Source organism: Acidovorax sp. GW460-11-11-14-LB4, from assembly GCF_059423685.1.
This window is the reverse complement of record NZ_JBWKYJ010000009.1, coordinates 1-57,671: the sequence shown is the minus strand read 5'-3', so window position 1 is coordinate 57,671 and position 57,671 is coordinate 1. Positions and strand designations below refer to the sequence as shown.

Here is a 57,671-nt window from a genome sequence, read left to right as displayed (position 1 = left end):
GCGTGCTGACGATCAGGTATTGGCGGTTCTGGTCGTCGCGCGGATAGTTTTCCAGGTTGATGGTGTAACCCGTGGCAAGGTTGCGCTTGTTGCCACGGCCTAGCACCCGGCTATGCTTTGCCAGGTGCTCCTGCAGACGAATCTTGGCGTAAGTCTCGCCATCCGGGAACTCAGTGTAGCCGCCTGGCCACTCATAAATTTCGTACTTGTCATGCTCATGCCCCGGTGGGTTCTGACGCATGTTCGAGAGATCGGCACGTGGCTTTTTGAAATCGTAATCATCGTTGTAGTGCCGTCCCGGCTGCACCTCCTGGACAAGCTCCCAGGCGTAAAAATGTTCCTTGTCCGCGATGGCGGCCTTGCCAGGCGGATGAAAAGGTACGACGTGACCACCAGGCAACGGACTGTGCGAGCCTGTGATGTCGTCGGCCAGCACCAGCGTGTGACTCCCGGAACTGTGAGTGAAGTAAAAGTAGGCGCCTTCGTGCTCCAACAAGCGCGCCACGAAGTTGTAGTCGCTCTCACCGTATTGAGTGCAGTACTCCCAGGTTCGGTACGAGCGAGTGAGCTTTTTTTCAATGGGGAAGCCGTACTTCCCGAGTACTTCCATGATGATGTCCGGCACGGTCATGTGCTGGAAAATCTTGAAATCGGTTTTGCGCGTGGTGACCCAAAGCCAAGGCCGCAGACGCATGCGATAGGACGCCCAGCGATGATCCTGCCCCCGCATACCGAAGTGCGTGACGAGTCCGCTGAGATATCGCTTGCCCAACCCCTCCGTCTCCACCACCACTGACGCAGCTTTTCCTAGCAGCGCCTTTGGGTCAATGTTTTTGCTTGGACTGACCAGATCGACTTCTAGCGAAAACAAATCGCTCAGCGCTTCAGTCCCTTCCAGCTTGCGAAATTGCAGTTGCTCGCCCAGAGGAGTTTGGATAGTGACGCGACGGGTCATGAGAGAAGGTGGAACGAACGTCTGAGTTACTGCAATCCGCCCAGGCAATGTCGCCGGTCAACGACAAAGGGTGGACACAAAAAGGAGCCGCGCCCACGGACGCGACTCCTGGTTGCGCACGCAGGGTGAGCGCAACCGAAGGCCAGGCAATCAGGCTTCCTTGTTTTCCTTGATGCTGAAGCCCATCTGGCTGGTAGCGCCCTTGCCACCTTGGTTGGTCTGTTCGGAGTACTCCGTCTTGATCTTGGCAGCCTGGAACGCGTAGTTCACAACCACGGTGTCGCCAGAACTTGTACCGCTGACGGTCACGTTGGTAACCATCACGTCCGTCAGGGTGATCTTGCCGAATTCAATCTGCGTGCCACCGGCCTTGCACATCGAAATTTCCACCTGACCCAAATGCTTGCCCGTGGCGCAATGCTTGAGCACAGCGGGATAGCACTTGTCGATGTTGGCGACAACATTCAGGTTTTGAAAGTCAGCCTTACCGGCACCGGCACCACCACCAGAGGCCATAGAGTGCGGCTGGGTCACACCCCAGGTAAACGACTCGACATCCGTCCAATCCTTGTGCGCTGCGTCTTTCGATTCACCGCTCGCACCTTCCACCTTCATAAAAATCGCAACTGTCATTCGGGTACCTCTCCTTGGTTCAAAAATGCGTTGCAGGCGCCGTTGCTTGAACGGCACACGCACGCTCTCAATTTCCGCAGAGGCAGCGTTGCGCCCCCACAGAATTCACGACTGAAGGAGAGGTACGAAGCTCACAGCCGGCATGCGAGACATGCGGAAATACTGTGCCATACGCCACCACTACGCTCACCTTGGAAACGTGTGTTTGTTTGTGCATATGGAGCTTCGCTTGCTTGAATTCCCCTCCCTCGCAAGCTTGTTGGCGGGCGGATGATACGGACGCCAAGCGCCCGGAGGGGTATCAAGTCACAGCAATTCAGCGGCTCTCAGCAACATTAGCAACAGTGTGTTTCGCGGCATCTGAAGTCGTGGTTTTGTGACGTTTTTTGCAATTTGTCCACGTTAGACTCGCCCGCCACAAACGCACTACAAGCAACTTGGCGATGAGTGCTCTTCAGGAGGCGAACATGACTGCGAAGGGTTGTGCCAATGATTGACTCTAGTGGCTTGGCGAAGAAACAAAGATGCCAGAGCCTTCCCCGTCCATCGAAAACGATTGAGGGCGTTGAAACAGTCTTCCATACCTCAGGGGCGCAGTAGTCCGACAAGTTGCAGCGGTCAAGCTGCGACAACGTAAATGGCATACACAGCGAGACAAGTCAGCACATTGCAAGAGCAGGCAGGGTCAGCTCCGATTGCAGTAGCACTGAAGATCTACTGACCGCTTGGGAAAAGCCGATGAGGCGATGAATACACAGGGAGCCACGTGATGATTGAGACCGCAGGAGGTTCGGCAAACTGCCTCGCGCCGGGCGTCCATATCGGTGAATACCGGCTGTTGGACGTCATTGGAGAAGGTGGTTTTGGCATTGTGTATCGCGCCCGCGATGTGAGCCTTGACAGGATTGTTGCCATCAAGGAATACATGCCCGCCACGTTGGCGGGGCGTAAATCATCCAACGAAATCCACGTCCGTTCGCAGCATCGTGGGGCATTCGATGCCGGGCTGCGAAGCTTCATCAACGAAGCCCGACTGCTGGCCAAGTTCTCGCATCCAGCTCTGGTACATGTGTACCGATTTTTCGAACTGAACGGCACGGCCTACATGGTCATGCGCCATTACGAAGGGCAGACGTTCCGAGCATTTTTGAATGCCCAAAAAGAACGCATGAATCAACGCATGCTGGCCGCGATCGTAGGCCCCATCCTCGATGTCGTCGAGATGCTGCATGCAGCCGATTGCTACCACCGCGATATCGCTCCCGATAACGTATTCCTGCAAAACTCAGGGATGCCTGTGCTGCTCGATTTTGGGGCCGCTCGGCGAATCATCGGTGACATGACGCAGGCCCTGACGATGGTGTTGAAGCCAGGCTTCGCTCCCATTGAACAGTACGTAGATGACGGCGCCATGCCACAGGGAGCATGGACCGACATCTACCAAATTGGCGCGATGCTCTACCTAGCGATCACCGGGAAGCCACCAGCAACATCGGTCGCCAGAATGATCAACGATCCGGTGGCAGCTTTATCGCCCGCTGACTACCCAGGATACTCATCCCAGTTTCTGCGTGGAGTGGGTCATGCATTGGCGGTGAAACCTCAGGAGCGACCACAGACGATTGCTGCACTCAAGGATCTGCTCGGCATCACAACGTTCACCATGCCCATGCATGCGCCCTGGCACGATGTCTTACCAGGTGCGCAGGTGGTTACCTCTTCGCTCCCCCATCCAACGCTCGCAGCCTCGGACAACACGGGCCTGCATGAGTCGTTGAAACCCACTGGCGTAATTACCGAGGCCAACGCATCATTGCCGTTAAACCATTCGGCAGAACCCGCTCAGCGCGAGCCCGTTACCGCGATGGACACCCATGCGAACCAGACACTTCCGCAAGCAACAGTCGTCGCCAGCGACATCGACATACTGAAGTTTGCCCCGCAGACATCGTCTGCTGCATCAACTAGCAACGCCACAGCAACACCCCAACTGCCCGCGAAGCCGGACGCTCGAGAACGCCAAAATGCGGAGATCAGCAGCGATCTGCGACACACGCGCACACGCGCTTTGACGCTGCGATGGACGATTGCGGCCCTCGCGCTGTTCGTAGCCACTGCGTTGGTTCTTTGGTTGACCAAGCACGACGTGGCCGCGCACCAGTCCGCAGAAGAGATAGCACTGAATCTGGAAGACCAACATTGGAAAGAAGCACAAGCTGCGGGCTCTGTAGCCATGCTGGACTCGTACCTGAGCGCCTACCCGAAGGGCAAGCATCGCAGCGAAGCGATGGCCCTCATCAATCGTCTGGAATTTCTAGAACCGGTTGTCAGTCCGCAGCCACCTGCCTTAGCGTCAGCACCCACCCAGCCTGTCGTTGCCGCGACCTCTGCGCCCTCAGCGTCAGAGCCGCCTGCAACAACGGCCCCAAAGGCCGTGGCAGTGGCAGCGACGACGCCACCGCCTGCGCCCAAAGGAGATCCTGCCGTTGCAGATTCGGTAGTAGCAGCCAAGACTCCGCCAAAGACAGCGGGAGAAGTAGGGCGTGTTGTTCTGCGCGTAAGCCCATGGGGCCGGATCTCGGTGAACGGCAACTCTTTGGGAACCACGCCACCACTGACTTCCATCGAGCTTCCTGAAGGCTTGCATCGCATTGACGTGAGCAATCCGGCCGCAGCGCCAGTCACCAAGACAGTCCAGGTCAAAAAAGGCGAGCCGGTGGTGATCAGTCACCAGTTCGAATAATTCACGTCCGCGAGCGCCTGCTGTCGATATGCCAATAAACGCTTTACTGCGATGGGGAGCCTGTTGCCTGTGCCTGGGTCTCAGCACTGCAATCGCCTCGGTGGATTGCAACGAACCAAGCACACCTGAAGCGGGGAACTCGGTTTCTTCGGCTGGACGTCAATATCTGGGACAGGGCATATCGCTCTACGAGACGCGAAAGCTGGAGCTGGCAGAAAAAGCACTACAGGCTTCACTGTTTGCAGGTCTGACAGATGGGCACGAGCGATCTACTGCCTATAAATACCTTGCGTTCATTTATTGCACCAATCGGGAATGGGCCCGGTGCGACACCGCATTCAACGCAGCTTTCGACGCGCGCCCTTCGTTCACGCTCGAAGCGTACGAGCTGCAGAACACGCCGTGGCGGGATGCCTATACGAAGGCATACAGCCAGCGCGGCGCAAAGTGCGGCCGGTCCTTGGCAAGTTTCAGCAACAGTCAAGGATCTTCCCCAGGGAATGGCAACGCTCTTACCTTTTCGCTCAACAGCACTGTGATCACAGCCATCACGCCGCTGTTGGCCGTTGCAGGCTATCCCACACCATCGTTCGACCCGACGTCCCCAATGGCACTGGGTTCGCGGAGGCCCATCCGCTCCGAGAACAACATTCAGCTGCGCGTTTCACCGTGGGCCCATGTGACTCTCAATGGAAAGCGAGTGGGCGTGACTCCTCCGCTCACAGAACTCAAGCTCCCCCCAGGCTCACACAACATTGAATTCAGCAACCCCGGCTTCGATACCGTGCGCAAAACGCTCAAGGTCGAGCCAGATCAACCGATCACGATCACCCATGACTTTGACGCGAGATAAATCCATGCGAAACCGTTACTGGAGCGCCTTGATCGTCGCCTGCGCCAGCCTTCTCCTGGCCGCTTGCGAAACAGCGCCAAAGCCACCCGAGCCACAGGTGGAAGCACCGCCACCACCGCCACCAGCTCCCGAGCCCGTCGCACCGGTGGATCCGCGCGCGCAGAAAGAGGCACAGCTGACCGAAGCATTGAACGCGTACGCAGAAGGGCAGTTCGATGAAGCCATCGTCAAGCTCACACCTCTTGCCGACGCCCCCGAGCTACCGCTGACATTGCAAATCAAGGCCCGCAAGTTCATGGCCTTCAGCCACTGCGCCGCAGGGCGGCCGCGCCCCTGCCGACAGCAGTTCGAACTCGCCCTCGAGCAGGACCCCACGTTCCAACTCACCGAGGCAGAAAAGGGCCACCCGGTCTGGGGCCGTGAATTCATCAATGCCCGCAATGCTGCGCGTTCCAAGCGCAACACCCGCAAGACATCTTGACGCTCCTCCAGACAACGCACGCGCAAATACGCAATGGACAAGATAGAACTGGTGGTCACACACGAAGCGGGTAGCCCGGTCTGCCGCTATTGGTCCGCCATCTTTGGGATGGCAGGCGGGACCGTAGGTCGTGCAGGGCAAAACAAGCTGGTATTGCCTGATGACGACGCGATGGTCGCGCGCGTGCATGCCATGGTCCGCCTTGACTCCGACCGAGCCTATATCGCCAATCTGTGCGAACGCCGCTCAGTGCGCGTAAACGGGCTGGAGGTGCTGTCCGGGCAAGAGGTACCGCTTGTACCCGGCACAAGCATAGGCATTGGTCCATATCAACTGCGCGCAGTCATTCCAGGGCAACACCAGGATGCGCAGGCTACCCAGGCGAAGGTCTCCCGCGCGTTCACAGAAGGCATCTCGGAGGCCACATCGGCAGCCGGCAGTGACACACAGCCGGGTACATCCACACCGAGCGCCAATGCCGCAACCTCGGCGATCGGGCTCGCCTCCCTGCCCAACCCCTGGGCAGACATACCAGACATCGTCGGAGGAGATGCACACCTGTCAAGCCTCTTGCTCTCGTCCCTGCCCGAAGCACCATCGCAGCACGATGCGGAGGCCAGCCCCTTCGCAATGCTTGGACGGGTCGAGGCCCGCTCTGCGGCAGCGCTCGTCCCTGAACGGTCCGCGACCGGGCCAGGGCCCGCCGCGGCACTGACAGTGGCGCAATCGGCCTCTGCCGCCCCTGTTACGGACGGGCTGCATGCAGACATTCCGACGGAACACGCCCCACCCCACCCTTTCGATATTTCTGCCGCTACAGCCAGACCCACACAGGCACCGCCGACAGCGCATCGAGCGATGCTCATTCCCGACGACTTCAACCCATTCGCAGTTGATCCCAGGGAGCAAGCCCTCCAGCGTGACCCCTGGAGCGGGAATCTTGCCGCCAAGAGCTTGGCTGAAGTGGTTCAACTCAAGAACGATGGTCTGCTCCAGGCCTTGCCCAAAACGGGGCATTTCGCGGGCGAAATGGACAATGCTGCGCATACCGGGCTGCCCAAGCAGTTGGATCCAGCCATCGAACTGAACCCGCTGAAGCTCTTTCGTGAGCCCGGGGAGTCGATGTATGTGGAGCCAGAAGACCATGGCATGTCCCGCGGCTCGGATTTGGCCCAGTTGTTCAACATGCCCCGCGATGCCCAACGGCGCCATGCGACAGCGCTGCCAGATGCGGTCACCCATGGGCTCCCCGCCACCAACCGCCTCAACACCGAGGCAACTCCGGTGGCTGCGCCGCCCATTGAGTCTGTTGTAGAGGCAGGACTTCACGCCATGCAAGGGCTGGACTTGGCTCTGTTCGACGGCGGAGACGCTGCGCAGGCACTGCGGGAGGAGGACTTGCTGAAGATCGCTGATATCCAGCCGCCGCACCTATGGGAGAACGCGATCCCCACGCACGCCACGCAGCCCGCGTCACCCCCTGCGCCGACACCGACCGCCGCTGACGCCCACGTAACGGTGCAGACAACGGTAGCTTCATCGGATGCACTCGCCGCTGCTTTTCTCCAAGGCGCGGGGATAGAGCAAGGCAAAGCACACGTCACCATCACGCCGGATTTCATGCGCGCTTTCGGCGAAGCACTGCGGGTAGCGGTACAAGGCTCTATCGACCTCCTCTCCGCGCGCTCGGAAATCAAACGTGAATTCCGAGCGGACGTCACGATCATTGCCTCCGGGGCCAACAACCCCCTCAAGTTCCTGCCGACGGCAGACGGTGTGATGCTGCAGCTCATTGGACAGACGTTTCCGGGATTCATGAAGCCGGTACCCGCAATGAAGGAAGCGTACAAAGACCTGGCGGTACACCAGATCGCATTGATGGCCGGCATACGAGCCGCCTACTCAGAAGCCGTGGCAAGCCTCAGCCCAGCAGAGCTAGAGAAGAACGCTGCGGTAGCGTCTAGCCTGCTAACCAAAATATCCAGAGTGCATCGCAAAGCCGCCTTGTGGGACGACTTCCAGCAGCAATATGACTCGGTGCGTCGCCATGCAGAAGACGACCTCATGGCGTTCTCCGGGAAAACCTTTGTGAACGCATACGAAGCCGCCGCACAGTCTGCCGAGGAGCATTCGTGATCGCACATATCGCAGGAGAGTCGCACCGCCTGCGGCTGTCGGTATCGGCCATCACCGACAAAGGCGGCCGTGCCTCCAACGAAGATTACCTAGGCATGATAGATCTGGGATCGAGAGGCTTTTGCTGCACCCTGGCGGATGGAGCTGGAGGCCATGGAAACGGTGCGCTGGCCGCGCGCCTGACGGTGGACGCCGTACTCGGAGGTTACCGCGAGAACCCTATGTTTGCGCCAGCCAGCCTGGCATCGCTCATCTTTCGCGCCGAACATACAGTATCTGAAGAACAGCCCACCTCCGTTTCGCGGATGCACATGAGCGCCACCGTGGTCCTGCTGTGCATAGATCCGGTCACCGGCCGCGCGCTGTGGGCGCATTGGGGCGACTCGCGCCTTTACTGGTTCCGGGAAGGCCGGGTTCACCGCATGACCGAAGACCACAGCGTTGTGCAGCAGCTTTTGCACGCTGGCTTGTATGCCAACGGCGATCCCAGGTCGCTGCCCAATCGCAGTGTCCTGGCCGGTGCAGTGGGTGCCGAGTCGCAGGTACCGCCCACCGTGCTGCCTGAATCCGTGGAGCTGACAGAGGGTGACGCCTTTCTGCTGTGCTCCGACGGACTTTGGGAAAACCTACACGAGTCCGCGATGGAACAAGCGCTGCGGGCCGCAGAGCGGCCCCACGTCTGGCTACAGGACATGGCGGAAGCCGTTCGCTCCAAAGACCGTCCCCATCAGGACAACCTCAGCGCGCTGGCCGTGTGGGTATCCGCAAACCAGACAGTCAACTGAACTGAATCGAACTGCCCACTGAACGGGAGGATGCCGCCATGCAGATGACCAAGAAAGCCGTATCAAGGCGAACGATCCTGAAGACCACCCACTGGCTGTCAATGGCAGCGCTGCCTCTGTCCGGATGCGGCGTGGTGAACACACTCAATCGCCCCAGCGAGGCGCCCACCGGGGTGCCGCCAGCCGTCATCGAGATCATCGCCGAGCGCAGCCTGAACCCTGACGTGGACGGCATGCCCAAGCCCGTACTGCTGCGCATCTACGAATTGCGCACTCCCGTCACCTTCGAACGCTCCAGCTTCTTCGACCTGTTGGACAAGGACGAAAGCCAGCTCGGCGGCGACTTCGTGCGGCGAGAAGAGATCCTGATTGCACCGGGTGAGCGCCGCGTCATCGAACGCAAAGGCAACCCCGACGTGCGTGCCTTCGGTTTCTTCGCCAGCTATCGCGACCTCGAGCGCAGCACCTGGCGTGCACATGTCGATGCCCCGAACTCGGTGGAAATGCGCCGCCGCTGGTGGGGCCTTGGAGAAACACAGCGGCTCAAACCCGTTCACTACCTGGTCACGGTCTCGCGCGACGCCGTACGGGTTCAACATCAAATCACTTCAAGGTAGAACCATGGTTTGGCAACGCAAGGTGGTGTGGGCGGAAGGGATGTTCCTGCGCCCTCAGCACTTTCAACAACAAGAGCGACACCTGGACTTTCTGATCCAAGGGCGCAGTCTTTCCGCCCAGCCTTTCTACTGGGGGTTTTCAGAGCTGACCCTGGACACCCAGATGCTGGCCCTCGGCAAGGTTGCACTGATCTCTGCGCAAGGTGTGCTACCTGACGGCACGCCGTTCAGGATCCCGGATGTGGACGATGCCCCACCACCGTTTGATGTGGGGAAGAACACCAAAGACACGCTGATCCATCTGTCACTCCCGCTGCGGCGGCGTAGCGGCGCAGAAGTAACCCTTGCCGACGACGACGCAGGCATGACGCGTTACCAAGCGCAGGTGCTGGAAGTGGCAGACATTAACGACGTTGGCGCGCAGCCGGCGGAGGTGCAGTTGGGTATCGCCCGGTTCAGCCTGCGCACATCACACGATCTTTCCGACGGTTGGGTATCTCTGCCCGTGACCCACGTGGTGGAACGCAAGGCGGATGGAGCAGCGTTGCTGGACAAAACCTTCATCCCGACTGTCGTCAACAACTCTGAAACCTCCGCACTATTCGCGTTTTGCCGAGAACTTCACGGCCTGTTGCGCCAGCGGGGCGTCGCGCTGGAGGAGCGGCTGATCCAGCCAGGGCGCGGCGGTGTCGGCGAGGTGGGTGACTTCCTGATGCTGCAATTCATCAACCGATGGGAGCCCGCGGTAGAACATTGGGTAAGGATTCGCAGCATTCACCCTGAGCGCCTCTTCGATGACCTCCTGAAAATGGCGGGCGAGCTGTCCACCTTCACCCGCGAGCAACGACGCCCCGCGCCACTGCCGGCTTATGACCACGACGACCTGCGCAGCTGCTTTCCGCCCTTGATGCTGGAACTGCGCCGCGGCCTTTCGTCGGTGCTTGAGCAAAACGCTATCCAGATCGAGCTGCAGGAGCGGCAATACGGCGTTCGTGTAGCCCTCATCCCGTCCACCGAGCTGCTGACCACCTGCGATTTCGTGTTGGCAGTACACGCCCAGACCACGGTGGAATTCCTGCGCACCCACTTTCCCACCCAGACGAAGCTGGGGCCTGTCGAGAAGATCCGGGACCTCGTCAACCTCCACCTGCCGGGCGTCACCCTGCGATCGCTGTCCGTGGCTCCACGCGAAATCCCCTATCACGCGGGGTACTCCTATTTTGAGGTTGACACCACACACGACCTGTGGCGCCAGCTCAACAGCTCAGGGGGCCTAGCCATGCATGTCTCGGGCGAGTTCCCGGAGCTGGAGTTGGAATTCTGGGCGATCCGCAGATAAGAACAACCCATGTCGATCCCAATCACGGACAACGTTTTCGCGTTCAGCGCCAGTGACCATACCGAGCATGGCGCACTCGGAACGCCTGAAATATCCATACCTGGAGCAGGCGCCCAGAACATGTCACGCACCAACCTGCCCGATGTGGTCAGCGGTGGTAATCCACTGGTGGCATCCGCGAACGTACTGCTAAATCTCGTGCCGCAGATCCGGGCGATGGCCTCCAACGCGGACCCTGAAGGCTTCCAGCGCCTGCTACTTGCGAACATCCGCGAATTCGAGCGCAGCGCGGGCGTCGCAGGCGTTCCGATCGAGACTGTTATCGGGGCAAGGTACTGCCTGTGCACCGTGGTGGACGAGGCTGCGGCGCAAACGCCTTGGGGCGGCTCTGGCGTTTGGCCCAAGTTCAGCCTTCTGGTTGCGTTGCACAACGAAACCTGGGGGGGCGAGAAGTTCTTCCAGCTGCTGGCCAAGCTGGTTCAGACACCCCACCAACACATCGACCTGATCGAGCTGATGTACTTCTGTCTCATGCTCGGTTTTGAAGGACGTTATCGCGTGATCGAGAACGGGCGAAGCCAGCTGGAAACGCTCAAGGCGCGGCTGTTGGCTCTGATCGAGAGTACACGTGGCGATCGCAGCGGCGCACTATCGCTTCACTGGAAAGGCGAGGAACGCAAGGCGGCGCCTCCGTGGACCATGGTGCCGCTGTGGGTAGCTACAGCACTCGCGCTGCTGCTCGCGTTCGCCCTCTTCCTCTGGTTCAGCTACCGACTCGCAGCGCAGTCTGATGCGCTGTTCACCTCCATCAACGCTATCCGATTCCCCAGAGCCATCGCGGCCATGGCGAGCGTGGACAAGCCCAGGCTGCGCCAATTCCTCGAACCTGAAATCCGCGAAGGTCTGGTCGAGGTCATTGACCAGGCGGACCGCAGCACCATCATCCTGCGCGGCGACGGCTTGTTCGAACTGGGCTCCAACGTGGTCAAACCTCGCTATGTGCAGGTGGTTCAGCGCATTGCCACCGCCTTGAACGAAGTGCCCGGTAAGGTGGTCGTGAACGGCTACACCGACAACTCGCCCATTCGCACGGCCAGGTACCCATCCAACTGGCACCTCTCCCAAGACCGAGCTCGTTCCGTCTCTGACATGCTGCTGAGCACGGTTCGGGACAGTCAGCGCGTGCAGGCTGAAGGCCGCGGAGAAGCGGATCCTGTGGCGCCCAACACCACAAGCGAAGGCAAGGCGAGAAACCGACGCGTAGAAATCGTTCTGCTGGTCGCACCGCAGGTACGTGACAAGGAATTGCAGCTCAGCGGTAATGCCCCGCGGACTGAAAGCATCAAGAAATGAGCATGCTGAGACATATGGCAGCGTTGCTGTTCAATCGTTTTACTCTGGCCTTCATCGGTTTGGTATTGCTGAGTCTGGTGATCTGGTTCATCGGCCCTTTGGTTTACATCAAGCCGTATCAGCCACTGGAAAGAGAAAACGTCCGCTGGGCCCTCATCGCCGCGCTATTCACCATCTGGGTGATCAAGCTACTCTTTCACTGGTGGCGTGCCAAACGCATGAACGACAAGCTCATGGGGCAGATCGCACGGATCACTGCTGGCCGTGATACCCCCCAAGAACTTGCACCTGGTCAAGAGGAGGTGACTGAACTGGAGGGGCGCTTCAAGGAGGCCGTAGAGGTTCTTTCCAAGACTCGCTTTGGCACTAACGAAAGCGGCCTGTTAGGCCGCTTCACCAAGCGCTACGTGTACCAGCTGCCCTGGTACCTGATCATCGGCTCTCCAGGATCGGGCAAGACCACGGCACTGGCCAACTCGGGGCTCGACTTTCCACTGGCCGAACAGTTCGGTAAGGGCTCAATCCGAGGCGTGGGCGGCACACGCAACTGCGACTGGTGGTTCACAGACCAGGCCGTGCTGCTGGATACCGCCGGCCGGTACACGACGCACGACAGCGATGTCGTGCAAGACAAAGCCGCCTGGTCGGGCTTTCTACAGCTTCTGAAGCGCTTTCGCGGTCGGCAGCCCATCAATGGCGTCATCGTGACGCTCAGCGTACAAGAGCTCTTGAGCAGTACCGAAGCAGAGCGCGCGCGCCTCGCCAAGACCATCGGTGCGCGGCTCGGGGAGTTGTGCGATGAACTGGCAATCAAGTTCCCGGTGTACGTACTGATCACAAAGGCCGACCTGCTGGCGGGCTTCAACGAGTTTTTCGGCCAGATGACGCGCGACGAGCGCGCCCAGGTGTGGGGCTTCACCCAGCAATACCGAGAGAATGTGCCGTCCAACGATGACCCTACGGCCCAGTTCACTGCAGAGTTCGACGCGCTGGTGGCACAAATCAATCGCCTGTTGCCCCATCGCCTGCTGGCGGAACCGGATCTTGCCCGGCGTGGACTGATCTACGGGCTGCCCCAGCAGTTTGTGGGCCTGCGCGAACTGGTGCACCAAACGTTGCAGGAGGCTTTTTCATCCTCGCGCTTCAAAGAGAAGCCCCTGTTCCGTGGCGTGTATTTCACCAGCGGTACGCAAGAGGGCATGCCCTTTGACCGTGTTCTGTCGGCACTCAAGCGGCGGTTCGCCATCGCCACCCCGCTGAAGCCTGGAGCAGGGCAGCAAGGCAAGAGTTTTTTCATCGAAACCCTCTTCAAGGGGGTGATGTTCAACGAAGCGGGGTTGACAGGCCGCAACGCCAAGAAAGAGCGGCAGCTCCGACTGCTGCAGGCTGGCGGTCTCATCGGCTTGGCTCTGGCACTGAGTGGTGCTGCGCTGGCCTGGGGCATCAGTCACCAGAACAACCTGGGGTATCTGGAGGAAGTAAAGACCAGTGTGGGCACCTTGCGACAAGCGGTCGAAGAGGCCAAAACGGGCGACCCGGAAAATCTGGTGGCGCTATTGCCGATGCTGGACCATGCGGAATCCCTCGCCGTCAGTGAGCGCTACACAGGCTCTCCACCGCTGAGTTGGCGTTGGGGCCTGCTGCAGGTCCCGAAAGTAGAGACAGCAGCAGACACCACCTACCTGCGCCTTCTGGAAGATGCCTGGCTGCCCGGTATCGTGCGGCAGTTGCGCCGCTCGTTGCAGCAAACCTCGACAAGCAACCCCGAGGCCAGCTACGAAGCGCTGAAGGCATATCTGGTGATCCATGACGCCGATCGCTTCGACGCCCGAACGGTGAAGGCATGGATCCGGCACGAATGGGACGCCAGCCTGACGCCGCAACTGCTGCAGGCGGGCGTGGGCGATCGCCTATCTCACCATCTGGACCGGCTCATGGACGAACGCGTGGTGATATCGTCAACCCCGGTCGACACCGCACTGGTGGCGGAGGTACGCCAACGCCTGGCACAGATGTCCCCAGCGCAGCGGGCATATAGCCGCTTGAAGCAACTGCTGATCACGGGCAATAGCCTCCCAGCAGACTTCAGCGTCGTGCGGGCCAGCGGCCCCGAAGCACCCCAGGTGTTCAGCCGCCGCAGCGGCCGGCCTCTGACGCAGGGAATATCCGGACTGTTCACCTATGACGGATACCACGGTGTGTTCCTGCACGAGCTGCCCAAGGTCACAACACTGCTGTCCAAGGAAGAAGGCTGGGTGCTGGGGCAGGCGGACGGCAAGCGCAGCACCGCTCAGGAGGTATTGACCGGTCAGGTCGCCAACGAGGTGAAACGCCTGTACCTGATGGAGTACGCCAAGCTATGGGAGGACTATCTGGCCGACGTACGCCCCACCCGCATCGGATCACTGGACCAGGCAGGGGAGCAGGCTCGCCTGTATTCATCTGCCAATTCGAGCCTGGAACAGTTCATCCGCGCCGTCGCCAAGGAGACGACGCTTGCACGTCGCCCCGATGCAGATGCCGATAGCAGCGGCGCCAGCACCAGCAGCTGGCTGGGAGATAAGCTGAACCGCATTCGCGAGGAACAGCGGCAGCTGAGCAGGCTGACCGGTAAGCAGGTCAACGTGGGAGGCCTTACGCCCAGTGGAACGCTCGAAGCCGACATCGTGGACTTCCGCTTCCGCGAATACCGCCGGCTCGCGACCAGCAACGGGTCGGGCCCTTCGCCACTGACACAGAGCCTGCAGGTACTCAACGAGGCATCTGCCGTGATCGCATCGGCGCGACAGCAGGTGAAATCGGGTGGCACCATCCCGCCGACGCTGTCGTCGACCCTTGAAAGGGTGCGTGCAGAAGCCAAGCGCCTCCCTCCGCCTCTCAACCTGATGTACACCGATCTGGCTGAAGCGACATCCACCCTGGTCGGACGGGACGTACGCAGCACCATTGGCGGTAATCTGAACGCGACCATCGGGGACTTCTGCCGCCGCGCCGTGCTGGGCAGATACCCCTTCACACGCAGCGCAGGACGCGACGTCACCGCTGATGATTTCGCCAAACTGTTCGCCATGGGTGGCGTCATGGACGATTTTTTCCGCAGCACGCTACAGCCCATGGTCGACATATCCGCTTCCACCTGGACCTTCAAGCAGGGTGTGGACGGAACGCCGGTCGGAGGATCTGCGTCGCTGGCATCCTTCCAGAAAGCGGCCACCATCCGCGATGTCTACTTTCGGGCTGGAGGCAAGGCACCCGGTATCCGTCTGGACATCAAGCCCATCGAGATGGACGCGGCCATCTCGCAGATGGTCTTGGACGTGGATGGAGACGTGCTTCGCTACCAGCACGGGCCGCAGATCCCTAAATCCATGAATTGGCCAGGCACGCGGGGCACAGGCCAGGTAAGGCTGCAGATCACGAGCACCAACGGTGAAAACTCGGGATTGGTCACGGAAGGTCCATGGGCGCTACATCGGCTATTTGACCGCGCACAGCTCCTTCCGGGCAATGCGCCGGAGAAGTTCTCCGCGATCTTCAACGTAGATGGGCGCCGGGTACGGTTTGAAGTCACTACCAGCAGTGTGTTCAATCCATTCCGCCTCAAGGCGATGGAAGAGTTCGAATGCCCAAGCAACCTTTGAGCAACGACCTCCGCAGCATGCTGGCGCCTTCTTCTGTCGCCTGGTACGGCAAATTGCCAAGCCTGGGTGACTTCGTGGGCAGGCGTATGCCGCATGCCCTCAGTAGCGAGTGGGATGCGTGGATGCGAGAGGGGATGGAACAACTGCGCCGGGCAGACGGCGCAGGCTGGTCGGATACCTTCGTGAGCGCCCCGTTGTGGTTCTTCATTGCCTCTTTGAGCACACAGGGCTCACCGGTAATTGGCGCACTCGCGCCCAGCGTGGACCGTGTCGGGCGCTATTACCCACTCACCGTGATGGCAACGGCGCCGCATGCGGGTTGCCCATTTGCAGACGACCTGCAGGTCAAGGCATTCCTCGCGGGAGCGCGCTCTGCCATTGTGGAGGCACGACGCCGCGCGCTTTCTGTGGATGACTTGGATCGACGTGTCAGCCTGTTGCCCAACCCCTTCGGCACCACACTGCCCAGCGAGCGCGAGCCATCTCTCATCCAAGACATCCTGTCGGACCTCCACGAGGCTTCGCAAGCTCACCAAGCAACAGCAAGCGATCTCGCTGAAAACATCACGCTGCCTGCAGGCGAATGGAGAGCGCACACGGCTCTCTTTGGCGAGCAAAGCCTGTGGTGGATATCTCCCACCCATCGCCTGGAATCCCAGGAACTGGTGCATCACGGCAAGGCCGACCGCTGGCTCTTCGCTCAATTGTTCTCCAAACATTGACGGAACCCGCCTTCCCTGGATCAAGGCCCCTTCACCATGACAAACCTCGACGAACTCCTGAACGAAGCTCCCTCCGCGCCTCCGTGCGGCCCCGAGATGACCTATGCGGCGGAATTTCTGGCGTTGGAGCAATTGGCCCGCGGAAAGGTCGAGCAGCAGTACGGCGACACCATCATTCCCGCCGAAGATCCCGACTGGCAATCTGTGGAAAGCAACGCCTTGCAACTGCTAGTGCAGAGCAAGGACATGCGAATCGCCGGACTGCTGTGCAGATCCTGGACAAATACCGAAGGGCTCATCGGCCTAGCCCGCGGATTGGAGTTAATGGGAGCCCTCCTGGCAAAGTACTGGGGCGACATTCACCCGCTGCCTGAAGACGGCGACTATTTCATGCGCATGAACGCCGTTGCCATGCTCAACGACGTGACCGGGCTGCTGCGCGAGTTGAGGCAAACGGAGTTCCTCGCCTCCAATTTTGGTCACTTCACAGTACGCGACGCAGAAGTGCTGGCGCGCGGACAGCGTGCGGAATCCAATGCACAGCTCACCATGGACCAACTGCGGCTGGGCATGGCTCACGCCGTGGAACAAGGGCACGCCCTGCTTGTCGCGGTCCCCCGAGCGAAAGAGGCGCTAGAACAGCTAGTGCGGTTGTGCGACGACAAGCTGCCCCACCACCAGCGGCCCGACATGGGCAACATTCAATCATTGGTAGCGCTGCTCCACAGCCTTCTGCCCAAGTCAGAACAAGCCGCTGCCGTTTCCAAAGGACCAGGCGACGGACCAGATGTAGTTCTCACCGCCGCGCCAGCCGTCGGCCAGGAGATCAAGACCCGGGAGGATGCGATCAGACAGTTGGTCAAGATCGCCGAGTTCCTCGAATCCACCGAGCCCACCAACCCCGCCTCGCTCCTGATTCGCCGATCCGCAAAACTGATGGGCATGAGCTTCATCGACCTCCTTCGCGAGCTCGCACCACAAAGCCTTCAGCAGATCGAGTTAATCACAGGAGTCCAGCCTGAACAGACCTCTTGAACTACGAACTGTAACAGTCGCTACGCAGGCAGATCGGATACTGAAATACAGAAACAGTAGCCCCGTTCAACGCATACAGGCTCCACGAAATTGTGGACTTTCCCACCTCCCAGTGGAGATTCTTCGAAGCATGCGCGTCATGGTCACCCCAAGGGCTGTGTGCGGCAAAAAGACCGTCCAGGAACGACTCGTTTCAGCCACGACAAACCGTAGCGAATTCACACAACTTTGTAAGCATTTGAACCGGCAACCACGAGGTCTCGGCCAAAGGTTGATCGAACCAGACAACTTGAGAGAGAGGTAAACATGTCAATCACCAAAGTGGGAAAAAGCGGGCAGAAGTTCATCGCACGAAACCGGGCGCCACGCGTGCAAATTGAGTACGACGTGGAAATCTATGGGTCGGAGAAAAAGGTGCACATTCCCTTTGTCATGGGCGTGATGGCCGACCTGTCCGGAAAGCCGCTTGAAAACTTACCGGAAATCGCCGATCGCAAATTCCTGGACATCGACATCGACAACTTCGATGCCCGCATGAAATCCATCAAGCCTCGCGCTTCCTTCCTGGTGCCCAACACACTCACTGGTGAAGGCTATTTGAGCGTGGATCTGACGTTTGAAAGCATGGATGACTTCTCGCCTGCCGCGGTGGCCCGCAACATCGGCCCACTCAACACACTGCTGGAGGCTCGCACCCAACTCCATAACCTGCTTTCGTACATGGACGGTAAGCAGGGAGCAGAAGAGCTGATCCGCAAGGTACTCCAGGACCCTGCACTGCTCAAGTCACTGGCTGCGAGTGCCAAGCCCGCCGCAGAAGCCGCTGAGACGCCAGCTCAAAACGACGCCGCCTGAGACATCCCTGCCAACGGAGATCACCCATGAGTGCAGTAGTAGCCACCACAGAATCAACCACCGCCCAGTCGCTAGAAGGCCACGACTTTGCGGCCTTGCTGAACAAAGAATTCAAGCCCAAAACCGACCAAGCACGCGACGCAGTAGAAGCTGCCGTACAGACGCTTGCACAGCAGGCGCTCGCATCGGTAGCCACCATCTCCAACGATGCGTACCAGACCGTGCAAGCCATCATTGCAGAGATCGACCGAAAGTTGTCCGAACAAGTCAACCTCGTGATTCACCATGCGGAGTTCCAGAAGCTTGAAGGCGCCTGGCGCGGCTTACAGCATCTGGTGACCAACACCGAGGTGGACGAGATGCTCAAGATCCGCGTGATGAACATCTCCAAAAAGGAGCTTCATCGCAACATGCGACGCTACAAGGGCGTGGGCTGGGATCAGAGCCCCATCTTCAAGAAGGTTTACGAGGAGGAGTACGGCCAGTTCGGCGGAGAGCCCTTTGGATGTCTGGTGGGCGACTACCACTTCGACCACAGCCCACCGGATGTCGAACTGCTGGGGGAAATGGCCAAGGTGGCGGCAGCAGCCCACTGCCCCTTTATCTCCGGCGCATCTCCCGCGCTGATGCAGATGGACTCATGGCAGGAACTGGCCAACCCTCGCGACCTGACCAAGATATTCACCAACACCGAGTACGCCGCTTGGCGCAGCCTGCGCGAGTCCGATGACTCCAAGTACATCGGCCTCGCCATGCCACGCTTCCTGGCCCGCCTTCCCTACGGCGCCAAGACCAATCCGGTGGACGAGTTCGACTTTGAAGAAGAAACTTCCAGCGGCAACCACAGCAAGTACTGCTGGGCGAATTCGGCGTATGCCATGGCGGTAAACATCAACCGCTCTTTCAAATACTACGGCTGGTGTACATCCATCCGCGGCGTGGAATCCGGCGGCGCAGTGGAGAACCTGCCCGCACACACATTTCCCACAGACGATGGTGGCGTGGACATGAAGTGCCCCACCGAAATCGCAATCAGCGACCGCCGGGAGGCGGAGCTTGCCAAGAACGGCTTCATGCCGTTGGTACACCGCAAGAACTCGGACGTTGCAGCCTTCATTGGTGCGCAGTCGCTGAACAAACCCGCCGAATACTACGACGCCGACGCCACGGCGAACGCCAACCTCTCGGCACGGCTGCCTTACATGTTCGCGTGCTGCCGCTTCGCGCACTACCTCAAGTGCATCGTGCGCGACAAGATCGGCTCGTTCAAGGAGCGCAGCGACATGGAGCGCTGGCTCAACGACTGGATCATGAACTACGTCGATGGGGATCCTTCCAACTCTTCCCAGGAGACCAAGGCACGAAAGCCACTGGCCGCAGCTGAGGTTGAGGTGAATGAAGTGGAAGGCAATCCGGGGTACTACACCTCCAAGTTCTTCCTACGCCCTCACTACCAGCTCGAAGGGCTGACGGTATCGCTGCGACTTGTGTCCAAACTGCCTTCTGTCAAAGAAGCAGGCAACTGACCGGCAGCGGTCCTGCCAGGAAGAAGGCACACGCTAACAAAAGCTAGCGTGACTTCATCGCTGTTTTCGCGACCTGGCGCCTCACCCAACTTCCGCTGATTGACCTGCCGTCGTTTGCAGGCAGGCAGGTACTTTTCACGAATTTGAGTCCAAGCGCACCGCTACTCGGAAGGGCCGCAGTGCATGCCCCACCTTCGTCGGATGACCGACATCGCAATCGATCATCCGTCAAGGCGATTTAGCACGCCGGCACCCAAAATGATCAACATCAACTCTCAACGTGACTGCCATTCTCTTTGACTCCCAAAGCCCGTTGGACCTTCAACTCCATCGCGTCAAAGACGCGATCCGGGCTGAGCCCTCCAAGGCCTCGCTGCGCACTTTCTATTTCCAGTTGCTAGCGGTACTTGGCGACTGGGACAAGGCGCTGGCGCAGTTGCAGGTATGTGCGCAGCTGGATCCCAAGGCCATTCCGATGGCACATGCCTATCGGGAAGCCATGCGCTGCGAATTGCTGCGCACCGAGGTGTTTGAGGGGCGTCGCACGCCTTACATCCTGGGGGAACCGCCTGCATGGCTGAGTTACATGGTGGACGCCCTCAAAGCAGAGTCAGAAGGGACTCCCAATGCTGCGCTGCAATTGCGATCCCTTGCCTTGGACATGGCACCGGCTCGCTCCGGAAAGCTCAATGGCGAACCGTTCGAATGGCTGAGCGATTCCGACTCGAGGCTGGGGCCAGTGCTGGAGTTTCACACCAACGGCTGCTACTACTGGGTTCCCTTCTCAGCGGTGCATAGCATCGCCATGGAAAAACCCGCAGACCTTCGAGACCTTGTGTGGCAACCCGCAGAGCTGGTGCTGGTCAACGACAGCACGCTAAAAGGCCTGGTACCCACGCGCTATCCGCTGCAGGCTCACGATGACGACGGCCTGAGGCTGGCACGACGCACGGAATGGGCAGAGATCGGGGACGAGCATGTGGCAGGCCGGGGGCAACGAATGTGGGTCTCTGACCAGGGAGACCACGCATTGCTCGATGTGCGCACTATCTCCTTCCTGGATTGACGTATTCCTGTCATGCAGACCAGAAGACTGAGCGGTTTTGGAACCGAAAAGGATCGCCTGCAGCCGGCTCTGCTGGATCGCCTGACCGACCATGAGCCCACCCAACGGACGGAACAGGCCGATGCTGTGTATGTCACCGAGTCGCGCCTGCGCGGTGCGCTGCTGCGCGATCTTGGCTGGCTACTCAACGCAAGCAATGCCTCGGGACACATCGACTTTTCCGGACTTGCGCATGCTGAAGGATCCACACTGAACTATGGGATGAATCCCCTGGCGGGCAAGCTGCTTTCCGATCTGGACTGGAAAGACGTCGAAGCCAATGTGAGCCGCGCGATCCTGGCGTTTGAGCCCCGGGTCCTGCCCGACTCACTGACGGTGACTCTCCTCCCGTCGTTCGATTCACTCAACCACCACAACACTTTGCAATTCGAAATCCGATGCCAGTTCTGGTCCATGCCCTACCCTCTGGAGCTGCTGCTCAAGACGAGCCTGGACCTGGAAACCGGTCAAGTGGTGTTGTCGGACCTTAGAAGCTGACCCTGAGAACACACCGATGAATCCGCGTCTGGTGGAGTACTACAACCGAGAGCTGGCCTACCTGCGTGAGCTGGGGGCCGAGTTTGCTGCCGCATTTCCAAAAGTGGCCGGCCGGCTCGCGCTGCGAGACCTGGATGTGGCAGACCCGTACGTTGAACGTCTCCTGGAGGGGTTCAGCTTCCTGACCGCGCGGGTGCAGATGAAGATGGACGCCGAGTTCCCACGGCTTTCACAACGCATCCTCGAGATGGTGTGCCCCCACTATCTGGCCCCCACCCCCGCCATGGTGGTCGTCCAGATGTCTCCCAGCGATACCGAGGGCAACGTGGCAGACGGCTATTGCCTGCCCGCTGGCAGCATGCTGCGCTCACGCAAGACCCATGATGACCAAGTACCGTGCGATTTTCGTACTGGGCACGACGTCACTCTATGGCCCATTGCACTGTCCCGCGCAGTTCTGGGTGGGCCCCCTCTGGATCTCCCACTATCCCGCTTCGGATTGCAGCATGAGCCGGCAGGGCATTTGCGCCTGGAAATCGAAACCCAGGGGGCTACCGACTTCGCGCAACTGCCGATGGATCGGCTGGATATATACATCCACGCATCTGACGCTGTGGCGTCTCATCTGCAGGAGCTGTTGCACGAATCTCTCCTCGGCATCGTGGTGCACGATGCACAAGACCCGACCCGGGTGCACGGATACCTCTCAGCCCACGCCCTTCGTGCCGAAGGGTATGAACAGAGTCAGTCCTTGCTGCCTTATTCGCACCGGGCGTTTCAGGGGCACCGGCTGCTGCATGAGTATTTCGCCTTTCCGCCGCGCTTCCGGTTTTTCTCCATCCAAGGTCTGGCGAGTTCGCTACAGGTGATCCATGGGAGGCGTCTGGCCATGACGCTGCTGCTGCGCAAGGCAGCCCCAGACCTCGAACCGGTGGTGGATAGACAAAATTTCCTGTTGCACTGCACACCCGCGATCAACCTGTTTGAGCGCATGGCGGACCGCATCCACGTGTCGGCCGGTGTCAACGAGTACCACGTGGTGATGGAACGCACCCGCCCACGCGACTTCGAGGTGTACAACGTGCTCAGCGTCACCGGCCACCAGGAGGGCCAGGTGAACGACCGGGAGTTCGTTCCCTTGTATGCCTCCGTGCACGGCATACGCTCAGACGACCAAGCGTACTTCGCTGTACGGAGGGAGCCCCGGCTGTTTTCGGAGCACGCCGTTCGTTTCGGGCCCCGGACCCAATACCTGGGCAGCGAAGTTTTCCTGTCGCTGGTGGACCAACGAGCAACCCCTTTTTCAGACGATCTCAAGCAGCTTTCGGTACGCACCCTGTGCACAAACCGCGATCTGCCTCTGCTGATGCCGATCAATCAAGCCGGGGGGGATTTCATCACCCTCGACTCGGCACCCATCGGCGCCATACGCACCGTCGCCGGACCATCGCGACCCATGGGCAGCGTGGCAGAGAACGAGATCACCTGGAGATTGATCTCGCATCTGTCGCTGAACTACCTGGCGATGACCGACCTCTCGGAGCAGGAAGGCGCAGCCACGCTGCGCGAACTGATGAACCTCTACCTCGCCTTGGGCAACCATGCCCTCACCGGCCAGGTTGCCGGACTGAAGGAAGTCAGTATTCAACCCATCACCAGACGCCTTGCTCAACACCGCCAGCTGATATACGGCCGGGGAGTGGGGATCACACTCACAGTCGATGAATCTTCGTTCGCTGGCGTGAGCGCTTGGCCGCTGGCCTGTGTGCTTGAGCGCTTTTTCGCGCGCCATGTGGGTGTCAACAGCTTCACAGAACTGTCTTTGCACTCGCGGCAACGAGGGCCACTCGCCAAGTGGGACGCTCGCCCAGGCCAGAGGCCGAATACATGACCGGCGCAGCACCTCCAACCCGGGAAGACCCGTTGCAGCGGCAAGATGGCAGCGCCGACCTGTGGCAACGACTGCGCAGCGATCCACACGCCTTCGATCTGTTCTTCGCGTTGCGATGGCTGCAGGCCCGCCATCCGGATCTACCGGCTTTGGGCCGTGCTGCGCGCCCTCAAGCGGAGCCGATCCGCCTGGGCCAAGACCCTTCTCTCGCCTTTGCACCGGCCACCATTGCAGAGGTGCTGCCAGCCGTTGCCGGCCAGCCGGAGCGGTTGATGGTTTGGAACTTCGGCCTGTATGGTCCCAATGGACCGCTGCCTACCCACTTGACGGAGTACGTCCGCGAGAGACAGCGCCAATACGACGACCCGACGCTGGCCCGGTTTTCCGACATCTTCCATCATAGACTGCTGCTGCTGTTTTTCCGCGCCTGGGCCGATGCCCAGCCCACGGTGTCTCTGGACCGCCCCGGTGACGGGATGTTCGGGCGCCACCTGGCCAGCATCATTGGTATCGGTGAACCATCAGCACGGCAGCGTGATGCGGTGGACGACCACGCCAAGCTCCACATGGCTGGCCACCTCACGCGCATCACCCGCAATCCAGAAGGTCTGCAGCGTGCCGTCACCAGCTACTTTGGGGTACCCGTCGCCCTGCACGAATACTGTCTGCACTACCTCGAGCTTGAGCCCTCGCAACAAACCCGTCTCTCGCGGCATCCCTGCAACTCTCAGTTGGGCGTCGATACGGTGGTGGGCTCCAGGGTCCCCGATGCGCAAAGCAAGTTCCGACTGCGCATTGGCCCGATGACACTGGCGCAGTACGAGCGCTTTCTTCCAGGCCATTCAGATTTCAAGGCGCTCGTGGACTGGGTGAGGAACTACCTGGGTATCGAGTACGCCTGGGATTTCGAACTCGTGCTGCGGCGTGAGGAAGTCCCCGGCACGCGACTGGGCGGCGGAACCCGCCTGGGCTGGACCAGTTGGATGCTCGATGGCCCTGCAACCTCTGACGCAGATGACTTCCGTCTGGACCCGGAAAGCTGGCTGCAAACCCGTGGCCAACCCGTTAGAGCGCACGCGTCCATGCCTGCGGACGCGTGACGCGGCTTCGCTTTTCCATTTCCCCGAATTTTTTTTTACGCCCGTCCCCATAACCATGTCAGAGATCAGTCGCCTTGCCCTGTTCGGAAAACTCAACCCGCTGCTTTTCAAATCGCTGGAGGGCGCTACGGTGTTCTGCAAGCTGCGGGGCAACCCCTATGTCGAACTGGTCCACTGGCTGCACCAGTTGCTGCAGGAGAACGACTCCGACCTGATGAGGCTGTGTCGCCACTTCGAGATCGATGCAGAGCAACTTGCTGCCGACATGCTGCGTAGTCTGGACCGGCTACCACGGGGAGCCACGTCGATCTCCGACTTCTCGGACCAGATCGAGATATCCATCGAGCGAGGCTGGGTCTACGCCACGCTAATGTTCAACGAGTCGCAGATTCGCAGCGCCTACTGGCTCTCCGGCATGCTGCGCACTCGGACGCTGGCCAATGAGCTGCGATCAATTTCCAAGGAGTTCGAGAAGCTCGGAGAGCCTTCGCTGAGCGACGCATTCCCCAAGCTGCTGCCGTTGTCGCCAGAAGCCCAACTACAGGCCGCCGACGGTTCGGGTCTCCAGGGAGCTCCGGGCGAGGCCAGCAGTGCGACGTCGCCGCTCGGTACGGGCAAGCAGGACGCCTTGCAACGCTACACCATTGACCTGACCGAGCGAGCGCGCCTAGGTGAGCTCGATCCGGTGACAGGCCGCGACGAAGAAGTGCGCCAGATGATCGATATCCTCATGCGCCGTCGGCAGAACAACCCCATCCTGGTGGGAGAAGCCGGTGTCGGCAAGACCGCCGTGGTGGAAGGCCTGGCGTTGCGCATTGCCACGGACGACGTTCCACCGCCGCTGCGCGGCGTCCAGCTGCGCACCATGGACGTCGGCCTGCTGCAGGCGGGCGCCAGCATGAAGGGCGAGTTCGAGAACCGGCTTCGCACGCTGCTGGACGAAGTGCAGGCCAGCGCCACCCCGATCGTGCTGTTCATCGACGAAGTGCACACCCTGATCGGCGCAGGCGGCCAGGCCGGCACGGGCGACGCTGCCAACCTGCTCAAGCCAGCATTGGCCCGTGGCGTGCTGCGCACGATTGGCGCCACCACCTGGGCAGAGTACAAGAAGTACATCGAGAAAGACCCGGCGCTGACACGCCGCTTCCAGCTGGTACACATCCACGAGCCCGACGAACCCAAAGCCGTGCACATGCTGCGCGGCGTGGCCGCCAAGCTGGAAGCGCATCACAAGGTTCGGATCGCTGACGAGGCTGTGGTGGCAGCGGTGAGCCTGTCGCACCGCTACATTCCCGCACGCCAGTTGCCAGACAAGGCCGTGAGCCTGATGGACACCGCATGCTCTCGCGTCGCCATGGCCCTGACGGCAACCCCAGCGCGCCTGGAGGCCGTGATCCGCCAACAGGAGGCGCTCCAGGTGGAGCTGGAGGTGGTCCAGCGCGAGGCCGACCTGGGCATCGCCGATCCAGGGCGCATGACCGAGCTGGCCGCAGCGCTGGAGCGCTTGCGGGTGGAGAAAGCCACGCTTACCGAACGACTGGCCCGCGAAAATGACCTCGCGCAACGTATCGTCCAGGCAGAAGCAACACTCCTGGCTGCACGGCTTACACGCACGCCGGACGCTGCCAGCGTCGATGCAGCTGCTGCCTCCGCTGAAGCGATGACATCAGCCGCACCAGCCGTCTCGCCAGAGGAGCTGGACGCTATGCGCAAGGAACTGCGAGCCCTACAGGGCGACGATCCCCTGTTGCACCCGGTGGTGGATGCGGGCGTTGTGGCCGCCGTCGTGGCCGAATGGACAGGCATTCCCGTGGGCCGCATGGTGCGCGATGAGGTGAAGTCGGTGCTGACGCTGACACATACGCTAGAAAAGCGCGTGATCGGCCAGCGCCACGGGCTGGAGGCCATCACGCGCCGCATACAGACAGCGCGCGCGCAGCTGGACAACCCCAGCAAACCCATTGGAGTGTTCCTGCTGGCAGGCCCCTCAGGGGTGGGAAAGACCGAAACCGCCCTTTCCCTGGCCGAGGCGCTGTACGGCGGTGAACAGAATCTCATCACCATCAACATGAGCGAGTTCCAGGAAGCGCACACCGTCTCCACACTCAAGGGCGCGCCACCGGGCTACGTGGGGTATGGTGAAGGTGGCGTTCTGACTGAAGCGGTGCGCCGCAGACCGTACAGCGTGGTACTGCTCGACGAGATCGAGAAGGCGCACCCGGACGTGCACGAGATGTTCTTCCAAGTGTTCGACAAGGGCTGGATGGAAGACGGCGAGGGCCGCTATATCGACTTCAAGAACACCGTGATCATCCTGACGTCGAATGTGGGCTCGGAGCTGATCGCAGGACTTTGCAACGACCCCGACCTCATTCCGTCGCCGCAGGCACTGGCCCAGGCAATCCGCCAGCCGCTGCTCGACAAGTTCCCGGCCGCGCTGCTCGGTCGCCTCACGGTGGTGCCGTACTACCCGATTTCCGAAGCGATGCTTGAGCAGATCATTGGCCTGCAAATGCGCCGCATCCAGACACGCATCCAGGTCAACCATGGTGCGCAGTTCGAGTTCGACGACAGCGCCGTGCGGCTGATCAGAGAGCGCTGCAGCGAAGTGGAGTCTGGCGCCCGCATGATCGACGCGATCCTGACCCAGAACTTCCTGCCACGCATGGCCATAGAGTTCCTGCAAGCTTCGGTGGATACAAAGATCATCAGCCGCATCAACGTGAGCGCCGCTGATAACGACTTTGTGATTCGCTACGTCTAGGTCCACAAGCACCCCCTTCGACGCACCGCCACCATGCCCAACGCACGCTTGCTCCTCAACCTGCTTCCCCACCCCTGCGCCGCAGAACACCGGGCAGGTACTGTGCCAGCCACTGCCGCCTTGACCGCCTTGGTCGTCTTGGCAGCCTTCGCGATACCGGCGCACTCAGGTCTGCTTGATGGCCTGGGCCGGGCCGGCGAGGCCATCAGTCGTAGCGAAGGCGCTGTGTCCGCCGGGCAGCAGATGATGTCCACAGGGCAGCAGATGATGTCCACAGGGCAGCAGGTCATGTCGACGGGTCGGCAGGCCATGGACGCGGGCCGCCAAACCTGGGACGGCCGCAATGTCATCCCCTTCCAGCCGCCCTCCGGGGCCGCCGTGATGGCGCGCGACGAAGGCGGCCCGGTGCGGCTCATTGCCGCCCTCGAACGCGGCGCGGGCGACCCCGTCGCTGCGGGGAGCACGCTGGTGGCGCTGCTCGACCAGGGCGCGTACTTCGTGCAGCGCCAGACAGCGCATGTAACAACACCTCAGGACCAGTTGCTGGCCACTCCCCGCGCAGACAGCTCTGCGGTCTCCATCGACCTGCCGCAGACTCCACCGGGGACCCTCTTCGACCTGGCTTCGGGCAGAGTACGAGCTTCAGGCGCTGGCGTGAAGATATTTGCACTGTCTGTGCACACCAGCCTGCCACGCCGGGCTGGCCGCCGCGCGCTGGATGCGATAGAGCAGCACGCCATGCTCACCACCAGTTCAGTACAGATGGAATGGCCACTGCAGCCCGACCTGGCAATGGAAGCGGTGGGTGGCAAGTTGCTGGTGTGGGCCAGCGAGTCAGGCGCAGCGTTTCCGGCGGGCTTCGGTGCGGACGGCCGCCTCTTCACGCCCGACGACCCCATGGTGCGGCTGCCACGCGGCTACACCGTCGTGACCCTGGACAGCCGCGGTTTCAGCTTCGACCGCAGCCGCGAGATCGCGCTGGCTCAATATGGGGTGCAGTCCACGACCGACATCGACCTGACCCGGCTGTCGCCCGGCGACGCTTTCAAGGCATTCACCAGTGTGATGCATGAACGCTACCCGTTCCGCGGCGCGCAGCCCATGGACTGGGCGCGGCTGCAGGCCGAGCTGGCGGACAAGGCGCGGCAGGCCGGTGACCAGCGGGAGCGGCAAGCCATGGCGCAAATCTACGCCGACATTGGCACACGCCTGCAGGACGGCCTGTTCCGCGTCGAACTGCGCGGTGCAGGTGGTCCCCAGGGTCTCACGGCAGGACTCGATGTGGGCCTGGCCGGCCAGTGGCTGCCGCGCGGCATCACGCCCCTGCCGATGCAGGGCGTGTGGTGGCTGCCTGATGGCCGGGCCCTGGTAGGCAGCGTCGCTCCACGCTCGGCAGCGGAACTGGCCGGGCTGCGCCCGGGCGCTGAGATTGTGGAAGTCAATGGCGAAAGCATCGGGCGCTATGTGGGCCGCGCCGTACGCTACTCCAACCGCCCCACTGAAGTCGGGCGCCGCCACGATGCCCTCAAGCTGATGGCCTACGATCGGGAAGCCATGGTGCTGAAGGTGCGCCAGGACGGCAACGAGCAAACCTTCGATCTGCGCCAGCGCGTGGCGGAACGGCCTCAGGCGGCAGGATCAGCCCCCAACAACGAATCGCTGTCAGCGTTCCAGTTGCGCAGTCAATCGGGCCGGCAGTACGGCTACATCGCGCTGAATTCGTTCGCCGACGGCGGAGGCAACCTGGACCAGTGGGAACGCAGCCTTGCAGCCGCCACCCAGGCACGGCTCAGCGGCCTGGTGCTGGACCTTCGGGGCGCCAACCATGGTGCCTATCAGTTGGTTCCCCACTACGCAGCGTCTTTCTTCTCTTACGACCGACCACTGAGGCTGCAGGGCTACGCGCAGCGCCAGGTGGACGCCACCGCCAAGGTGTGGCGCACTCGCGGCAGCCTGGGCCTACCTCCACAGCTGCCGCTGTTCACACAAGGCGGCGCTTACTACGGCGCCCCCTTGGTGCTGCTGACGGGACCGGAGTGCACGGGCCCGTGCGAGATGTTCGCAGCCTGGTTGCAAAAAGCCGGTCGGGCCCAGGTCATCGGGACGGAGCCCACGCCGGGCGCTGTAGGCATGACGACGCGCGTGCTGCTGCCCGGAGACGTGATCGTTCACGCGCCCACGGTGGCAGAACTGGGCGCCAAAGGCGACCACTATGTCTTTGGCAAAGGCGTTGAGCCCGATCTGCGCCTGGCGGCGGACGCAGGCTTCGTCCAACGCGTCATGACCGGTGGCGACCCTGTGCTGGATGCCGCCGTGCAGTGGCTGGACGGTAGGCCCCTGGCACGCTAACAGCAGCGTCATGCGCTCATGTGCCCAAAAAGCAAGCAACCCCTGCTGCAGTGACACAGGCAGGCGAAAATAGCGCATGCCCATCATCCCCGACTTCATCGCCCCCACCCGCCACACCGACCCGGCCGACGCCCTGGCCCAGGTGCAGCGCATCTACCAGCAACAAATTGGCCACCTGCGCGACGCCATGCAGCGTTTTGTGGCGGGCGAGACGCCCGAGGGCCCGGTGCGCGCGTTCTACCCGTTTGTGCGGGTGCACACCACCACCGTGGCGCGGGCCGACACCAAGCTGGCCTATGGCTTTGTGGAAGGCCCCGGGCGGTATGAGACCACCCTCACCCGGCCCGACCTGTTTGCCAACTACTACGCCGAGCAGTTCCGCCTGCTGCGTGCCAGCCACAACGTGGAGCTGGAAGTGGGCACCAGCACCCACCCGATTCCCATCCATTTCTCATTTGCGGAGCACGACCACATCGAGGGCACGCTGACCCAGGCCCGCCGCATGCTGATGCGCGACGTGTTCGACCTGCCCGACCTGGCCGCCATGGACGATGGCATCGCCAACGGCACCTGGCAGGCCGCGCCCGGCGAGGCGCAGCCGCTGTCGCTGTTCACCGCGCCGCGCGTGGACTACTCGCTGCACCGCCTGCGCCACTACACAGGCACAGCGCCCGAGTGGTTCCAGAACTTCGTGCTGTTCACCAATTACCAGTTCTACATCGACGAATTCGTGCGCCTGGGCCACGCCGAGATGGCCAAACCCGACAGCGAATACATTGCCTTCATCGAACCCGGCAACGTGGTCACGCGCCGCGTGGGCCTGAGCGCCGAGGCGGGCGACGACCTGGGCGCCGCTCCACCCCGCCTGCCGCAGATGCCCGCCTACCACCTGGTGCGTAAGGACGCGAGCGGCATCACCATGGTCAACATCGGCGTGGGCCCGGCCAACGCCAAGACCATCACCGACCACATCGCCGTGCTGCGCCCCCATGCCTGGATGATGCTGGGCCACTGCGCAGGCCTGCGCAACAGCCAGCAGCTGGGTGACTACGTGCTGGCGCATGCCTACGTGCGCGAGGACCATGTGCTGGACGAAGACCTGCCGCTGTGGGTGCCCATCCCGGCGCTGGCCGAAATCCAGCTGGCGCTGCAACAGGCCGTGGCCGATGTCACGCAGATCAGCGGCGCAGACCTGAAGCGCGTGATGCGCACCGGCACCGTGGCCAGCACCGACAACCGCAACTGGGAGCTGCTGCCCGACAACACGCCGCAGCGCCGCTTCAGCCAGAGCCGCGCCGTGGCGCTGGACATGGAAAGCGCCACCATCGCCGCCAACGGCTTCCGCTTCCGCGTGCCCTATGGCACCTTGCTGTGTGTGAGCGACAAGCCTCTGCATGGCGAGATCAAGCTGCCCGGCATGGCCAACCACTTCTACCGCGAGCGGGTGGACCAGCACCTGCGCATCGGCATGCGCGCCATCGAGATCCTGCGCAACGGCGGCGTGGACCGCCTGCACAGCCGCAAGCTGCGCAGCTTTGCCGAGGTCGCATTTCAGTAAACGACTGGCCCGAGGCCGCTGCGCATGCCACTGGATTTCCTCACCCTCATGACGGTCATGGCGGCCAACCTGTTCATGATCTCGGCCGCGCTGCCGCTGATCATGGGCCGGGACGTGAGCCGCGCCGCCCGCAACATGCAGGCCAGCATGCTGCTGCAGGCGGTGGCCTGGGCGGCCATCATTGCCTCATCCACCCTGTGGGACCAGGCCCTTTCTACCGTGTCGATTGCCTGCAACGCGGCCGCACAGTGGATGCTGTACCGGGCGCTGGAGGAGTGGCTGGGCCCCCGCCCCTTGCGCCGCGTGCTACTGGTGTTGGTGATTGCCGCCCCGCTGGGCTACACCCTGGGTTTTGGGCACTACGCCTGGCGCGTGGGCTGGGCCAACTTTTTGATGGCCACTATTTTGTGCATCGTTGCGCGCGCCACCCTGGCGCCCGTGGTGGAGGCCAACCTGCGCTGGCGCAGCCTGCTGATGGGCTGCCTGCTGACGTCGGCCGCTTTCACGCTGGCGCGGGGCATGCTGGGCGCCTTCACCGACCAGTACCCGAGCTTTCGCACGCCCCATCCCGTCAACCTGGCAGCTGCTGTGGCCACCAATGTGAGCCTGGTGCTGGGCACCGTCGCCCTGCTGGTGGCGTGGCGGTCGGAGGCAGAACACAAGCTGCGCACGCTGGCGATGACCGATGGCCTCACCGGCGTACTCAACCGGCGAGGCTTCACCACCCAAGGCAGCAGCCTGCTGGCACACGCCGCACGCCACCAGTTGCCCATGACGGCAATGATGCTGGACCTGGACCACTTCAAGCAGGTCAACGACACCCACGGCCACGAGGCCGGAGACCGCGCCCTGCAACTGTTTGCCCGCCTGCTGGGCGACACCTGCCGCAGCGGCGACCTGGTCGGGCGCCTGGGTGGCGAGGAGTTTGGCGTGCTGCTGTTGCACAACAGCGCACCCGCTGGACTGGCACTGGACCGGCGACTGCGCAGGCGTCTGCATGCCGCCAGCGTGGCAGAGCTGGGCTTTGCGCTGGACTACAGCGCCGGGATGGCCGTGCTGCAGCCGGGCGAAGCTGGCCTGGCCGAACTGATGGCCCGTGCTGACGGTGCCCTCTATGCAGCGAAGACGGCGGGCCGGGGGCGGCTGGTCGCGGCGGACTGAGGCAAGCAGTCCTGTTTTGATAGCATCAGGCGCAATACCCACTAGCGCCTGCGGCAGATTCTGGCAAAAATCCGCCTCCAAGCACCACGGACGCACTCGTCGCACACAATCCCTCCATGACCGCACTTTTTGAAGCCCTGCACCTGCGCAAACGTTATGGCGAGACCACGGTGGTGGACGACGTGTCCTTCGCCATTGCTCCCGGCGAATGCCTGGGGGTCATCGGCCCCAACGGCGCGGGCAAGACCACCACCATCCGCATGTGCCTGGGCCTGGCGTCGCCAGACGGGGGCGAAGTGCATTTCACGCCCCAGCCCGGCACGGCCCCGCTGCTGATGCCCCGCGATGCGCTGGCCATCAAGGCGCAACTGGGCGTGGTCACGCAGTTTGACACCCTCGACCCGGACTTCACCTGCGCAGAAAACCTGCGCGTGTTCGGCCGCTACTTCGGCCTGAAGGGCCCGGTGATGGACGAGCGTGTGCCCCAGTTGCTGGAGTTTGCCGCCCTCACCCACAAGGCCGATGCCAAGCCGGGCGAGCTGTCGGGCGGCATGAAGCGGCGCCTCTCGCTGGCGCGCGCCCTGGTCAACAATCCGCGCCTGCTGCTGCTGGACGAGCCCACCACCGGCCTGGACCCGCAAGCCCGCCACCTGATGTGGGAGCGCCTGCAACTGCTGCTGCAGCAAGGCAAGTCGATCCTGCTGACCACCCACTTCATGGACGAGGCCGAGCGCCTGTGCTCGCGCCTGCTGGTGCTGGACCATGGCCGCAAGATTGCCGAAGGCCGCCCGCGCGAACTGATCGCCCAGCACCTGGAGCCGGACGTGGTGGAGGTGTTCGGCGTGGGGGCCGTCCAGATGGCCGAAGACGCCGCGCTGCGCGCCCTGGCCGCCCGCGTGGAAATCAGCGGCGAGACCGTGTTTTTCTACACCCAGAACGCCCAGCCGCTGCTGCAGGCCTTGGCCGCACACGGCCACCTGCGCACGCTGCACCGGCCGGCCAATCTGGAAGACCTGTTCCTCAAGCTCACGGGGCGGCAGATCCGGGAGTGAGGTCGGCAGGGCGGTCTGCCAGCCGCCCCTGCCACCAGCCTTCGAGGGCTTGCGGTGCGCAAGGCTGCGAGAACAGATAGCCCTGCAGTTCGTCGCACCCCAGCCGGGCCAGCCACTGTGCCTGGTGCTCGGTTTCCACGCCCTCGGCCACCGTGCGCAGGCCCAGCTTTTGCGCCAGGGCCACGATGGCGTCCACCAGTGCTTCGCCCCGGTCATTGCTCCCCAGGTCGTTGACGAAAGAGCGGTCGATCTTGAGCTTGCGCACCGGAAACCGCTTGAGCTGGCTGAGTGACGAATAGCCGGTGCCGAAGTCGTCGATGGCCAGCTGCACACCCAGAGCGGTGAGGCGCTGCATGGTCTGCAGGGCCTCCTCCACGGGCTCCATGATCGAGCTCTCAGTGATCTCCAATTGCAGCAACCGGGGTGGGCACCCGGTGCTTTGCAGGGCGCGGGCCACCACCTGGTCCAGCTCGGGCTCCTGGAACTGACGGGCCGAGAGATTCACCGCCACCGGGATCTCCCCCCAACCGGCATCCAGCCACCGGCGTGCCTGCGCGCAGGCCTCGTTCAGCACCCATTCGCCCAGGGGCACGATCAGCCCCGTTTCTTCCGCAATACCGATGAACTGCAGCGGAGACACCAGCCCACGCTCCGGGTCCGCCCACCGCACCAGCGCCTCCACCGACGACACGCGCCCCGTCCGCGCATCCATGATGGGCTGGTAGTGCAGGCGCAGCCCGTCGTGCTCGATGGCATGGCGCAGGCCCGCCTCCACCCGCAGGCGCTCCGTCAACACCTCCGTCATGTGCGGGCTGAAGAAAGCCAGCCGGTTCCCACCCAGGTCCTTGGCGTCGTACATGGCCACATCCGCATTGCGCAGCAGGAGATCCCCGGAGTCCCCATCCTGCGGGAAGACCGCAATCCCCAGGCTGGTGCCCAGCAACCAGCTGGACGTGCCGGTCTCCACAGGCAGGGTCAGCGCCCGCACAATGCGCCGCGCCATGGGCTCCACCACGGCCGGGTCCGGCAAGTCGGGCAGCACCACAACAAACTCATCCCCTCCCGGCCGGGCCACTACATCGCCGGGACGTACACAACCCTGCAACCGGACCGCCACCTCCTTGAGCAAGGCATCGCCCCGTGCATGTCCCAGGCTGTCGTTCACCCCTTTGAACCGGTCCAGGTCCATGGCCAGAACGGCCACGCAGTGGCCCTGCTCCCGCGCCCGGTCCAACGCTGCGTCCAGCCGCTCCGTGAGGCTGTAGCGGTTGGCCAAGTCGGTCAGGGGGTCTCGCCGCGCCTGGCGCTCCAGCGTCTCCGTGTGTTGCGCGATGGACTGCTGCTGGCGCAGCAGGGACTCCGCCATCCGGTCCAGTGCCCGGGCCACCTGCCCCAGCTCTCCCGGGGGATAGGGTGTACCAATGGGTTCGGCGTAGTTGCCAGCATCCATGCGGCCAATGGCGCGGATGGCGCGCATGGCATGGCGGCGCACCGCAAATTCCACCAACAGAAAAGCCGCAACGAACACGATGACCGCCAGTGCCAGCACCCCCAGCAGTGCGCGCCGGAACTGACGCTCCACCGGGCCACGCAGGTCGTCCTCGGGCACGGCCAGGGCCAGACGCAGATCCGAGCCCTGTGCGCGCGGCAACTGGGCGCGCACCCAGACGCGACGCACGCCATCGGCCCCCGCCATCACGGCATGCCCTTCGACTGCTTGCAACATGAAAGTGCGTTCGGCGTCCCCCAGGGTCAGCGGCGCCACCTCCGGCCGCCGGAAGTCCATGACCACCGAACCGTCGGCATTCCATACCTGCAGATGCATGCGCTCATAGCGCTGTGCATGCACCGTGGCCTGCCCGTAGTCCTGCATGTCGAGCGAGGCCAGCAGGATGAAGCGCAACGCGCCTCCCGCATCGCGCACCGGGTAGGCCACCTGCAGCACCCCTTTGCCCGTCAGGCGGCCTATGACCGCTTCCAGCACCGGCCCGGAGGCCGTCAGCGCACGCTGAAAGTAACTGCGGTCCCGGAGGTCCAGGGTACGGCCGCTGCGCAGCGAATCACAGAACAGGGAGCCATCGGGCTGGATGGTGAGGATGCCGGTGTACTGAGGATGTTCCTTGAGGACATCTGCCAGGAAATCAGAGCATGCGGCCTTGTCGCCCGCTGCCAGCAGGGGGACGCGCCCAAGGCCAAACAAGAGTTGCCCGGTACCAGCGATCTTGTCGTCCAGGTTGCTGGCAATGATGCCTGCCCGGGCCACCAGCCGGTCGCGCGCCTGTCCGGTGGTGGTCACCCGGAACTCCAGCAGCAGCCACACCAGGGCCGGCACAGGCAACAAAGAGGCTGCCAGCACCAGCCACAGGATCCGCGCACTCAGGCTCACAGGGGTTTCTCCTTCAGAAGCGCCGTCGTCGCACCGGCCCGCCGCAACTGCGGCCGCAGGCTATCAGGCCACGCGGGGCCTGACCTTGCTCGCCGCCAGCTTGGCGTTCGCACGCGCCGTGTCCACATTCTCAGCCCGCGCCAGCGCCACGCCCATGCGGCGCTTCATAAAACTCTCGGGCTTGCCGAACAGGCGCAGATCGGTGCCCGGCACGCGCAGGGCTTCTTCCACGCCGTCGAACACGATGCCCTGGGCTTCCACACCGCCGTAGATGACGGCACTGGCGCCGGGGTTGCGCAGACTGGTGTCCACCGGCAGGCCCAGGATCGCGCGGGCGTGCAGCTCGAACTCGCTCTGGTACTGGGTGCACAGCGTGACCAGGCCCGTGTCGTGCGGGCGCGGGCTCACCTCGCTGAACCAGACCTCCTGGCCCTTGACGAACAGCTCCACGCCAAACAATCCCTGGCCACCCAGGTTGTCGGTGACGGCCTTGGCGATCTGGCGCGACTTTTCGAGTGCGGCCGGGTGCATGGGGTGGGGCTGCCAGCTTTCCACATAGTCGCCACTCACCTGCACATGGCCGATGGGGTCGCAGAAACTGGTGGTGATTTGGCCGTCGGCGCCCACCGACCGCACGGTGAGCTGGGTGATTTCGTAGTCGAAGTCAATGAAACCTTCGACGATGACGCGGCCGTGGCTGACGCGGCCACCGGCCATGGCGTAGTCCCAGGCCTTCTTCACGTCAGCCGGGCCGTCGATCTTGCTCTGGCCTTTGCCGGAGCTGCTCATCACGGGCTTGACGATGCAAGGGTAACCAATCCCGCCATCAATCGCGGCTTGCAGCTCTTCGAGCGAATTACAGAATTTGTAGGGGCTGGTGGGCAACCCCAGCGTCTCGGCGGCCAGCACGCGGATGCCTTCACGGTCCATGGTCAGGCGCGCAGCGCGGGCCGTGGGGATCACGCGCACGGTGCCCGCGGCTTCCAGCTCTTCGAGCATAGGGGTGGCGATGGCTTCGATCTCGGGCACCACCAGGTGGGGCCGTTCGGCTTCGATCAGCGCCTTGAGCTGGGCCGGGTCGCTCATGGTGATGGTGCGCGCGTGGTGGGCCACCTGCTGGCCGGGCGCGTTCTCATAGCGGTCCACGGCAATGGTTTCCACCCCCAGGCGCTGCAGCGCGATCAGCACCTCCTTGCCCAGCTCGCCCGAGCCCAGCAGCATGACTTTGGTGGCATGGGGGGACAGAGGGGTTCCGAGGGTGGTCATGGTGGGGGCTTTCGAGAAGGTGAAAAAGTCGGTAAATGGCGGGACGCAGGCGACTTTAATGCACCCGGGCGCAGAACTTGCAATCGCCCTGACATGTCCCCACCGCCCATGCCCTCCCCTTCCAGCACGGCCCGCTCGCACAGCCCCACCGACTGGCACGCCCAGGAGCTGCTGCTGATGCGCGAGGTGATGCGCCTCATCGGCCGCAGCCTGGCGCCTGGCTTGGTGCTGCGCGAGATGCTGCACTTGATGAGCGAGCTGCTGGGCCTGAACAGGGGGCGCATTGTGCTGGTGGACGACGCTCCCTCCCCCCCAGCCGGCGCGCCGCGCACCGCCTCCATCCAGCACGCCTACGGCCTCACCCAGGCCGAAGTGCAGCGCGGGCGGTACGCCTGGGGCGAGGGCATCACAGGCCGCGTGCTGGCCACGGGGCAGCCCGCCATCGTGCAGGACATCGATGCCGAGCCGCTGTTCCTGGCCCGCGCGGTGGCGCGCCACCAGCTGCCGCCCGAGACGGTGGCCTTCATCGCCCTGCCCATCGAGGTCAACAACGCGCCCATCGGCGTGCTGGCCTGTCACCGCATCCGCAGCCGCCAGCGCCACCTGAACGACGACCTGGCGGTGCTGCGCGTGCTGGCCACGCTGGTCGGGCAGCTGCTGCAGCTGGAAGCCCTGGTGGCCGAGCAGACGCGGCAGCTGCAGGCGCGCAACGCCGTGCTGGCCAATGCGCTCAACACCAAAAGCGCGCGCTACGGGCTCATTGGCAGCTCGCCACCGCTGCTGCAGGCCTTGAGCGAGCTGGAGCGTGTGTCACAAACCCAGGCCACCGTGCTGCTGCTGGGCCAGTCGGGCACGGGCAAGGAGCTATTCGCACGCGCCGTGCACCTGGCCAGCGGGCGGCGCGACCGGCCCTTCATCAAGGTCAACTGCTCGGCCATTCCGGACGCGCTGTTCGAATCCGAACTGTTTGGCTACGAAAAAGGCGCGTTCACCGGCGCCAGCACAGCCCGCGCGGGCTGGTTCGAGCAGGCCGACAGCGGCACCATCTTTCTCGACGAGATTGGCGAGCTGCCGCTGGCCCTGCAGTCCAAGCTGCTGCGCACGCTGCAGGAGGGCACGCTGGTGCGCCTGGGCGGGCAGCGCGAGGTCAAGGTCAACGTGCGCCTGGTGGCGGCCACCCACCGCGACCTGGAGGCCGATGTGGAGGCCGGGCGCTTTCGGCAGGACCTGTACTACCGCCTGCACGTGATTCCGATCCATCTGCCCTCGCTGGCCGAGCGGCGCGAGGACATCCGCGCGCTGGCGCTGCACTTTGTGAGCCGCGCGAACCAGGCGCACCAGCGCAACGTGAACCTGTCGCCCGACGCGCTGGCGCGGCTGGAAGAACACCCCTGGCCCGGCAACATCCGCGAGCTGGGCAATGTGATCGAACGCCTGGTGCTGCTGACCAATGACACGCTGGTGGCGCGGGCGGAGCTGGACCGGTTTCTGCCGGCTGCCTCTGCGCCCCTGCCTCCGCCGCCCGCACCATCGTCCCCAACAACCACCGGGGCAACAGCACAGCCGGCCGCCGCCCAGGCGCCGCTGGTGCGTGACTACGCACCCGCCCAGTCGCACAGCGTGTTGGTGCTGCAGACAGCACTGGCCGAGCACCACGGCAACCAGTCGCGCGCCGCGCAGAGCCTGGGGCTGACGTTGCGGCAGTTCAGCTACCGGCTGCGCAAGGCGGGTCTGAAGTGACGACGGACACTGTGTCGACAATTTGTAGACACAGTGTCTGGCGCGGTCTGCTTCACCCTGGCTGCCGACACATGGCCACGTCCGGTTTACTATCAAATCAATAGCTGCCAGCGCATATTTCACTAGCGCTTCCAGCCATTTTTATTCAAATTTACCCATCTCCACCCGCTCTGGCACACCTGTTGCGATAAGGAAGGCAGGCATCCCGCCCACCACCGCACCGAAAGGTTTTCCATGAGCACCGTGACCGCCACCGCCTCCGACGCCGTCCTCATCTCACCCACCCAGCTGTTGGCCCTGCAAGCCGCAGAACCTGTGGTGCTGATCGATACCCGCGACGCCGACACCTATGCCCTGGGGCACATCCCCGGCGCGGTGAACCTGCGCGAGACATTCACGTATCTCGCCACCTCTACACCCCAAGGCCTGCAGGAGCTGAAAGACACCTTTGCCGCGCACCTGGGCGCCATCGGCCTGTCGGGCGCCGAGACGGCCGTGTTCTACGAAGACGCGCTCAACAGCGGCTACGGCCAGTCGTGCCGGGGCTACTACCTGCTGACCTGGCTGGGCTACCCCAAGGTCAAGGTATTGAACGGCGGCTACTCGGCCTGGAAGGCGGCAGAGCTGCCCGTCTCCACCGAGGCCGTGGTGCCCACGCCCGCCATCTTCCCCACCCAGCTGGCCACCACCGATGTGATGCTGACCAAGGAGGATGTGATCGAGGCCCTGGGCACCGACACCGTGCTGCTGGACGTGCGCGATGTGGACGAGTGGATTGGCGACAGCTCCAGCCCTTATGGCAAGGACTTTGCGCCGCGCAAAGGCCGCCTGCCGGGCGCCAAGTGGCTGGAGTGGTACCGCTTCATGAAGCCCTCGCCCCAGGGTCCGGTGTTCAAGTCGCCCGACGAAGTGCGCGCCGAATGCGCCACGGCGGGCATCAGCCCGGCGGACACGGTGTACCTGTATTGCTTCAAGGGCGCACGCGCGTCCAACACCTTCCTGGCGCTCAAGCAGGCGGGCTTTGCCGATGTGCGCATGTACTTCGGCTCGTGGAACGAATGGTCGCGCGACGACAAGCTGCCGATCGAAAGCGGGCTGCCGCTGGTCAAGTTCCCCAAAAAGCCTGCGCTGGCACTGGCGGCCTGAGCACCGTGCGTTGTTGCAGCGGGCATGGCCCGCTGCGAACCCTGTCCTTCTTTTTTGCATTCCCTTCTCTTTCTCCAAGGAACACCATGTCCACCGATCTGCTGGAACCCTCTGCCCCCGTCACCACCGTGCACACACACCTGCGCCCCATCGACCGCGACGGGCTGATGGCCTTTGCCGACAAGGGCCGCAACAACCCTGCCAGCCGGGGTACCAACAAGGTCCATACGGTGATGGAGGGGCAGTACCGCTCGCTGAGCTATGTGGGCAACCATGCGCCGGTGGTGGTGGACGAGCCCCTGCACCTGTTCGGTCAGGACACGGCGCCTGCGCCCGGCGAGATCGTGCTGTCGGGCCTGGGCGGCTGCCTGGCCGTGGGCATCACGGCCGTGGCCACCTGGAAGCAGGTCAAGCTCAGCAAGATCGAGGTGTTCATGGAAGGCGACATCGGCAACCCCGCCGCCTGGGGTGCGGGTGGTGCATTGCAGAAGACGCCGCCGGAGATGGGCTTCCAGGCGATCCGCGTGAAGGTGCTGGTGGAAGGCGATGCACCGCGCGAGGTGCTGGACGAGATCGTGCAGCACGCCAACTTCTACTCGCCCGTGGCCAACAGCATGCGCAACCCCATTCCGTTCGAGATCAGCCTCGCGGACTGAGGGCGACACACAAAACTCTTCTGGCGTCGTTGCCGCGTCTTGTCGTACTACTCGTACTGCCTGCGACGCAGCGCCTAGCCAGAACCGCTTCGCTGAGTTTTGTGTGCCGCCCCTACCTGACCAACCGTTCCCCGCGCACCCAAGGAGCCCCATGAACCCCGCCGACCTCCCTCCCCAAATCCACCTGGACGGCGCCCTGCGGGGCGATGCGCTGCTGGCCGCCGTGCGCCAGATTGCCCAAGGCCCGCTGGCCGCGCAGGTGGAGGCGATTGACCGCACCGGCTACTACCCCTGCGCCGAGCTGCAGCAGCTGGCCGCCGTGGGCGCGATGAGCGCGCACCTGGACAGCACGGCCGGCCCGGCCGACTACGGCCTGGCCATCCGCGCCATGGCCGAGGCCTCGCGCGTGTGCGGCGCCACGGGCTTCATGATGTGGTGCCAGGCGGTGTGTGGGCTGTACCTGCAGCAGTCGGGCAACCCCGCGCTGATGGGCGATGTGCTGCAGCGCCACGCCAGCGGCGCAGGCATGGGCGGCACGGCGCTGTCCAACCCCATGAAGAGCTATGCGCAGATCGAAAGCCTGCTGCTCAAGGCCACGCCAGTGGAGGGAGGCTACCTCATCAACGGCACCCTGCCCTGGGTGAGCAACCTGGGGCCCGACCACTACTGCGGCGCGATTGCGGCGGTGGTGGAGGCCGACGGTGCGGCCAGCCAGCGCGAGGTGATGTTCCTGCTGCGGTGCGACGCACCGGGCGTGGAGATGCGCGAATGCCCCAGCTTCTCCGCCATGGAGGGCACGGGCACCTATGCGCTGCGGCTCAAGGACCATTTCATCGGCACGGCCGACACCATGGCCGACCCCACCCGGCCTTTCATCGCCCGCATCCGCGCTGCGTTCGTGATGCTGCAATGTGGCATGGCGGTGGGCATCACCCAGGGCGCCATCGACTCGATGTGGGCGGTGGAGGCCCAACTGGGCCACGTCAACCAGTTCCTGGAAGACCGGCCCGACGCGCTGCAGGCCGAGTTGGATGCACTGACTGCACGCGTCATGCAACTGGCCCAGACTCCGTTCGACACAAGCACCGATTTCTTCATCGACGTGCTGGACGCCCGTGCCCACGGCGCGGAGCTGTGCCTGCGCGCCGCCCAGTCCGCCCTGATGCACCAGGGTGCGCGCGGCTACCTGATGAGCTCGGACGTGCAGCGGCGCGTGCGCGAGTCGCACTTTGTGGCCATCGTCACGCCCGCCATCAAGCACCTGCGCAAGGAGATCGCCCGGCTCAGCACCGAGGAGATGCCTGCATGACGCCCGCCCTCCCCACCGCAACCACGCCGTCGGTTGCCTCCGAGTTCGTGTTGAGCGCGGCATCGCAGGCGCTGTGCGATGCGTTTGCCGACGCGGCCACCCAGGCGCCCTGGCAAAGCTACATCTGCAACGCCTGCGGCTACGTCTACCACGAGGCCGACGGCGACCCCGATGGCGGCCTGCCGCCCGGCACGCGGCTGGCGGACATACCCGACGACTGGGCCTGCCCGCTGTGTGGAGTGACCAAGGCCGATTTTTCGCCGTACGATGCCCCCACGCTGGAGGCGCTGCGGGCGCAGGCCAGCGCAGCGCCAGCAGCCTCCCTGCGCGTGCGTGGAGAGCCGGGCGTGCTCATCGTCGGCGCGGGCCGTGCAGGCTGGCAAATGGCTGAAACCCTGCGCCAACACAGCGCCACGCTGCCCATCACCCTGGTGACGGCCTGCGCGGGCGACCGGTACGACAAGCCTTTGCTGTCGGTGGCCATGGCGCGCCAGCTGGACCCGCTGGCCCTGGTGTCCGAAACCGGTCGCGATGCGGCGCACCGCCTGGGCGTCACCCTGCTGGCCCACACCCATGCCGTGCGCATCTGCGCCGACACCCGCCAATTGCGCACCACGCGGGGCGTGCTGCGCTACGGCCACCTGGTGCTGGCCCACGGTGCGCAGGCCGCCTTGCCTCCGGGCTTGCCCGCCAGTCTGTGCTGGCGCATCAACCACCTGGACGCCTACCAGCGCCTGCGCCAGCACCTGGGCGACCAGCCCAAGGACGTGCTCATCATCGGCGCGGGCCTGGTCGGCAGTGAGCTGGCCAACGACCTGGCACTGGGCGGCCACCACATCACGCTGCTGGACACGGCCACCGAACCACTGGCGCGCTGGCACGACCAGCAGGCGGGCCCGCAGCTGCTGGACGCCTGGAAAGACCTGTCCATCCGCTTTGAAGGCGGTCTGCAGGTGGAGCAGGTGGAACGCGTGGGCTCGCGCTACCGCGTCTCCACCACCAGCGGGCGGCGTTTTGCGGCGGACGAAGTGGTGGTGGCTGCAGGCCTGCTGCCCCCCCACCGCCTGGCGCAGAGTGCAGGGCTTGATTGGACCCATGGCGTTGCGGTGGACGCAGGCACGCTGCAAACCAGCGTATCCCGCATCCATGCACTGGGCGATTGCATCAGCATCGACGGGCAGTGCAGCCGCTACATCGAACCGATTGCCCGGCAGGCGCACACGCTGGCGGCCGCCATCCTGGGCCAACCGGTGACCCCCTATGAGCACCGGGCGGCCGTGGTGCGGGTCAAGACCACCACCAGGCCACTGACCCTGCATTGAGACAGCCTCGGGCCCGGGCGGCAATCTTGCCCGGGCTGGCACCGGCAAAAAATTTTTGGCATCCACTGCATCCAAACGGCGTTTTCGTGGGTAGTACCTACAGCAGCGCATCTTGTTGCTGCTGTCCTATCAACCCACAGACCAGAGAGAAACGCCATGACCATCCACACGTCCCCCATCTCCCGCCTGCTCCCCCTGACGGGCGCCATTGCCGCCGCCGTGCTGCTGAGCGCCTGCGGTTCGATGATGTCGTCGTCCTCCAAATCCATGTATTCGCAGGACAGCCTGCCCGACAGCATCAAGGTGCCGGCTGGCAACAAGGTGGCGATGGAAACCGTGGGCGTGGGCGAGATCACCTACGAATGCCGCGACAAGGCCAACATGCCCGGCCAGACCGAATGGGTGTTCGTGGGCCCCAAGGCCGTGCTGAATGACCGCAGCGGCAAACAAGTGGGCACCTACTACGGCCCACCGGCCACCTGGGAGTCGAGCGATGGGTCCAAGCTGACAGCCACCCAGCTGGCCGTGGCACCCTCGGGCACGGGCAACCTGCCCTACCAGCTCGTCAAGGCCAACCCCGCCATGGGTTCGGGTGCCATGACCGGCGTGACATTCATCCAGCGCGTGGCCCTCAAGGGCGGCGTGGCACCCGCTGCTGCCTGCACCACCGCCAACAAGGGCGAGCGCCAGATCGTGAAGTACCAGGCCGACTACATCTTCTGGAAGGCCGCGTAAACCACGCACACGCAATCCCCAGCCCAGCGGGGGCTACCGCCAGGCGGTGGCGGGTTTGCGGCTACGATGCGCCCACCCTTTAGCCAAGGCCCCGCTGCCTGCACACCGTGCCCGACACCCCTGGCGATTTTGACTACGAAGCCGCTCTGGCCGCCTGCGCAGCCGGCGACCGGCAGGCCATGCACCGCCTATATGAACAGGAGGGCGCACGGCTGCTGGGCGTGGCGCTGCGCATCGTGCGCCAGCGCGCGCTGGCCGAGGACATCGTGCACGATGCGTGCGTGAACATCTGGACGCGCGCCACCAGCTACGACGCGAGCCGGGGCAGCGCACGCGGCTGGATCTACAGCGTGGTGCGCAACCTGGCCCTGAACGCCGTGCGCGACGCGGGCCGCCACGTTGATGTGGACGACACCACCACCCAAGCCCTGGAGGCCGACATGTCTGTGCAGGCCCACCACGAGGTCGAGGAAACCTTTGCGCTGAACGCCAGCCTGGGCCGCCTGCAGCATTGCCTGGAGGCCCTGGACCCCGCGCGCCGCAACTGCGTGTTGCACGCCTATGTGGACGGCTGCTCGCACGGCGAAATTGCCGAGCGCCTCGGCGCGCCGCTGGGCACCGTCAAGGCGTGGATCCGGCGCAGCCTGGTTTCGCTGCGGGAGTGCATGGCATGACCGACGTGCGCAACACACCGTCCACCCCCTCGCCGGAAGACCTGCATGTTCTGGCCGGTGAGTACGTGCTGGGCACCCTGCCCGCCGCCGAACGCCAGGGCGTGCAGCAACGCCTGCCAGGTGACAAGGCATTGCAACAGGCGGTGGCCGAATGGGAAGCCCGCCTGCTGCCGCTGACCCAGCTGGCGGAGCCCATCGCGCCGCCCGCTGCCTTGTGGGCGCGCATCGACCAGTCGCTGCAGGCCACCAGCGCACAGCCGGCTGCGACGTCCGTTACCTCCCAACCCCGCGCAAAAACCGAGCGCAAGCCATCCGTGCGCTGGTGGGACCACCTGGGCCTGTGGCGGGCCCTCGCCGGCTCGGGCTTTGCCATGGCAGCGGTGCTCGCGGCAGTGCTCGTCACACGCACCGCCCCAGTGGCCGCGCCGCCACAGTTCATGGTGGTGCTGGTCGCGCCGCAGGACAAGGCCCCGGGCTGGGTGGTGCAAGCCAGCTCGCCCCGGCAGATCAGCCTGATTCCACTGGGTGTGGCCGAAGTACCGGCCGACAAGGCCCTGGAGTTCTGGACCAAGGCCGACGGCTGGAGCGGCCCCGTATCGCTGGGCCTGGTGCAGCCCGGTCAGCCCCTGCAGATCCCGCTGAACAAGCTGCCGCCGCTGCAGCCCAACCAGTTGTTCGAGCTGACGCTGGAACCGCCCACGGGCTCGCCGATTGGCAAGCCCACGGGGCCTATCCAGTTCATTGGCCGCGCCGTCAAGGTGCTCTGACCGTCTTGGTTACCCCACTCGGTGCAATGCCTAGACCCACGCCGGCATAACGAGCACGGCCTATACCTGCGACCGCCGCGCAAGGGCCGCCAAGCCGTACAGGCGGCGCTTCGCTGGCGGGCGCTGGTGGTGTCCCCCTTCCCGAATTGCGCAGCAATTCGAGAGAAAGGGGGAAGGCGCGAAGCGACTCAGGGGGTTAGTACTGTTTATACGGCAGGAACTTGCCGGACAGGACCACATTCACGCGGTCGCCATTGGGATTGGCTTCGCGCTGGATGTCCATGCTGAAGTCGATGGCGCTCATGATGCCGTCGCCAAACTCCTCGTGGATCAGCTCCTTGATGGTGGTGCCGTACACACTCACCACCTCGTACCAGCGGTAGATCAGCGGATCGGTGGGCACGGGCGTGGGCAGCGAACCCTTGTAGGGCACCACCTGCAGCCACTTTTGCTCTTCGGCCGTGAGGCCGAAGATCTTGCCGACGATCTTGGCCTGCTCGGGCGTAGCCGTCATCTGGCCCAGGCACAGGGCCGTGGTCCATTCCTTGGACTGGCCGACCTTCTTGGCAATGGCCTCCCATTGCAGGCCCTTGGCGACCTTGGTGCTGATGATCTTTTCGGTAACGTCGTTGCGGTTCATGGTGATGGCTCCTTCGGTTGGATGGGTTTTGGAACAGGGAACAGGAACTTCAGGGTGCAGCACTCCCTGCCACCCCCAAGGGGCAACACGACAGTGCTGGGTTATTCAGGAAATCAGTGGGCTTTGGCGCGCGTCACCAAAAAGTCCACGATGTGGTTGCGCAGCGCGTAGTAGCCGTCCAGGTGGTGCAGGCTGGTGCGCGTACGTTCGCGTGGCAGCGGGTTCACCACCACCTCGGCGATGCCACCCGGGCGGTAGCCCTCGGGCGTCTCGTTGCCGTTGCTCATGAGCAGGATGCGGTCGGCCAGCAAGATGGCTTCGTCCACATCGTGCGTGATCATGAAGACCGTCTGCTGCGTCTGGCGCACGATGGCCATCAGCTCGTCCTGGATGGTGCCGCGCGTGAGCGCATCGAGTGCGCCAAAGGGTTCATCCAGCAGCAACATCTTGGGCTGGATGGAGAACGCGCGCGCAATGCCCACGCGCTGCTTCATGCCGCCTGAGAGTTGCGACGGCTTCTTGTCGATGGCAGGGCTCAGGCCCACCAGCGCCACGAACTTCTCCACATGCGCATCCACCTGGCCCTTCTTCCAGTCGGGCCAGCGCGACTTCACGGCAAACGCGATGTTCTGGCGCACCGTGAGCCAGGGCATGAGCGCGTGGCTCTGGAACACCACGCCCCGATCCAGACTGGGGCCGGCCACTTCGCGCCCGTCCATGATGACGGTGCCCGAGGTGGCGGTGTCCAGCCCCGCCAGCACGTTCAGGATGGTGGTCTTGCCGCAGCCCGAGTGGCCGATGATGCAGACGAATTCGCCCTTGTCGAGCGTGAACGACACATCGGCAAACACGGGCTTGGCGGGCACAAAAGCCTTGCTCAGCCGGTCGATCTGGAGGAAGCCTTGGGTCACGGCAGAGGCCTTTCGGTACGGTGTGTCAGTGGCGTCAGTGGAAAGAGGGGCTGAAACAGCCGGGCGCTGGGCGACATCACTCCACATAGGTCACCACCTTCTGCAGCTGGCCGAAGGCCAGGTCGAGCAACATGCCCACCACGCCAATCACCAGGATGGCAAAGATCACGTTGGTGAGCGACAGGTTGTTCCACTCGTTCCACACAAAGTAGCCAATCCCCGTGCCGCCCACCAGCATCTCGGCCGCCACGATCACCAGCCAGGCGATGCCCATGCTGATGCGCATGCCCGTGAGGATGGTGGGCGCTGCGGCGGGCAAGATCACCAGGAAGGCCTTGCGCAGCGGGTTGACCTGCAGCGTGGCCGACACGTTGAGCCACTCGCGCTTGACCGATGCCACGCCAAACGCCGTGTTCACCAGCATGGGCCACACCGAGCAGATGAAGATCACGAAGATGCCCGAGATCGATGAGTCCTTGATGGTGTAGAGAGCGAGCGGCATCCACGCCAGCGGGCTGATGGGCTTGAGCACCTGAATGAACGGGTCGAACGCACGGCGCAGCAGCGGCGACATGCCGATGACGAAACCGAGCGGTATCGCCACCAAGCAGGCCAGGCCGAACCCTAGCGCGACCCGGCCCAGCGAATGCGCGAGCTGGATGGCGATGCCCTTGTCGTTGGGGCCGTTGTCATAGAACGGGTTGGACACGTGCCCCCACACGGTACGGCCCATCTCTGCCAGTGAGGGGAAGCCGCTGCCCTTGGCGCTGGCGCCTGGGTCCTTGCCCATCATCTTGGCGTACTCGATCTGCTCGGCGGTCATGCCGGCCGTGCTGTTGCCCGCGCCCGAAGAAGCGGTGGCGATGTACCAGATCCCCAGCAGGGCCAGGAAGATGAGCACGGACAACAGGCCCGCGCGCAGGTTGAGGTTCTTGGCGGGAGTCATGTCATGCCGCCTTGCGGATGGGGAAGCTCTTGGCGTACTCGGCCGCCTTCGCCGCATCGAACTCGCGCCCCATGATCTTGAACTTGGGGTACGCGCCCTCTGGCACCTTCTGGTCCAGCGCCTTCATCTGCTTTTTCGCATCGGTGATGAGGAACACCTTTTCGGCGATCTGCTTGTAGTCCACATCGCCCTTGATGTAGCCCCAGCGCTGCATCTGCGTGAGCATCCACACGGCCATGCTCTGCCAGGGCATGGGGTCGAAGTCCGCGCGGTCCGGCACGTTCTGGATCTTGCCCAGGCCGTCGGCAAACTTGCCGGTGAGCACCTGGTTGAGCACGGCCTCGGGCTGGTTCAGGTAGGCCTGGGGCGCAATCACCTTGGCGATGAGCTCCCGGTTGGCTGGGTCGCGCGCCATCGCGGCCGAGGTGAGCACCGCGCGGTACAGCGCGGCAAAGGTGTTGGGGTTCTTCTGGATGAACTCGGTGCTGGTGCCGAAGGCGCAGCAGGGGTGGCCGTTCCACAGGTCCTTGGTGAGCAGGTGGATGAAGCCGACTTCCTCGAACACGGCGCGCTGGTTGAAAGGATCGGGGCCGAGGAAGCCGTCGATATTGCCCGCACGCAGATTGGCCACCATCTCGGCGGGTGGCACCACGCGCAGCTGCACGTCGGTGTCGGGGTTCAAGCCCGCCTCGGCCAGGTAGTAGCGCAGCAGGAAGTTGTGCATGCTGTACTCGAAGGGGATGGCGAACTTGAAGCCCTTCCAGTTCTTGGGATCGCGGTTGTCCTTGTGCTTGAGGCTGAGCGTGATGGCCTGGCCGTTCACGTTCTGGATGGTGGCCACGTTCATCGGCGTGGCGTTGGAGCCCAGGCCCATGGAGATCGCCAGCGGCATGGGGCTCAGGAAGTGCGTTGCGTCGTACTCCTTGTTGATCATCTTGTCGCGGATCAGTGCCCAGCCGGCCGTCTTGGTGACTTCGACGCTCAGGCCCTGCTTGCTGTAGAAGCCCAGCGGGTGGGCCATGATCAGCGGGGTGGCGCAGGTGATCGGGATGAAGCCGATCTTGAGGTTGGTCTTCTCCAGTGCGCCCTGTTTCTCTTGCGCCATGGCCTGCAGGCTGGCCACGGGCAACACGCTGGCGATGGCCGCCATGGCCGTTCCCTTACCCACCGCCTTGATGAAGCGGCGGCGCACTGCGTCTTGCGGAAACAGCGCCTTGACCAGCGTGGCTTCGATGAACTCGTTGCTGTAGAGCTCGAACTCACGGGTCTCGCTGCGCTGGCGCAGGGTGGCTGCGGCGGCATCGGCCGACACCTCGGTGTGGTGGTCGGCCACCGTGTGATCGCGGCCACAGCTGCATTTCAGCATCAACGGGCGGTCGGCATCGTAGGGCGAGAAGAATTCGGACATGGCACACCTCGAAGAAGTTGGTGCCAGGCGTTACGCAAAGCGCGGGCCAGTTTTTGCCGGTGTCGGCCCGCTGTCATGAATTCGTGGGTGTGGTGTCTACAGCGTGTAGGGCCAGCACTACAAATCGGTCGTGCAACGCACCGAATTCACTCTGCCGGTGCGCCACGTGCCAGCAGCGCAAGCTCCACATCGTTGCGCGCGCCGGTCTTTTCGAGGATGCGGGCGCGGTAGGTGCTCACCGTGTTGGGCGCGAGCTTAAGCTGCGCACCAATTTCGCTCACGCTCTGCCCGGCAGTGAGCAGGCGGAACACTTGGTGCTCCCGATAGGAGAGCGCGTCCACCCCGGCGGGCGTGCCCTGCTGGGCGGTGCGCACCACCCCGGTGCGTTCTAGTGCACCTGCCAGGGCTTGCGCGGTCGCTTCCGTCAGGTAGCGCCCGCCAGCGGCCACCTTGCGCACGGCGGCCACCATGTCGTCGGGATCGGCGCTTTTGTGCAGGTAGCCCGCCGCGCCCATCTGGATGCAGCGCACCGCGTATTGCCGCTCGGGGTAGGTGCTGAGCATCAGCACCGGCAATGCAGGCCAGGCCTTGCGCAGCGCCTGCAGCACTTCGAGGCCGTCCATGCACGGCATGGCGATGTCCAGCAGCACCAGGTCCAGCCCCGGTGTTCCCGTGGGCCCTTGCAAAGCGGCGACCAGCTCCACCACCTCGTTGCCCTGGGTGGCCTCGGCGACCACAGTGATCTCGGGCACGCCATTGGCCGGGTCGCCCAGCACCTGCTTGAGCCCCTCCCGCACGATGCGGTGGTCATCCCCGATCAATACGCGAACCACGGAATTCATGACAGCTCCAGAGGAATCAGCAATTGCAGGCACGAGCCCTGCCCCGGCTCGCTGGTGATGCTCAACCGGCCCCCAAGCTGCCGTGCCCGCTCGCGCATGCCCATCACGCCATAGGCGGTGGGGGCCTCTAGGGCCTGGCGAGTGGCGCCCACGCCGTTGTCGCGCACGCGCAGTTGCAGCATCTCGTCCTGCACGTCGATGGCAATGTCGATGGCGCTGGCCTGCGCGTGGCGGCCCACATTGCTCAGCATCTCCTGAAAGATGCGGAACACCGCGATGGCTGCAGGCTCGGGCAGGTGCAGGGTGGCAGGCACGTCCATCTGCCACGCCAACTCCAGCTCGGCCGACTGCACGAATTCCTGCGCCTGCCACTCCAGCGCCGCCCACAGGCCCTGGTGGTCCAGGATGCTGGGGCGCAGGTCGGTGATGATGCGGCCCACGTTGTCCACGGCGTTTTCGATCAGGCGGCTCATGTTCTGGCACTTGCAGCGCATCTGGGTGCGCATGTCGCCCGCGGCCTCGGGCGTGCGCTCGCCCTGCTCGCCCAGGCGCTTGTGCAGCCAGTTCACATCCATCTTCAGCGCCACCAGCAGGCTGCCCAGCTCGTCATGCACCTCACGGGCGATGCGGGTGCGCTCGTCCTCGCGCACCTGCTCCGAGTAGGCCGACAGCTCGCGCAGCTGCGCCAGCGCCTGCGACAGCTCTTGTGTGCGCGCGGCCACTCGGCGCTCCAACTCGTCATTGGCGCGGGCCAGCTCATCGTGCGCGCGCTGCAGCTCATCGGCGGCACGCTTGCGGCTGGTAATGTCCACAAAAGCGATCACGGCGCCCTGTACCTGGTCACCTTCCAGAATCGGGTGGCTCGAATACTCCACGGCAAACGCCGAGCCATCGCTGCGCCAGAACACCTCGGTGTCCACACGACAGGGCAGACCCTGGCGGAACGCATTGAAGATGGGGCAGTCGCCATCCGCATACGGGCTGCCGTCGGGGTGGCTGTGGTGGGTGAGCGCGTGCATGTTGCGCCCCATCACCTCATCGGCCGCAAAGCCCAGCATCTGCGCGCCCGCCCGGTTGATGAACACGCAGTTGCCCGCCAGATCAATGCCAAACACCCCCTCGCCCGTGGACTCCAGCAGCAGCCCCAGGCGGTTCTGCCAGAGGGCACTGGCACCGGCGGGCAGGTTCAGGACGTGGGTGGACATAGGGATACCCAAGCAATGGCCGTGCCCAGGTGGCGACGATGAACACATCGGGGACTGTGCGCCCGCCCGCCAACATCGCACAATAAGCGGATGCAAACCGCTCACCCGCCCTCTGTGGCCACTGTGGCCCCGCCCCCGCCGTCGGTATGGCGCCCGCCCAGCCTGTCCGTGCGCTGGTGGCCCGTGTTCATGCGCAACCTGCTGGTCTGGCGCAAGCTGGCCATCCCCAGCCTGGTGGGCAACATTGCCGAGCCGCTGATGTGGCTGGTGGCCTTTGGCTACGGCATGGGGGCCCTGGTGGGGCAGGTGAACGTGGGCGGCGCGGCGGGCGACACCAAGGTGCCCTACATCCTGTTCCTGGCCAGCGGCTCCATCTGCATGAGCGCCATGAACGCGGCCAGCTTTGAGGCGCTGTACTCGGCCTTCTCGCGCATGCATGTGCAAAAGACCTGGGACGGCATCATGAACGCGCCCGTGAGTCTGGACGATGTGGTGCTGGCCGAGATGCTCTGGGCGGCGTTCAAGGCGCTGTTCACCGTCACCGCCATCCTGGGCGTGATGCTGGCTTTAGGCATCAGCCACAGCCCCAAGCTGCTGGTGGCCTGGCCGGTGCTGCTGTTTGTCGGCATCATGTTCTCCAGCATCGCGCTCATCTTCAATGCCCTGGCCAAGGGGTATGACTTCTTCACTTACTACTTCACACTGGTGCTCACGCCCATGATGTTTCTCTCGGGTGTGTTCTTCCCGCGCGAGCAGTTGCCCCCCATCGTGCGCGCCATCTCCGACTGGCTGCCGCTGACCAACGCGGTCGAGCTGGTGCGCCCGCTGTTCATGGACCAGTGGCCTGCCCACCCGCTGCGCCATGGCCTGGTGCTGGTGGTGACCACCGTGGTGGCCTTCTGGGTGGCCCTGGCCCTGACCCGCAAGCGCTTCAAGGCATGACCGCACTGCTCGGCTCCAGCCATATCGCCATGGTGGCCAAAGGCGTGTCAGCCATCGTGGCGTCACGCGACGCGGCCCTGCGGCCGAGCATCATGCGGGCCGTGGGCAGCCACATCAGCGACGATGGGCAGGAGGTCACGGTGTACCTGCGGCGCAGCCAGTCTGAACAATTGCTGCAGGACATTGCGCACACTGGAGAGATTGCCGTGGTGTTCAGCGTGCCGTCCACCCACCAGACGCTGCAGCTCAAGGCCCGCCGGGCCACGCAGCGCCCGGCCCATGACGGTGACCTGCCGGTGTTGCAGGCCTACCTGCAGTCCATGGTGCAGGAGGTGGGCCGGGTCGGTTATGGGCCGCAGTATGTGGGCGCCATGCTGGCAGCACCGCTGCAGGATGTGGTCGCAGTGTCCTTCACCCCCACCAGCGCGTTCGACCAGACCCCAGGCCCGCGCGCGGGCGCGGAGTTGTGTGCGCCGCCCGCACCACCCACGCCGCCCGTACTACAGCCATGAGCTCCGCAGCGCCGTCCCTGCACAGCATCCGCCCCTGCCTGGAGGGGGCGATTCCCGCCATCATGGCGACCTGCGACCCTGACGGCACACCCAACGTGGCCTACATCTCGCAGGTGGTCTATGTGGATGCCGGGCATGTGGCGCTGTCGTTCCAGTTCTTCAACAAGACCCGCCAGAACATCCTGCGCAACCCGCGTGCGTCCGTGCTGGTGCTGGACCCGCTCACCGCCCATTTCTACCGCCTGCACCTGCTGTACGAACGCACCGAGGACAGTGGCCCGGTGTTCGAGAGCATGCGCGCGCAGCTGGCGGGCATTGCGTCGCATGCGGGCATGGCCGAGGTGTTTGAACTCAAGGGGGCCGACATCTACGCTGTGGAGCGCATCGGATCGGTGGCGGGCGAAGGCCTGCCGGCACCGGCGCCACGTTCTGGCTTGCTGCACACGCTGCGCCTGTGCAGCGAAAGCATCGCGCGATGCTCGGGGCTGGATGAATTGCTGCAAGGCGCGCTGCAGGGCCTGCAAGACAAGCTGGGCATCCAGCACGCCATGGTGCTGATGCTGGATGCCAGCGCCCAACAGCTCTACACGGTGGCCAGCTGCGGCTATGCCACATCGGGCGTGGGTTCAGAAATCCGGCTGGGCCAGGGAGTGATCGGCATGGCCGCGCGCGAGCGCACGCCGGTGCGCATCAGCCACATGACGCACGCGGCCCTGTACAGCCATGCCATCCGCGAAAGCATGGACGCACATGCCGCACCCGATGCGCCCCCGTTGCGCGGCCTGGACATCCCCTACCCCGGCCTGCCAGAGCCGCACAGCCAGGTGGCGGTGCCGCTGCTGTCGGCCGGGCGCCTGCTGGGTGTGCTGTTTGCCGAGAGCCCCGAGGACATGCGCTTTGGTTTCGAGGATGAAGACCTGCTGGTGGCCATTGCGGGCCAGCTGGCCGCCGCCATCGACCTGCTGCAGGCCGCGCCCGATGCGCCCGAGCCGCTGCCTACTCCGACAGCGGCACCGCCGGTGAGCGGCAGCGCGCTGCGGGTGCGCCACTTTGCGGCCAACGACAGCGTGTTCATCAACGACGACTATTTGATCAAGGGCGTGGCGGGCGCCATTGTCTGGAAGCTGCTGCGCGACCACCAGCACACCGGGCGCGTGGACTTCACCAACCGCGAACTGCGGCTGGACCCCGCACTGCGCCTGCCCGATGTGGCCGATAACCTGGAGGCCCGCCTGCTATTGCTGCAGCGCCGCCTGCAGGAGAACTGCCCGCACATCCACATCGAAAAAACGGGGCGCGGGCGCTTTCGGCTGTGCGTGCTGCGCCCTGTGGTGCTGGAAGACGCCTGAAGCCTTCACGCCACTGATTTCTCAAAGTCAGTGCACCAGACCCGGCACCACCGGCAGGCCCAGGCTGCGCATCAGCTTGGTCCACTCAGGCTGCGTGAGGTGCGGCTGCACCTGCGCCAGCACCGCTGCCAGCACAGGGGCAGGCGCATGCTGTTTCATATCCGACAGCATGGCCGTGCGCTCGGCGGGTGACATGTAGGGCACCATCCAGCGGGCCACCACCATCATTTCGTGCGGCGGGATCGAGGCCACCAGCGCATCGTGCACGCCCGCCAGTTCCGCGTCGGTGTAGCACTGCCAGAGCACGCGGTTGTGCGCAGTCTCTTCCTCGTGCATGTGCTCGAAGTTGTCCGCCACAAACAGCGCCAGCTGGCGGTACAGGGCCAGGGTGGCTGCAGCTCGTGCGGGCTTGGCACAGGCCATCAGGTGGTTCACGCCGTCTGCCAAAGCGACGATGGCCTGTTCGTGCTCCACATGTTCACCAGCAATGCTCTGGCTGGAGCCGGGCTGGCGCGCTTCCATGGCGGCGTGCACAAACTGGTTCTCGTGGTGCAGGTGCGCGCGGCACAGGTCCAGCAGCTGCATCACGCGGTCGCAGGTCTGGGCGAACTCCAGGTCATCGTCCACATCCATGCGGCCCAGGCCCAGCAGCGTGTCGGCCATAAAGGCCCGTAGGGCCTTGTGGATGCTGGCGTACATGTCCATGCGGGGGGCGGCGGGCTGGGCTTGGGTCAGTGCGGCAATTTCGCGGGAATCAATCTTCATCACGTTCTTTCATGGCCCCGGTGGGCTCTTTCAGCGCCTTTTTTTGGGCGCCGGGCCGGGTGCACCATGCACCCGTTTCCATGCAAAGAAGTCTAGAAATTCGCCGCGCTTTTGCCTGTTAAAAACTCCTTAAACAGACCCTTTGAAAACCTTAAAAATCGCGTTCCGGGCGCCAAACGTGAAATCGTTCACGGCGTGGCGCGCAGCAGGTCCACCGCTTTTTCAGCAATCATCACCGTGGGCGCATTGGTGTTGCCGCTCACGATGCGCGGCATGATGGACGCGTCCACCACACGCAGGCCCGCGAGGCCATGCACCCGCAGTTCGGCATCCACCACATCCAGCGGCCCAGGCCCCATGCGACAGGTGCCCACGGGGTGGTAGATGGTGTCGGCGTACTGGCGGATGAACTGCTCGATCTCGGCATCGCTGCGCGCACTGGCCGAGGCCGTCAGCTCCTTGGCGCCGAACTTCGCGAGCGCCGGTTGCATCAGGATCTCGCGCGTGCGCTTGAAGCCACGCACCATGCGCGCCCTGTCATCGGGATCGGCCAGGAAGTTCGGGTCCACCAAGGGCAAGGCCATGGGGTCGCGGCTGGCCAGCGTGACAGAGCCCCGGCTCTTGGGCTGCAGCAGGCACACATGGGCCGAGTAACCATGGCCGAACACGGTCTTGCGTCCGTGGTCCACCAGCTTGCCAATCACAAAGTGCAGCTGCAGATCGGGCGCGGGCTCGGACGGGTCGCTCTTGATGAAGCCCCCCGCTTCGGCAAAGTTGGTGGTCAGCATGCCCGTACGGTGCTTGCGCCACTCCAGGATGCCGCGCAGCGCCTGCGCCATGCCCGACAGTGACAGGCCGAACAGGTCCTTCAGCTCCGGGGCGTCCAGCACCTGCACCACGTCGGGGTGGTCGTGCAGATGCTGGCCCACGCCGGGCAGATCGTGCAGCACCGTGATGCCGTGTTGCTGCAAATGGGCGGCCGGCCCCACACCCGACAGCATGAGCAGCTGCGGCGAGAGCAGCGCGCCTGCACTCAGCAGCACTTCGCGTCCCGCGCGCACCTGCTGGAGCGTACCGCCCTGGCGGTATTCCACACCCACGGCGCGCGTGCCGTCGAACAGGATGCGCGTAGCGTGGGCACCGGTAATGACCTTCAGGTTGGGGCGCGCCAGGTGTGGCGTGAGGTAGCCCTTGGCCGCACTGTGGCGTTCGCCATTCTTGTACGTGACCTGGTACAGGCCCACGCCTTCCTGCGTGGCGCCATTGAAGTCGGTGTTGTGCGGGTGCCCAGCCTGCACACCCGCATGGGTGAAGTACTGGCTGAAGCGATTGGGCGCGCGCAGGTCCGCAACGTTGAAGGGCCCCCCTTGGCCGTGCCAGGCATCGGCGCCGCGCTCGTTGTTCTCTGCGCGGACAAAGTAGGGCTTCACATCCTCCCAGCCCCAGCCTGGGTTGCCTTGTGCGGCCCAGTGGTCGTAGTCGGCATGCTGGCCCCGGATGTAGACCATGGCGTTGATGGAGCTGGAGCCACCCAGCACCTTGCCGCGTGGCTGGTAGCCGCGCCGGTTATTCAGCGCGGCCTGCGGCGTGGTGTTGAAGCCCCAGCCGTTCAGCTCGAACTTGGCCATCACGGCCAGCCCAGCCGGGCAGTGGATGAGCACGCTCTTGTCGGCAGGCCCGGCCTCCAGCAGGCAGACGCGTACGGAGGGGTTCTCAGTCAGGCGGCCGGCCAGCACGGAGCCTGCCGAGCCGCCGCCGATCACGATGTAGTCAAACATGTTGTTGTGTCTCCTCCGCCATGCTGCGCAGCGGCTTGTTGGTTCAGGTTTGACGCACGATAACCGAACGGTCGTGCGATTCGCCTTACCATTCCGTCCATCCGTTTCACTTTGAAGAGGGCTCTCTATATGACGATTCAGACCGTAGGCATCATCGGCGCAGGCACCATGGGCAACGGCATTGCACAGGCCTGTGCGGTGTCGGGCATCAACGTGGTGATGGTTGATATCTCGGATGCTGCAGTGCAAAAAGGCTTGGCCACCGTGGCCGGCAGCCTGGACCGCCTGATCAAGAAGGAAAAAATCACCGAAGCCGACAAGGCTGCGGCCCTGGCGCGCATCCAAACCTCCACCAGCTACGACGACCTGAAGGCCGCGCAGCTTGTGATCGAGGCCGCCACCGAAAACTACGAACTCAAGCTCAAGATCCTGAAGCAAGTGGACGCACTGGTGGGCCCCGAGGTGCTGATCGCATCCAACACCTCGTCCATCTCCATCACCAAGCTGGCCGCCGCCACCAGCCGCGCCGACAAGTTCATCGGCATGCACTTCTTCAACCCCGTGCCCATGATGGCGCTGGTGGAGATCATCCGCGGCCTGCAGACCAGCGACGCCACGCACGACGCCGTGAAGGCGCTGGCCGAGGCCCTGGGCAAGAGCCCTATCACCGTGAAGAACGCGCCCGGTTTTGTGGTCAACCGCATCCTGGTGCCCATGATCAACGAGGCCTTCTTCGTGCTGGCGGAAGGCCTGGCCACACCCGAGGACATCGACGCGGGCATGAAACTGGGCTGCAACCAGCCCATCGGCCCGCTGGCGCTGGCGGACATGATCGGCCTGGATGTGTGCCTGGCCGTGATGGACGTGTACCTCACCGAGTTCGGCGACAGCAAGTACCGCCCCTGCCCGCTGCTCAAGGAAATGGTGGCGGCGGGCCGCCTGGGCCGCAAGACGGGCCAGGGCGTGTATTCCTATTAACCCCCTGAGGCGCTTCGCGCCTTCACCCTGAGGGGGACGCACCCGGCGCACGGAGTGAAGACGACATTCACATGTCGTGGCGGCCCTTGCGCGGGTGCACTGGTAAGGCACCGCGCCGGTTTGGAGGCCGCTTGCGTTAATCGGCTGCGCTGTCTCGATTGAGACGGCGCACAACGCTTGAAGCGTTTTCAATCATGGGCCAGGAGACCCGCGCCCATGACAAACATCCCCCCCACCACGCC

Annotated in this window: 46 protein-coding genes (1 of these 46 running past the window's edge); 34 read left to right on the top strand and 12 right to left on the bottom strand. The window is 63.7% G+C overall.

Annotated elements, in window-relative coordinates; translation table 11 throughout:
- Both AC07X4_RS06110 and AC07X4_RS06105 read right to left on the bottom strand, forming a co-directional pair.
- Nucleotides 1-955, bottom strand: the 5' end (the start) of a protein-coding gene (locus AC07X4_RS06110) for a type VI secretion system Vgr family protein (protein ID WP_494739547.1). 1,346 nt of this gene lie to the left of the window's left edge; the window shows 955 of its 2,301 coding nt (coding positions 1-955); its start codon is at nucleotides 953-955; its stop codon lies off the left edge, out of view.
- 150 nt (nucleotides 956-1,105) lie between these two features.
- On the bottom strand, nucleotides 1,106-1,588 hold the full coding sequence (locus AC07X4_RS06105; RefSeq protein WP_056059598.1) for an Hcp family type VI secretion system effector: 483 nt from the start codon (nucleotides 1,586-1,588) through the stop codon (nucleotides 1,106-1,108).
- A gap of 769 nt (nucleotides 1,589-2,357) precedes the next feature.
- Here AC07X4_RS06105 and AC07X4_RS06100 point away from each other — a divergent pair.
- The 22 genes from AC07X4_RS06100 to AC07X4_RS05995 all read left to right on the top strand — a co-directional run bounded on the left by AC07X4_RS06100 (nucleotide 2,358) and on the right by AC07X4_RS05995 (nucleotide 33,152).
- Nucleotides 2,358-4,331 carry a serine/threonine-protein kinase gene (locus AC07X4_RS06100; RefSeq protein ID WP_494739546.1) on the top strand — a complete coding sequence of 658 codons (1,974 nt, stop codon included), beginning with the start codon at nucleotides 2,358-2,360 and terminating at the stop codon, nucleotides 4,329-4,331.
- A 100-nt stretch (nucleotides 4,332-4,431) separates the two neighbouring features.
- Entirely contained in the window at nucleotides 4,432-5,184 is a 753-nt protein-coding gene (locus tag AC07X4_RS06095; RefSeq protein ID WP_494739545.1) for a PEGA domain-containing protein, read from the top strand.
- Nucleotides 5,185-5,188: 4 nt separating this feature from the next.
- Nucleotides 5,189-5,665 carry a TssQ family T6SS-associated lipoprotein gene (locus AC07X4_RS06090; RefSeq protein ID WP_146191211.1) on the top strand — a complete coding sequence of 159 codons (477 nt, stop codon included), beginning with the start codon at nucleotides 5,189-5,191 and terminating at the stop codon, nucleotides 5,663-5,665.
- A gap of 33 nt (nucleotides 5,666-5,698) precedes the next feature.
- Nucleotides 5,699-7,801, top strand: coding sequence for a type VI secretion system-associated FHA domain protein TagH (tagH, locus tag AC07X4_RS06085; RefSeq protein ID WP_494739544.1), 2,103 nt, complete (start codon nucleotides 5,699-5,701; stop codon nucleotides 7,799-7,801).
- On the top strand, nucleotides 7,798-8,586 hold the full coding sequence (locus AC07X4_RS06080) for a PP2C family protein-serine/threonine phosphatase (RefSeq protein WP_494739543.1): 789 nt from the start codon (nucleotides 7,798-7,800) through the stop codon (nucleotides 8,584-8,586). The genes tagH and AC07X4_RS06080 overlap by 4 nt, the downstream gene beginning before the upstream one ends.
- Before the next feature lie 38 nt (nucleotides 8,587-8,624).
- Entirely contained in the window at nucleotides 8,625-9,203 is a 579-nt protein-coding gene (gene tssJ / locus AC07X4_RS06075) for a type VI secretion system lipoprotein TssJ (RefSeq protein ID WP_233250246.1), read from the top strand.
- 4 nt (nucleotides 9,204-9,207) lie between these two features.
- Entirely contained in the window at nucleotides 9,208-10,542 is a 1,335-nt protein-coding gene (gene tssK, locus AC07X4_RS06070; RefSeq protein WP_260666151.1) for a type VI secretion system baseplate subunit TssK, read from the top strand.
- A 9-nt stretch (nucleotides 10,543-10,551) separates the two neighbouring features.
- A complete protein-coding gene (locus tag AC07X4_RS06065) occupies nucleotides 10,552-11,895 on the top strand; it encodes a DotU family type VI secretion system protein (RefSeq protein ID WP_199227674.1) in 1,344 nt (447 codons plus the stop codon).
- A 14-nt stretch (nucleotides 11,896-11,909) separates the two neighbouring features.
- Nucleotides 11,910-15,536: a type VI secretion system membrane subunit TssM gene (gene tssM, locus AC07X4_RS06060; RefSeq protein ID WP_494739542.1), complete on the top strand. Its 3,627-nt coding sequence runs from the start codon at nucleotides 11,910-11,912 to the stop codon at nucleotides 15,534-15,536.
- Nucleotides 15,518-16,258 (top strand): type VI secretion system-associated protein TagF, encoded by a 741-nt coding sequence (tagF, locus tag AC07X4_RS06055; protein WP_494739541.1) that lies wholly within the window; start codon nucleotides 15,518-15,520, stop codon nucleotides 16,256-16,258. The genes tssM and tagF overlap by 19 nt, the downstream gene beginning before the upstream one ends.
- 36 nt (nucleotides 16,259-16,294) lie before the next feature.
- Complete coding sequence (gene tssA, locus AC07X4_RS06050; RefSeq protein WP_494739540.1) at nucleotides 16,295-17,293, top strand: type VI secretion system protein TssA; 999 nt, start codon at nucleotides 16,295-16,297, stop codon at nucleotides 17,291-17,293.
- Between the two features lie 306 nt (nucleotides 17,294-17,599).
- Nucleotides 17,600-18,148, top strand: coding sequence for a type VI secretion system contractile sheath small subunit (tssB, locus tag AC07X4_RS06045; protein ID WP_056059615.1), 549 nt, complete (start codon nucleotides 17,600-17,602; stop codon nucleotides 18,146-18,148).
- 26 nt (nucleotides 18,149-18,174) lie between these two features.
- Nucleotides 18,175-19,674: a type VI secretion system contractile sheath large subunit gene (tssC, locus tag AC07X4_RS06040; protein WP_494739539.1), complete on the top strand. Its 1,500-nt coding sequence runs from the start codon at nucleotides 18,175-18,177 to the stop codon at nucleotides 19,672-19,674.
- Nucleotides 19,675-19,954: 280 nt separating this feature from the next.
- Nucleotides 19,955-20,740 carry a type VI secretion system accessory protein TagJ gene (locus AC07X4_RS06035; RefSeq protein WP_056059620.1) on the top strand — a complete coding sequence of 262 codons (786 nt, stop codon included), beginning with the start codon at nucleotides 19,955-19,957 and terminating at the stop codon, nucleotides 20,738-20,740.
- A gap of 12 nt (nucleotides 20,741-20,752) precedes the next feature.
- Complete coding sequence (gene tssE, locus AC07X4_RS06030) at nucleotides 20,753-21,277, top strand: type VI secretion system baseplate subunit TssE (RefSeq protein ID WP_494739538.1); 525 nt, start codon at nucleotides 20,753-20,755, stop codon at nucleotides 21,275-21,277.
- 16 nt (nucleotides 21,278-21,293) lie between these two features.
- Entirely contained in the window at nucleotides 21,294-23,168 is a 1,875-nt protein-coding gene (gene tssF / locus AC07X4_RS06025) for a type VI secretion system baseplate subunit TssF (RefSeq protein WP_494739537.1), read from the top strand.
- Nucleotides 23,165-24,268 (top strand): type VI secretion system baseplate subunit TssG, encoded by a 1,104-nt coding sequence (gene tssG, locus AC07X4_RS06020; RefSeq protein WP_494739536.1) that lies wholly within the window; start codon nucleotides 23,165-23,167, stop codon nucleotides 24,266-24,268. The genes tssF and tssG overlap by 4 nt, the downstream gene beginning before the upstream one ends.
- 55 nt (nucleotides 24,269-24,323) lie before the next feature.
- A complete protein-coding gene (tssH, locus tag AC07X4_RS06015) occupies nucleotides 24,324-27,032 on the top strand; it encodes a type VI secretion system ATPase TssH (RefSeq protein WP_494739535.1) in 2,709 nt (902 codons plus the stop codon).
- Nucleotides 27,033-27,065: 33 nt separating this feature from the next.
- Nucleotides 27,066-29,381: a S41 family peptidase gene (locus AC07X4_RS06010; RefSeq protein ID WP_494739534.1), complete on the top strand. Its 2,316-nt coding sequence runs from the start codon at nucleotides 27,066-27,068 to the stop codon at nucleotides 29,379-29,381.
- Between the two features lie 76 nt (nucleotides 29,382-29,457).
- Nucleotides 29,458-30,939: an AMP nucleosidase gene (locus tag AC07X4_RS06005; RefSeq protein WP_056059633.1), complete on the top strand. Its 1,482-nt coding sequence runs from the start codon at nucleotides 29,458-29,460 to the stop codon at nucleotides 30,937-30,939.
- A 24-nt stretch (nucleotides 30,940-30,963) separates the two neighbouring features.
- Entirely contained in the window at nucleotides 30,964-32,100 is a 1,137-nt protein-coding gene (locus AC07X4_RS06000) for a GGDEF domain-containing protein (RefSeq protein WP_494739533.1), read from the top strand.
- A gap of 116 nt (nucleotides 32,101-32,216) precedes the next feature.
- On the top strand, nucleotides 32,217-33,152 hold the full coding sequence (locus AC07X4_RS05995; protein ID WP_440595827.1) for an ATP-binding cassette domain-containing protein: 936 nt from the start codon (nucleotides 32,217-32,219) through the stop codon (nucleotides 33,150-33,152).
- Here the strand turns inward: AC07X4_RS05995 and AC07X4_RS05990 are convergent.
- Nucleotides 33,127-35,538 (bottom strand): putative bifunctional diguanylate cyclase/phosphodiesterase, encoded by a 2,412-nt coding sequence (locus AC07X4_RS05990; RefSeq protein ID WP_494739532.1) that lies wholly within the window; start codon nucleotides 35,536-35,538, stop codon nucleotides 33,127-33,129. The genes AC07X4_RS05995 and AC07X4_RS05990 overlap by 26 nt on opposite strands.
- A 63-nt stretch (nucleotides 35,539-35,601) precedes the next feature.
- Nucleotides 35,602-36,804 carry a formate-dependent phosphoribosylglycinamide formyltransferase gene (gene purT / locus AC07X4_RS05985; protein WP_494739531.1) on the bottom strand — a complete coding sequence of 401 codons (1,203 nt, stop codon included), beginning with the start codon at nucleotides 36,802-36,804 and terminating at the stop codon, nucleotides 35,602-35,604.
- Nucleotides 36,805-36,912: 108 nt separating this feature from the next.
- Between purT and AC07X4_RS05980 the strand changes: the two genes are divergently transcribed.
- The 8 genes from AC07X4_RS05980 (at nucleotide 36,913) to AC07X4_RS05945 (ending at nucleotide 45,153) form a co-directional block, all read left to right on the top strand.
- The gene (locus tag AC07X4_RS05980) at nucleotides 36,913-38,544 is read left to right on the top strand and encodes a sigma-54 interaction domain-containing protein (RefSeq protein WP_494739530.1); all 1,632 of its coding nucleotides are present in this window, start codon (nucleotides 36,913-36,915) and stop codon (nucleotides 38,542-38,544) included.
- 234 nt (nucleotides 38,545-38,778) lie between these two features.
- On the top strand, nucleotides 38,779-39,690 hold the full coding sequence (locus AC07X4_RS05975) for a sulfurtransferase (protein WP_056745584.1): 912 nt from the start codon (nucleotides 38,779-38,781) through the stop codon (nucleotides 39,688-39,690).
- Between the two features lie 86 nt (nucleotides 39,691-39,776).
- Entirely contained in the window at nucleotides 39,777-40,346 is a 570-nt protein-coding gene (locus AC07X4_RS05970) for an OsmC family protein (RefSeq protein WP_008905298.1), read from the top strand.
- Between the two features lie 151 nt (nucleotides 40,347-40,497).
- A complete protein-coding gene (locus AC07X4_RS05965; protein WP_494739529.1) occupies nucleotides 40,498-41,655 on the top strand; it encodes an acyl-CoA dehydrogenase family protein in 1,158 nt (385 codons plus the stop codon).
- Nucleotides 41,652-42,977: an FAD-dependent oxidoreductase gene (locus tag AC07X4_RS05960; protein ID WP_494739528.1), complete on the top strand. Its 1,326-nt coding sequence runs from the start codon at nucleotides 41,652-41,654 to the stop codon at nucleotides 42,975-42,977. Before AC07X4_RS05965 ends, AC07X4_RS05960 begins: the two co-directional genes overlap by 4 nt.
- A gap of 156 nt (nucleotides 42,978-43,133) precedes the next feature.
- Nucleotides 43,134-43,712 (top strand): DUF3455 domain-containing protein, encoded by a 579-nt coding sequence (locus AC07X4_RS05955; RefSeq protein ID WP_055396334.1) that lies wholly within the window; start codon nucleotides 43,134-43,136, stop codon nucleotides 43,710-43,712.
- Nucleotides 43,713-43,819: 107 nt separating this feature from the next.
- Entirely contained in the window at nucleotides 43,820-44,386 is a 567-nt protein-coding gene (locus AC07X4_RS05950; protein WP_056059648.1) for a sigma-70 family RNA polymerase sigma factor, read from the top strand.
- Nucleotides 44,383-45,153, top strand: coding sequence for an anti-sigma factor (locus tag AC07X4_RS05945; RefSeq protein ID WP_494739527.1), 771 nt, complete (start codon nucleotides 44,383-44,385; stop codon nucleotides 45,151-45,153). Before AC07X4_RS05950 ends, AC07X4_RS05945 begins: the two co-directional genes overlap by 4 nt.
- 196 nt (nucleotides 45,154-45,349) lie before the next feature.
- On the opposite strand, the gene cynS is transcribed toward AC07X4_RS05945, so the two are convergent.
- The 6 genes from cynS to AC07X4_RS05915 all read right to left on the bottom strand — a co-directional run bounded on the left by cynS (nucleotide 45,350) and on the right by AC07X4_RS05915 (nucleotide 51,105).
- Entirely contained in the window at nucleotides 45,350-45,793 is a 444-nt protein-coding gene (gene cynS, locus AC07X4_RS05940) for a cyanase (RefSeq protein WP_008905293.1), read from the bottom strand.
- A 113-nt stretch (nucleotides 45,794-45,906) separates the two neighbouring features.
- Nucleotides 45,907-46,791, bottom strand: a complete 885-nt coding sequence (locus tag AC07X4_RS05935) for an ABC transporter ATP-binding protein (protein WP_494739526.1) — start codon at nucleotides 46,789-46,791, stop codon at nucleotides 45,907-45,909.
- Nucleotides 46,781-47,650, bottom strand: coding sequence for a nitrate ABC transporter permease (gene ntrB, locus AC07X4_RS05930; protein ID WP_099731375.1), 870 nt, complete (start codon nucleotides 47,648-47,650; stop codon nucleotides 46,781-46,783). Before ntrB ends, AC07X4_RS05935 begins: the two co-directional genes overlap by 11 nt.
- A 1-nt stretch (nucleotide 47,651) precedes the next feature.
- Entirely contained in the window at nucleotides 47,652-49,058 is a 1,407-nt protein-coding gene (locus tag AC07X4_RS05925; protein WP_494739525.1) for a CmpA/NrtA family ABC transporter substrate-binding protein, read from the bottom strand.
- Nucleotides 49,059-49,204: 146 nt separating this feature from the next.
- On the bottom strand, nucleotides 49,205-49,900 hold the full coding sequence (locus AC07X4_RS05920; RefSeq protein WP_494739524.1) for a response regulator: 696 nt from the start codon (nucleotides 49,898-49,900) through the stop codon (nucleotides 49,205-49,207).
- On the bottom strand, nucleotides 49,897-51,105 hold the full coding sequence (locus AC07X4_RS05915) for a sensor histidine kinase (protein WP_099731378.1): 1,209 nt from the start codon (nucleotides 51,103-51,105) through the stop codon (nucleotides 49,897-49,899). Before AC07X4_RS05915 ends, AC07X4_RS05920 begins: the two co-directional genes overlap by 4 nt.
- A 90-nt stretch (nucleotides 51,106-51,195) precedes the next feature.
- Between AC07X4_RS05915 and AC07X4_RS05910 the strand changes: the two genes are divergently transcribed.
- From AC07X4_RS05910 to AC07X4_RS05900, 3 genes are read left to right on the top strand one after another with little or no spacing between them, the layout of a single operon-like run.
- Nucleotides 51,196-52,047 (top strand): ABC transporter permease, encoded by an 852-nt coding sequence (locus AC07X4_RS05910; RefSeq protein WP_099731379.1) that lies wholly within the window; start codon nucleotides 51,196-51,198, stop codon nucleotides 52,045-52,047.
- Nucleotides 52,044-52,559 carry a hypothetical protein gene (locus tag AC07X4_RS05905; protein ID WP_099731380.1) on the top strand — a complete coding sequence of 172 codons (516 nt, stop codon included), beginning with the start codon at nucleotides 52,044-52,046 and terminating at the stop codon, nucleotides 52,557-52,559. The genes AC07X4_RS05910 and AC07X4_RS05905 overlap by 4 nt, the downstream gene beginning before the upstream one ends.
- A complete protein-coding gene (locus AC07X4_RS05900; protein WP_494739523.1) occupies nucleotides 52,556-53,908 on the top strand; it encodes a GAF domain-containing protein in 1,353 nt (450 codons plus the stop codon). Before AC07X4_RS05905 ends, AC07X4_RS05900 begins: the two co-directional genes overlap by 4 nt.
- A 27-nt stretch (nucleotides 53,909-53,935) precedes the next feature.
- Here the strand turns inward: AC07X4_RS05900 and AC07X4_RS05895 are convergent, their stop codons facing one another.
- Nucleotides 53,936-54,673, bottom strand: coding sequence for a hemerythrin domain-containing protein (locus AC07X4_RS05895; RefSeq protein WP_494739522.1), 738 nt, complete (start codon nucleotides 54,671-54,673; stop codon nucleotides 53,936-53,938).
- Between the two features lie 188 nt (nucleotides 54,674-54,861).
- A complete protein-coding gene (locus AC07X4_RS05890; protein ID WP_494739521.1) occupies nucleotides 54,862-56,451 on the bottom strand; it encodes a GMC family oxidoreductase in 1,590 nt (529 codons plus the stop codon).
- Nucleotides 56,452-56,580: 129 nt separating this feature from the next.
- Here AC07X4_RS05890 and AC07X4_RS05885 point away from each other — a divergent pair, with 129 nt between their 5' ends.
- The gene (locus AC07X4_RS05885; protein ID WP_056745609.1) at nucleotides 56,581-57,429 is read left to right on the top strand and encodes a 3-hydroxybutyryl-CoA dehydrogenase; all 849 of its coding nucleotides are present in this window, start codon (nucleotides 56,581-56,583) and stop codon (nucleotides 57,427-57,429) included.
- The last annotated feature ends 242 nt before the right edge of the window (nucleotides 57,430-57,671 follow it).

Coding starts and splice junctions, on each gene's coding strand:
- AC07X4_RS06105 (WP_056059598.1), bottom strand. CDS start 1,588: ATGACAGTTGCGATTTTTATGAAGGTGGAAGGTGCGAGCGGTGAATCG.
- AC07X4_RS06100 (WP_494739546.1), top strand. CDS start 2,358: ATGATTGAGACCGCAGGAGGTTCGGCAAACTGCCTCGCGCCGGGCGTC.
- AC07X4_RS06090 (WP_146191211.1), top strand. CDS start 5,189: ATGCGAAACCGTTACTGGAGCGCCTTGATCGTCGCCTGCGCCAGCCTT.
- tagH (WP_494739544.1), top strand. CDS start 5,699: ATGGACAAGATAGAACTGGTGGTCACACACGAAGCGGGTAGCCCGGTC.
- tssJ (WP_233250246.1), top strand. CDS start 8,625: ATGCAGATGACCAAGAAAGCCGTATCAAGGCGAACGATCCTGAAGACC.
- tssK (WP_260666151.1), top strand. CDS start 9,208: ATGGTTTGGCAACGCAAGGTGGTGTGGGCGGAAGGGATGTTCCTGCGC.
- AC07X4_RS06065 (WP_199227674.1), top strand. CDS start 10,552: ATGTCGATCCCAATCACGGACAACGTTTTCGCGTTCAGCGCCAGTGAC.
- tssM (WP_494739542.1), top strand. CDS start 11,910: ATGGCAGCGTTGCTGTTCAATCGTTTTACTCTGGCCTTCATCGGTTTG.
- tagF (WP_494739541.1), top strand. CDS start 15,518: ATGCCCAAGCAACCTTTGAGCAACGACCTCCGCAGCATGCTGGCGCCT.
- tssA (WP_494739540.1), top strand. CDS start 16,295: ATGACAAACCTCGACGAACTCCTGAACGAAGCTCCCTCCGCGCCTCCG.
- tssB (WP_056059615.1), top strand. CDS start 17,600: ATGTCAATCACCAAAGTGGGAAAAAGCGGGCAGAAGTTCATCGCACGA.
- tssC (WP_494739539.1), top strand. CDS start 18,175: ATGAGTGCAGTAGTAGCCACCACAGAATCAACCACCGCCCAGTCGCTA.
- tssE (WP_494739538.1), top strand. CDS start 20,753: ATGCAGACCAGAAGACTGAGCGGTTTTGGAACCGAAAAGGATCGCCTG.
- tssF (WP_494739537.1), top strand. CDS start 21,294: ATGAATCCGCGTCTGGTGGAGTACTACAACCGAGAGCTGGCCTACCTG.
- tssG (WP_494739536.1), top strand. CDS start 23,165: ATGACCGGCGCAGCACCTCCAACCCGGGAAGACCCGTTGCAGCGGCAA.
- tssH (WP_494739535.1), top strand. CDS start 24,324: ATGTCAGAGATCAGTCGCCTTGCCCTGTTCGGAAAACTCAACCCGCTG.
- AC07X4_RS06010 (WP_494739534.1), top strand. CDS start 27,066: ATGCCCAACGCACGCTTGCTCCTCAACCTGCTTCCCCACCCCTGCGCC.
- AC07X4_RS06005 (WP_056059633.1), top strand. CDS start 29,458: ATGCCCATCATCCCCGACTTCATCGCCCCCACCCGCCACACCGACCCG.
- AC07X4_RS06000 (WP_494739533.1), top strand. CDS start 30,964: ATGCCACTGGATTTCCTCACCCTCATGACGGTCATGGCGGCCAACCTG.
- AC07X4_RS05995 (WP_440595827.1), top strand. CDS start 32,217: ATGACCGCACTTTTTGAAGCCCTGCACCTGCGCAAACGTTATGGCGAG.
- purT (WP_494739531.1), bottom strand. CDS start 36,804: ATGACCACCCTCGGAACCCCTCTGTCCCCCCATGCCACCAAAGTCATG.
- AC07X4_RS05980 (WP_494739530.1), top strand. CDS start 36,913: ATGCCCTCCCCTTCCAGCACGGCCCGCTCGCACAGCCCCACCGACTGG.
- AC07X4_RS05975 (WP_056745584.1), top strand. CDS start 38,779: ATGAGCACCGTGACCGCCACCGCCTCCGACGCCGTCCTCATCTCACCC.
- AC07X4_RS05970 (WP_008905298.1), top strand. CDS start 39,777: ATGTCCACCGATCTGCTGGAACCCTCTGCCCCCGTCACCACCGTGCAC.
- AC07X4_RS05965 (WP_494739529.1), top strand. CDS start 40,498: ATGAACCCCGCCGACCTCCCTCCCCAAATCCACCTGGACGGCGCCCTG.
- AC07X4_RS05960 (WP_494739528.1), top strand. CDS start 41,652: ATGACGCCCGCCCTCCCCACCGCAACCACGCCGTCGGTTGCCTCCGAG.
- AC07X4_RS05955 (WP_055396334.1), top strand. CDS start 43,134: ATGACCATCCACACGTCCCCCATCTCCCGCCTGCTCCCCCTGACGGGC.
- AC07X4_RS05945 (WP_494739527.1), top strand. CDS start 44,383: ATGACCGACGTGCGCAACACACCGTCCACCCCCTCGCCGGAAGACCTG.
- cynS (WP_008905293.1), bottom strand. CDS start 45,793: ATGAACCGCAACGACGTTACCGAAAAGATCATCAGCACCAAGGTCGCC.
- AC07X4_RS05935 (WP_494739526.1), bottom strand. CDS start 46,791: ATGTGGAGTGATGTCGCCCAGCGCCCGGCTGTTTCAGCCCCTCTTTCC.
- ntrB (WP_099731375.1), bottom strand. CDS start 47,650: ATGACTCCCGCCAAGAACCTCAACCTGCGCGCGGGCCTGTTGTCCGTG.
- AC07X4_RS05925 (WP_494739525.1), bottom strand. CDS start 49,058: ATGTCCGAATTCTTCTCGCCCTACGATGCCGACCGCCCGTTGATGCTG.
- AC07X4_RS05920 (WP_494739524.1), bottom strand. CDS start 49,900: ATGAATTCCGTGGTTCGCGTATTGATCGGGGATGACCACCGCATCGTG.
- AC07X4_RS05915 (WP_099731378.1), bottom strand. CDS start 51,105: ATGTCCACCCACGTCCTGAACCTGCCCGCCGGTGCCAGTGCCCTCTGG.
- AC07X4_RS05910 (WP_099731379.1), top strand. CDS start 51,196: ATGCAAACCGCTCACCCGCCCTCTGTGGCCACTGTGGCCCCGCCCCCG.
- AC07X4_RS05905 (WP_099731380.1), top strand. CDS start 52,044: ATGACCGCACTGCTCGGCTCCAGCCATATCGCCATGGTGGCCAAAGGC.
- AC07X4_RS05900 (WP_494739523.1), top strand. CDS start 52,556: ATGAGCTCCGCAGCGCCGTCCCTGCACAGCATCCGCCCCTGCCTGGAG.
- AC07X4_RS05895 (WP_494739522.1), bottom strand. CDS start 54,673: ATGAAGATTGATTCCCGCGAAATTGCCGCACTGACCCAAGCCCAGCCC.
- AC07X4_RS05890 (WP_494739521.1), bottom strand. CDS start 56,451: ATGTTTGACTACATCGTGATCGGCGGCGGCTCGGCAGGCTCCGTGCTG.
- AC07X4_RS05885 (WP_056745609.1), top strand. CDS start 56,581: ATGACGATTCAGACCGTAGGCATCATCGGCGCAGGCACCATGGGCAAC.